Source organism: Chitinophaga sp. GbtcB8, from assembly GCF_019091455.1.
Lineage (GTDB): Bacteria > Bacteroidota > Bacteroidia > Chitinophagales > Chitinophagaceae > Chitinophaga.
In genome coordinates, this window is the sequence record NZ_JAGXJN010000050.1 from 1 (window position 1) to 44,003 (window position 44,003).

Consider the following 44,003-nt stretch of genomic DNA (forward strand, 5'->3'; position numbering starts at 1 on the left):
ATCAAAGTTTTGCTTTTCCATATGGTCAGTTTAAAGTTAATCAACTTTTTACTGACACACTTTTTGTAATAGTCTCTGCGACTATTAGATATTCATCATGAAGTCATTACTGCAGATTGTAAATACTTAGGTAGCGGAGACCTTTCAGGAACAGAAAAATTAGATATGGCTCCTTCCACAGAATGGTGGCCATACAGAAATCAACTTTTGGTAACATTGGCTTCAATGAAAGGAGTCTCAATGGGCCTAAAATCACTTATGGTTGGTACTGTAAAATCTGATGGGTTTCACAAGGATGGCACAGAGACCTTTTACAAACGCATAAACTCTTTAATGAATTATCAGGAGGGAGAAATCATCATTGAGTGCCCAGCTATCCATTTATCTACAATAGAATTGATACAAATGTCTTCTGTTCCAGATGAAATATTGCTTTGGGCACATTCCTGTCATACATCTAACCGGCCGTGTGGACATTGCCGTGGATGTTACAAATACATTAAAATAATTGAAGCATTAAGATTGCAATAAATCTGTTTTTCTTTAATTGCTATATTGCTTGAAACAACTGGTTAGATAATTCTCTAACCCAGTCCATAAAAACGCTGGCGCCCAAATTTTACAAAGGCCGTCTCAAAAGTAATTTGGGACGGCCTTTTTGTTCGTTTTAGCCGAAATATTAATTGTAATGTGCCGGAGCGCTTGTTAACACATTGTAAGGAACTGAACTCTGGAGATCAATATGCTCAGGAGAAACACCCTGCTGCTGTTGCATCTCTTCTTATACCTGTCAACTTGCCGGAACCTTTTCTGCATCATACCAATCAACAGTCTTATGAAGTATCTCTTCAAATTTAAAGAGGTCATCAACAGTTAAAATTTCTGTCCTTGTCTCCTTTTTCTGCTCATCAAAAGTGCCAATATATCTTCGTGAGCCGTTCAAATATAATCTACATATCGTTTTTCTATTATTGTCATCCAGCAGTATTGCAAAATAAGATTGAGCATCCCGGTATACTATTCTGCTGGGCTTTATCTTCTGCCGGAGAATTGTCTTTACGATCATGTAACCTTCTTTTTCCTCTTCTGTGGTTTCAACCAATGAGCCCTTTTCTTCGGCCTTTGTAGTAGCTAATTCCTTTTCAGCATCAGATTGACCCGCATCATTTTCCTTTTTCAGCGCAGATTTAAGCCTTTCAGTGATTAGATCATTTATGTATTGTTGTATTGACTTCTTTATAAGTGCGCCGAATTGCTCAACAAGTTTTGAAGTTAGCATTCCCCGGTATATCTGTTTTGCAAAGAGTTTAATAAACCCCTCAGAGGGATTTTGAAACTCGGCGTTTATCAGCGTTTTGAGCTCATTCATATATTTTAGCTCGCTCGCAGTGGTTTGAATGTCTTCTATATTGAAATATGACTTGTGAAACTTCTTTAATTCTTCGATCTGGTTGTCTTTTATATCCGTAACATTAAATTCAAAGAATGGCTTTTCATCCATTTTATTCGGTTCAACAAGATCTGTGTAAAACCGGTAAATTATTCCATTTGATAACAGGCCGAACTTAGCGGCTGTAGTATGAAAGTACCGGAAAAGCTGGGAGTTGTGCGGATCCAGGCTTTCTCCCCAATGCTTACATTCGATCAGTATGGCAGGCTGGCCTTCTTTCAGGACCGCATAGTCTACTTTTTCGCCTTTCTTGATCCCAATATCCGCAATGAATTCCGGCATTACCTCAAACGGGTCAAATACATCGTAACCCAGGGCTTTAATGAAAGGCATGATAAAAGCATTTTTAGTAGCTTCTTCTGTTTGAATCTGGCTTTTAAGTTTTTCGACCTTGTCGCCAAAGAGTTTAATTTCGTCTTTAAAATCCATGTTAAATTTTTTCGGGATTGATTTTATTAGAATTTGTTATGGGAGATAGATTACGCTACGGATCCGTCCTTGCTCTTAGTCAAATCCTTTTTCAAGGGCATTCAATCGCCGGATCTGTAAGTTCATATGGTGCAATACAGCCTTCTCGTAATCATTAGACCGGTCGCCCATCTTACTGAACAATACCAGCATTTCTATAAAAAGGAAAAACAGGATCCAAAGGAACCAGAAACTCAATGCAACATTGGAGGCCGATATCAATCGTACCATAACTTTTAACTCGTCCAGAAATCCAGTACTTGCTTCCATTTTCCTTTCAAGCGTTGGTTTTATGTCGCGCAATTCATTTTCCTCCAGGATCTTTTGTTGCCGCATAGCACCGATGGTAGAATCGAGGGATGGTATGAATGCCGTTTTAGGATTTGGAACTGTACTAGTTGCAGTAATAGAAGTATTTTCTCTTTTAAAAATAATCGTATCCTGGCCTGAAGATGTTTTGCCCGGAACAGGCACCATCCTTGACTGTGTCTGAGTATTCAGGATTGTTTGATTGGGATGTTTGCTGATATCATCCATATACTTTCTCCTCTCCTCTTCCTTTCTCTCTATTGTCGTGTCCAGCGCAGCAATCTGCTTTCTTAATTCTTCCGTTTTCGAGGGCAATATCATATCTACTTTCTCTGAGACGTAAGATATCTTTTCGATCTCAATATCCTTCTCAAACAATATCTGATCGATGATCACCGCCCCTAAAACAGACATCATTACAGCCAAACAGCCTCTGAATATAAGCAGCAGCCGGCTTGGATTAATGGATAAGACGATCTGCTTTTCAACCTGCACAATGATCACTGTTGCGAGTATACCTGCCAGCATACAACCCGGCAGGCTGAGTGTCAGGTAACGCTGCGCAAAGGTAAAACCGATAAAAAACCAAAGAATGCAAACGATCAGCATAGCTGCCGTGTATTTTTTCACTGATTTAAAGGCAGCTTCACTACAGTTTCTTAAAATATTGTAGTTGTACCCGGTCATGAAGCAGCCGAAACGGATCCATAGATGTTTCATAATACCCGATTTTAAAAGTTCTTATTCAGGATGATGTGACCGGAAATTGCAGCAAGGCCATTCCTGAATCCCCGGCTATAGCTGATAATGATGCCATGCCCCACGCCCTCGTTAAGTTTTGCCTGCTCTTCAATTTCTATGACTTGTTTAATATGACTTTCGGCAGTTTCTTTCTTGACGGTGAGTTCCTCCACGGTATCTATCATTCCACTTCTGCTTCTGCTGGTTATGTGGAAATTGATCTGCCTGATAAAGTCTTCGTAAAACGTTTTTACTTTTCGGATAGATCTCTCCAGGTCATTTTTTAAAGCGATCACATTTTGATCCAGATGGGTAGTATCAGGATTCATCAACGCGTCGTTATACCCTTTGGATTCATAATTCTTGTCAAGAAAATCATACAGAAGATGTATTCCGCCATTGAAGGCCGGAATAACCTTTTCTTCCGGCTGTTCCGGTTTTTCCTTTTCTATAAAAGTGGCTTCCGGAATATCGGGCATGGCGGTTTCAACAGCCATAACGTGATCATGCCCATTTTGGCGTTGCCGGTTGAAAATATCAAATAAGCCCATACATATTTTTTAAATGGTGATTGTTGGTACTTTGTATTTATTATGTCCCTTGTTATGACAGGATTCGCAAAGAGTAATAAGTAAATGGTCCGGGTATTCCCAGGGAAGGCGGAATTTTTGTTGACTTGCCAAGAAGTGGTATTGCCGGTGATGTACCTGCAGATCCTTATTCCCTTTACAATGCACACAACAATTCATGTCGCGGCTCAGTATTTCTTTTCGTTTAGCCTTCCAGTTAGGGTGAAATAAAAGTGCACCATAACTACCGTGAGACTGAACGTTCAGGGGAGTATTTTCCGGAGGGGAATCAGGAGGAGATTGCTTGGGGATATCCTTCTGAATATACCTGCGGTAAGATCCGTGTTCCTTAAATTGTAAATACTTGTACGGTAGATCATTTGGAGTATTCATAATAACACAGGTAAGCGCTTATTGAAATGTAATTCTTGTTGCAGTTATTTACTGCTCCCATTTACAAAGGGTTCTGTCTTTCATCGCTTTTTCAAGCGGCATGCTGATGATCCGATGCTTACAATTGCTTAGGCCGCGGCAATTCGATCTGTAATGGTACTTTGTGGCGCTTTTGCTGTCACATACATATACTGTGATCTGATTGCAGTTAACGTAGCTTGTAAGCAGCCAGGCGTATAGGAATTTCATGGCCGGTCGATTCAAATAAAAGGGATTAACAAAAGGAATGGTATTCCTGCCTATCTCGTGTGGCAGGGCTGGCAACAGCTTGTAACGTGTATCTCATGATCGCCATTGGGTTGCGCATGATCGTTTACATAATACTTTTGTTTCATAGTGATGTTTTTTTATGAACCAAAAGTATATTTCAAAAAAGTACTTTTTTTATGGGAAACCGTAATGGGTGATTTTTTGAAGAAATTATATGGCGCCCAGATCCTTGCAATAAGCTACCAGTTGCTCATTCTTGGAAAAGCCAAGTGCGTCTTTCATTTGATTGAGCCTTTTTTCTATACTGCTTAAGCCAGACGGCTTTATTCCATTTTGTTGAAGGTGCGCAGGTATGTCTTTCTGCAGCATTCCCTGCGCAAGCAATGTAATAATCCTGATATCAAATTCCGAAAAGGCGTAAACATTCCTCTTCTCGATCAGCTGCATGATATGCCGGGGAAAATAGCGGCGATGCCGGGTGATTTCACTGATCGCCTCCTTAAGCTCTCTGGCGTCATTCCTGGCTTTACGTACAAAGCCATCGATATCAAGCTGGCTGTAGAGCTGGTCAATGATGGCGGGTCTGCTTTCTGCCGAAAAAACGAGGATCTTCAGGCCGGGCTGTATTTTCCTGGCGGCAGTAATTAGCTCCATTCCACCGGAGAGGGTCTGTTCCCGGGCATCCGGCTCAAAATACAGATCGGTAATAAGCAGATCGAATGAGCTGCCGGCCTTCAGCGCTATGGACACCTTGTTGAGGGCATCATCGCAATAATAAGCGTGCGCTGTATCAACGATGGCCAGGTCTTCCAGCGTTTTCTGTAAGGAAATATTAGCACTTTCGTGATCTTCGGCTATCAGTACCTTTGTAATCATGATGATTGAGCTATTGGGAAGGAAATGTGCATCTTTAATCCCTTAGCGGGATGTTCAAATGTATACCGGCCGCCAATTCTTTTAATACGGTTTTCCGTATTCCGCAATCCATTTCCATACTTAAATTGCGGTGGAAGGCCAATGCCATCGTCGGTGTAGTGTATGTGGAGCTGACCGTTTTGATGTTCGAACTTGATCGCTACAGAATGTCCCTGGCTGTGCTTTTTCATGTTGATCATCAATTCCTCCAGGATATGTTCAATTTCAATCTGCACCTGTGCATGGGTATGGTTCCAGAAAGTGGGATCATTTCCGATGATCAGGACCCTGGTATGATCAGACCCGAAGGAGCTCAACAGATCTTTAATTTTTTCATGAAAAGAAAGCCTTGAGATCGTGGGTTGTTCATACGAGATATCACGTGACCGCTCATACAATATCTCGATCTTATCGATCAGTTCTTCTTTGTCAATAGGTTCTTTATACTCAAGCTCTGTCATGATACGGTATAGGCCATTCGCTACCCCATCATGCACCTTTTGGGAGGTCTTAAGTTGATGTTCCTGTATCGCCTGCCGGGATGCGATCTCTATCTGCTGCCGCCGCCGCCGATGCCGTTGAATAATGAAAATGCCAATGGAAGTAAAGATCAGGATAGTAAGCACCAACATGAACCATTGCACAATCAGTTGGTTTTCTTTTTGTGCATTATCCTTTTGCAGCTGAAGATTGTCGGCCTTGTTCTTCGCAGCTTCATACCGGATCAATGCAAATTGGTTCTTGGCTGCATTCTTTGCCGTTTGAAGACTATCTGTCAGATATTGGTAACGAATAAAATAAGGTTTCAACAATTTGGGAGGGCTGAGTGTAATAAGTTTTGAAAGTGCTTCTGCTTCGTCATCAGGACTGTTAATTTGCCTGGCGATCCCGTACCGTTTCTCAGCATAATAAAGCGCTGAATCAGGCATTGAGGTTGAATAATAATCCGACAGATGCGCGTAGCTGGCATTGAGCCCCCTGCTGTCATTTGAATCTCTACGGATCTGCAACGCATATTTTAGTTCAGGTGCAGCATGATAACTGGAGTCTTTAAGCCATTTTGTTCTTGCATAGTTGGAAAGTGTCCGGGCATATTCTTTTTTCGTTTCTTTACTTTTTACCAGTAGAGATCTGTATAGATCAATAGCCTGATCATAGTCTCCTTTCTTTTGATAGGTCAGGGCTATACTATTTAAAGCAATGGCCTTGTCGCCTGGATCTTTTATATATTTGAGCGCTTTACGATAGTAATCGATGGCTGCTTCATAGTTTTTGAGGTTAAGACAGATATTGCCCAGCTCATGATAGTCTGAGCTCAGGCACTCCTGATCTTTGCTGCTGTGTTCATGAAGATAACTGAGGGATTTTAAAAGACTTTCCTGCCCTCCATAATGGTCCCCTTCATATGCCTGGATAATTCCCATATAAGTGTAGGCCATTGCAATTTCAAGACTGTCTGTAGCACTTGTTGCGAAAAGATTAAAGTAATAAAAGGCTGAGTCATTATTCTTATTGAAGAACGACTCCCCTTTTTCCAGCGTTGGTGCGGAAACCGGTTGCAGGGTATCCTGCTTTGATTTACAGGCCAGCAAACCGGCAAACAGCATTAATAGGATAATGTATAGGGGTCGCACTGATGGTTATTTATCTTAAAAGTATCAAATTTTCAAATTTTGGCGAAGTAATATTGATCGGCATTAAAAAAAGTGGGGCAAGATCTTTCTTGCCCCACGGGAGTTTACATTAAGGGTTTGGTTTCCTTGGAGGGATTGTTCCGGTTTCGCCGCCGGTATCATCCAAAGTAGTGACCTGACCACCATTGTTATGGTTATTGCCATTATTGGAATGGTTGGGGCATAAGAATGCCAGGAAAAAACTTAATATAATCGGAATCATTGTTTTAATTTTTAAGAATTAGGAAAGCAGCTGCCGGTTGCCGGGGCTGCCGGCAGCGGAGTTTTACGCGAGTGAAGAAGCGCTTCTTACTTTTTTTGGGAAGTGTTGTGGGCGTGGATCACGGAAGCTGATCATCGCTTCCCAAGCCGGTAACCGGCTTCCGCTTTCTTTGCCCGAGGTGAACAGGTTCTGTACAGAGAGCCCCTTAGCTATAGAGGCATTACCTGATTGCGAAACGAAGATAGAACGGGTTAACAGGTTGATTTACAAACAATTCCAATAATTCCGTGGATTCCTGATATTCCACGGGTAATTCCGGTAATACCGGCTCTATTCCTATTATTCAGTCTTATAATTCCGTTTATGGCGACATTTTTTAAGGACTACGAAGAACTGGTTTTGCAAGCCTATGAGCGAAAGAAAGTAGATAATGAGCTCCCCCACGGCCTGAAGTACCTGACACCCGCGAAACTCAAAGAAGAATGTGTAGTGAGATGTAAAAAGGGTGTAAACAGGCTAGATGAAATGATCATTAGGGAGTTCTGTGGAGACCTGGATGAATCGAAAAAGTGCCCGATGATCATTCAACATTGCGGCACGGATAAGTTCAGACCACTAGTGAACTATCTGAAAAAGAAGTCTGAAAAGACAGATCCGAAGAATATCGAGCTCCTCGCCTGGTTAATTGACTTTCCCCACAGGCCTTGGGAGCTAGGGAAAAAGTATCCTGACGGCGCGAATGAAAATCCGCCGTTAAGTGATACCGGCCCAGTAGCAGGCGAACCGGAAACAGTAGTAAATACCCCGGCAAACGAGTCTGATATACAGACCGGAATTCCGGAAAATCCGGAAAATCCGATGCGGTTACTGGGAGAAGATGTGGATACTAAGACAGAGAAAGCTGGGAAACAAGTAAAAAAGGGGAGATCCAGGAAAAGGCTGGCAGCCACCGTTGTGTTGTCACTGGTATTGGCAACAGGTGGCGCGTGGTTATTGATACATATATATACAAGGCCGGGCGGCTGTATGTATTGGAGTGAAGATCACTACAAGCCCATAGCTTGTGATCAGAAAATACCGAATGTGAGGATCATAGCATTGGACATGACGAAGCTGAAAAACTTCAGGAAAATAACTACACCGGACACGATCACCTACCAGGCCATAGGGAAGGTCTGGTATTCTAAAATTGATAACAAAATTGAATTCTATACATGGTATGGGGAGCATCCTGTTATCTATGGGCGCTGGCTGAAGCCAATCACCAAATATATAATCGACATACACATCCGCCAGGGTATGGTCACGAAATAGTAACTAAAACCTAAGCATTACACCGCCTCCGGCTACCTTAAGTCATTTATTATTCCAGCATCTACCCAGTAAATATCCCGGTTGCTGGTATAAAAGAAATATTTTCCATCCGCCGTAACAAAGGGGCATAATTCATGACCTGGAGTATTGATCTTTTCTCCCATGTTCTTTGCTTTTGTCCACGTACCATCCTGTTTTTTAAAACTTATATACAGATCGCCTGCACCATATCCATCGGGATGTGTTCCACAGAAGATAAGGTAAGATCCATCTCTGGCCACAAAAACATCAGCTTCGTATTCCTTTGTATTGATCGTGGTTTCTAAAGGCAACGGTTGCTGAAACCCTCCTGGTCCTGCGGCTGAGGCATAGATATCAAAGTTGTCTGTTTTTTCATCCTTAGCCATTCGATTGGACGAAAAATACATTGTTCCGTTCTTTGAGAAAGAGACATAGTATTCATTTTTGCCGGAATTAATCGCTGCGCCCGCGTTGATAGGTGCTGACCAGTGATCTCCATTTTTCTCTACATACCAAATGTCATAGTCTTTCTTTTTTCCTGATCCATCCAGCGGTTTATCAGATATAAAAAACAGCTTGCTTTCATCGGGAGACAACATCGGGTCGTTGTAACTGAATGTCTGACCGGAGAGTATCGTCACTGGTTTTGTCCATCCCTCCCTTGTTAGTTTCATGAATCTGACTTCGGCCTTGCTGCCTGCATTAACAGCGTAATAAAATTCAGTGCCATTGATTGAAAATACCGAACCGAATTCATATTGATTATCCAATGATACAACACCGGGAGCGAATTTAACCGGCTTCATACCAGGTGGCCGTTCACCAAGATATTTATTGGATTGTTCCGCTGGCGTTTGTGCAAAAGCGATGCTTTGAGACAGGAAGATGAGAACTAAGGGTATTGATTTCATGATATATATTTAAATTTAAACTGGCGGGAAAAATTAATGCAATGGCATCTTTAGAGCCATGATATAAATTAACGGTAGCTAACCCATTTAATTCCAAACAAGCCGCGGTGTTCTTCTTCATTTAAATAGTCCCCTTCGTTGAAACGTTTGTATAACCAATAAGGGACACTGCGACGTAACGGTCTGGCATTTTCACTGACTGTTTGCCAGTGGGTTGGTCCGGTCATACTATCAGCAGGCAGCAGGTAAAAATAATACACATCAATTTCACTGACGTCGGGATCGTTGATGGCAATTGTTGTATGATCCGTACGGGTAATATAATATTTCATATGCCTGGGAACAGAGAAGTCGAAAGCGTAGTTTACAGCAAAGAAAAAAGGGATGATGTAAAAGGCTAGTGTCCGCAGTAATGCCCGCATGTTATGTTGGTGTACTTCTGCCGGGGGTGTTTTTTTGCCAAACAACAGATACCAGCATATTACCGGTATTATGATCATGAGTATCCACCAGAAATAAGAGGTTGTATAGATCTGGAGTATGTGCGCCAATACAAGCACGTAGAGCACGGCTATGCCCGTGGCGATGAAAAAAGGGAGCACCAGTCCCAGCTGAGGATAGCCAGTGAAAAAGGTATCCATTTCCGTGTGTTGCAACACATGGAAGATATACCTGATCACCGGTAGTAGAAAGATAATTACAATGAGGTACCGGAACGTTACAGATAGTGGGTTCGTGAATAAAAGGGCAATACCCAGTAATATCCGGGTGACAGCGGAAAACATGATCCGCTGAAGGAGACGGTTTCTCATCTTTTAAATTTACAGGATTATACTTTGAAAGTACAAGTTTTGTCCGCTGACAAATGTGACATTTGAGCTGACGCAGTTTAAACTAACGTGTATACCCGCTGAAATCAGCTTACGTAAATAACTAATTTACAAGGAATTACGAGATGACATTTTGGGCCAGCAGGGTTACTTACAGGAACAGCCCACTTTTAAGCAATATAAACCATTAGATTTCAGAGAATTGCCCGGCAGGTACGTAGCATTTAAACATAACCAGGAGCTGCTTCTTAACGGGGAGCATCGTTGCAGAAAACTCCCTTCTTGCGTATCTTGGAATTATATGCAATTCCATGTTCCCGTAATGCGCTATCTAATCATACTTATTCCGCTTCTTAGCTTTTTCCCAGCCAACGCCCAGACACCAAAACACAAACTGGACTCTCTGGCCCGTAGCCTGGAAACCTATTCCAACGCTGCACCCCGTACCTCCCTGTATATACGTACCAGTAAGGATATCTATGAATCGATGGAGGACCTTTGGTTCAAGGCCTATGCGGTGGACGCCCGGCATCAGCTGCTCTCTGCCATTGACCAAACCCTTTACATCCAGCTGGTTCATGAAAGAACAGACAGTGTTGTGTGGGAGGAAACATACCCTATTGAAAAAGGCATTGCCAGCGGGCATATTTACCTGGACAATGCACTGCCAGACGGGAATTATTGGTTATGCGCCTATTCCGCTCATTCCCTGAGCGCGGATGCCGCATCCTTCCAGGGGGCGCGGAGAATAAGAATTGTGCAGAATGTGGCGGAGCTGCTACGGAAAAAACCAGCAGCGCCCCCCACTGATAGCCTGCAAAAAAAAATACAGTTTAGCCTTCTGCCCGAAGGTGGCTTCCTGTTATCAGGCGTAACCAACCGTATTGCTTTTAAGGCAGTAGCTGAAAACGGCCTGCCCTGCGCGGTTTCCGGAACTTTGTTTGATGGTGATAAGGCCATCGGATATTTTAAGAGTACCCACGCAGGTATGGGCAGCTTCCTGCTATTGCCGCAATCCGGCAGCACTTATTACGTAGGCCTGGATACACCCTTTGCTAACACGCGTTACCCATTACCCGAAACCAGGAAGCAGGGAATGAGCTTCCGGCTGTTGAGCAATAGTAAAGACAGCATCAGCTTCCGGATCTATAACCAGGGACTTGAAAAACAGCTTTTCTATTTCAGGTTGCAGACAAGGGGCCTGACCCAGCTGATGGCCTCAGCAACAATAAAAGACAGCCTGGATCTTAAACTGCCTTTGCAGGATGTGACAAGCGGTGTAGCCGAAGCAACGCTTTTTGACCATCGCCCGGTACCTGTAGCGGAACGGCTGCTTTATATAAAACCGGATAACCGTTTATCTGTTACAGCAAAACTTTCTCAAAAAAGCTATGGCACAAAAACGAAGATCCTGCTGCAGATACATACCGCGGATGAACAAGGCAAACCGGTTATTGCCCAATTAGGGGCAGCCGGGTACGACCGGATCTATCACCGGCCAATGGATCCAAACGATATACAAACACATTACCTGCTATCCACCCAGCTAAAAGGTAATATTTACAATCCCGGTTATTACTTCGATACCACTAAAACAAACCGGGAACAAGCCCTGGACCTATTGCTGCTAACACAGGGCTGGCGCTCCTATTCCTGGAGTGAGGAGGAGCTGAAAAAAATGGGAAGCCCCGTATTATCTGACAGTATCCGGGGCCAGCTGGTTGCGCTCCGGAAGCAAACAAGATCTACCCAACAGGCTGTGATGTTCTTTGATGCAGCACAGCAACACAGTCAGCTGACAACATTGGATAGCCGGGGATGGTTCTGGCTTTCGCCGGAAAACTTAAAATTATCAGGGAACATTTACATTAAGCATTACGGTGAACAGCGGGATTTTGAATTGAAGGTATTTAACCCTTTTGAATCCATTCATAAAATAAAGCCCTGGCAAAAAATAAGCTATCCTTTGGAAGGAACATCCTCCACCACCAATGAGCAAATAAACGAAGCAGATCTTTTAATACTCACCCGTGGAAGTATTAAGCTGAAAGCCGTGGAAATACAGGGAAAAACAACGGCCGTATTCCGCGACAAATATACAGGCCACCTGGACAGCCTGGCGAAGTACCAGCAGCTTACTGACAAGACTCACGGGGGATGGTTAAACTGCCCTGCAGGGGATGGCGATGAGCGGCCCGTTGAAGGGCAGACCTACATTGTATGGACCGGCCCTGCCCCACCCACCTCACACCCCTTCTCATTCAACTCCACTAACACTAAACAAATTGTTTATCATTATCCCAAATACACGGAGGAAGAGCTGTTAAAAATGTTCGGACTGGCCAGAGCAAAAGGTTATTATCCCGAAAAAGAATTTTACCAGCCCAATTATGATAAAGAACCCGATCCCCTGCCCGATTACCGGAATACCCTGCTATGGGCGCCCGATATTATAACGGATGAAAACGGGAATGCCAACCTGGAGTTCTTTTCCTCCGATATCAATGCTGCTTTTTATGGTATAGTGGAGGGTATCAGCGATCATGGCATGGTAGGTAAGTGTGATTTTGAGTTTACTGTAACGAAATGAGCTTGCGAATAATTATTTACGATGGTCAACCGGCGAAATAGTCAGCGTACCTGTTTCATTAGTAGCGGGAAGCGTGAGCTGGAGCACTCCTTTCTGTAAACGTTTGAGCATAACTGGTTTTCCAATGAACTGCGCCTCGTAATCAAATGCCGGATCCATTACTGCCAGCATTGCGCGTTTATGCGGCAAGGTAGCCTGATCAAAAGAAATATCCGCTTTATACGATGTATGCTCATTATTAAATGACTGCCTGTTGATCCAGATCTCAAACCCCGGTGTTATAGTTCCTGTTTTATAGTATGCATCAAACCAGCACAGCACGGGTGTAGACAAACCGGAGAACTGGTGCCAGCCTGCGCCCCTGCCTGATGCCGCCAGGAAGTGTTCAAAGGTATAATAAGAGGCATACGTTTCTCTTTTATAAACATCCAGGCCCTTTGATGCTATCTGGTAAGCAAGATCAGTTCTATCCATGTCCAGCATGCTTTTCCAGATAAACCACTGATGCGGCATCCATACGGCTCCGTTCCAGTAACCGTCTATACGATAGTAAGGAGCTGACTGGTCTACAACGGTAATACCGGAAGGGCTCCACATATGTTTGGGCGAAAAGATCTTGTCTGTTAAAATTTCCTGCTGAGGGGCTGTACACATCCCGGATATCAGCGGATAAGCGCCATCCAGGCCCATATTGAAATTAACGCCGGAAACAGGATCGTTGTAAAAGCCGGCGGCATGGCCTGCGCTGTCGTGCACTACATATGAATAGTATCCGCTCTTTGCATCCCATGCATTGTTTTGCAGGGCGGCGGTAAACCGGCTGATGTCCTTGTCATATGCTTTGAGATCGGAGGGCTTGTTGAGCGCCCTGGCGGCCATTCGCAGGATCTTGGCTACACGGATGATATGCGCCGTGGTTACTACCGGTGTTACCTGTTTTTCCAAATGCTGACTATGAACGCCTGCCTGTGGCGGATAATCATCCCAGCCTCCTGAATTATAAAAATAATCCCAGGTTTTCAGCAGACCTGATGACAGCACATTGGTGGAAGAGCTTCCATAACGCCCTGCCAGGAATTCATAATATTGTTTAAGCCGGGGATAAAAATAGCTGAGCAATTCCCGGGATTGTGTTTTATTCCACAGCTCAAGGAATGCATAGACCTGAACAGGCAGCGGTGAACCGTGATGAACGAAGGCAGACTGGCTTCCCGGCGGTGTTACATAGGTATTGATACATTCAGCCGTAAGTGCCGGATTGATCGTTGAAAGACCCAATGCAACAAAACCAAGATCCCAGGTATACAGGCTGTTCCACCATTTGCCGGGTGTAAAATGCCTGATGTACTGATCTTGCGTATAAACAGGATATACCACATTTGAAAGCAAGGTACTTTTCAGCATCTTATGACTGAACAGGTATTGCCGGCCCTCCGGCAGTATTCCCTTTTCTTCGGGTATAGTATCTTTCAGCTGCGCGGCAAAATGTGTTTTTAATGAGGTACTATTTTTCAATGCTGCCAGCACAGCATCATGGGTGCCGCAGCTAAGCAGCGCGGTACATGTTTGCGAGGAAAATGGTTCCAGTTGTACCGGCCTTATAAAAACATTGGCATAATCACCTTTCATATTTCCATTCAGCACTTTGGCCACATGGTTATGCGTTTCATCCCGGAGAAAAATATCCAGCTCATCATTCCGGATACTGCGGATCTTAAAAGGCTCCGTATCCCAGCTGATGCCGTAATACAATGGTACATCCTGGTATTTGAGCAGCAGGCTGCGTGCCGCAAGGTCTTCTTCAGTCACAGGCGTTTTAAGCATTGGCGCCGGAACAATTGTAAAAGGCTCGCGGGATAACTCCGTGGTGATAACGAAACCATTCAACAGTATATCGCCACCGCCAAGTGAGGTAAGGGTTAAACTACGTTTATTGCTGCCCGTTGTTTCAAACGGAACGTCCAGCACAGCAAGCGTATCACTTGCTTTGAAAATAACTTTTTGGTTAACCAGCCCTGAGAGCTGCACGGCGGACTCCTTTCCGTTCTTCATGGTATAAATAAAAAGCAGCCTGCCCTTATTAATGGCCTTTACATCGTACTCAATTTTATCGCCCGGCTGCCGGCCAAATCCACCATCAATGCCACGGCCGTTTATAAGCCGGGAGCTGCGCACTTCTCCCCGCATCCATCCGTCATAAACAAGATCAGTATTGGGCCGCTTAATAACATATGAGATGGAACGGTAGCTCACTGCATTATACCATAACGTGCCATCGCCATATTTTAACGTTTGCATCCCGTAGTTTTCGGGATATTCCATAGATGCTACCAGGTTCAGGGAAAGGTTCTGCGGAAGAGCGGTATTGTTAACACAATGCATAGATACCAATACAGCAGATGTATCGATCAACGTATAGGTAACATCGGTATATACCTGGTCTTTCCATTCAAGCTCATACCGGTAGGTAATGGCGCTCAGATCATTTTTCACATTCCAGGGAAAATAGGAAGATTCAAACCGCACGTTTGGCACCAGGAGCTTATTTCGGTAATAACCTGGCAGCACAGAAAAATCAAAGCGCATACCGGAGGTAAGATCCGGAATATGGGAAATGCCTGCATACCGCTTGGAATAAGGCCCCCAGGACGGCAACCGGAGATCGTGGCTGCCATTAAGCTTTGAGGTATCAAAATTTTGTGCGTAACTGTCGGTAGCTAATAACAATGCCAGGCAAAAGATACACCCTGCTATTTTCATCCGTTAATATTTTATTTAATGCTTATCCGCTTTCATATACCAATCAATCACGTTATTGCGAGGAGCCGGAAGATTGCTTCGTCGCCCCACACACACTGGCTTTACTTTGCTCCCCGCAATGACGTAAATTTTTTTAGTTAGAACCTTCGTTCTGCGTGATCTTTGAGCTATTAATATCTATCTGGCTTTGTGGGATCGGGAATACCTGGTTCTGCGGGGTAACAGGATTTACCGGGTTGATCTGGGCTGCTTTTCCATTGATCACGGTCATGGCGCGATCCGTTCTTACAAGATCATACCAGCGCAGGTTCTCAAAGGCAAACTCCACTCTTCTTTCATGTTCCATTGCCAGCCGGAACGCTGCCTGGCTGGGCACTTCAGTGGCGGTAAGATCATTGAGCCCGGCACGGCTGCGCACCGCATTAAGATAAGTAAATGCTTCTCCGCCTGCAACGTATCCTGCTTCGTTCAAACATTCTGCATACATCAGGATCACATCTGCATAACGGATGATGGGGATATTATTTCCATTATCATTTATAACAGTTGGAACATCATAATACTTTTTAACGAAGTTGCCCGGAATGGTAGCGCCACTGGCATTCACGTAGGAAGTGGCTATGGTTGCCGCTTGTCGCTGATCACCTGCTTCATAGTCATTTACCAGGTCGTCTGTAGGTACATTATTTCCGCCGCCGCCAAACTGGATAACTGCGTTCCCTGAATTCTGCGGTGCAAATGAATTGGGCCAGGGATTTCCCTGTCCTATGCCACCGGATTTATATTGCACATCAAAGATGGCTTCTTTATTGTTCTTGTTGTTCACTTTGAAGAAATCTGCATACACCGGCACCAGCATATACTGGCCCAGGTCAATTACAGCCTTCAGCTGCACGGCTGCCGGAGCATATTTCTTTTGCGTTAGCAATACGCGGCCCAGCATAGCTTTGGCAGCGCCCTGTGTAGCCCGGCCGGCATCTGCACCGGTATAGGAAGCTGGCAGCGCCTCTGCAGCTTCTGTAAGGTCTTTTTCTATTTGTGCATATACATCGGCCTTCGGGTTCCTGCCATATTCATAACCTTCATCCGGGTTAATGATCTCTTTTAATACCAGCGGCACATCTCCAAACGTGCGCACCAGGTTAAAATAAAAGAGGGCGCGGAGGAACTTGGCTTCCCCGATATACCGGGCTTTCAGCGCATTGTCCATTGTAATAGGGTCAATACGGCCCAGAATGGCGTTGCAGCGGCCTATTGCCGTGTAGCTGTTGCTCCAGCGGTTATTGATGAACGGGTTGGTGGTACGGATATAGAAACGGTCAAACTCGTCCTGGTCCGTTACGGAACCGGAAGCTACCGGTGTGGAGTTATCGGACCTCACCTCTCCAAAAATGTAACTGTCAGCGCCATAAGTGCCGCCTGTTCTGAGTGCGTTATAAGCGCCGTTGACGGCGTTTGTAAAATCTTCCGCTGTTTGGTAGAAATTATCAGTAGTGACGGAAGATACCGGCTTCAGGTCTATAAAACCTTTGCCACAGGACGACAACAAAAGAACCAGTAATATAGTGTGATGATTGAATTTCATGAGATGTCAATTTTATAGTTTAACCTGAACACTAAAACCCGATGTTGATCCCAAAAGTCACTGTTCTTGCCAATGGATAACTGCCGTAATCAACGCCACCTGTAAGCGGCCCTTCATAATTACTTACTTCCGGGTTGTAATTCAGGTATTTTGTCCAGGTATAAAGGTTCTGTACGGAAGCGTATATCCGTACCTGTTGCAGCTTAAGACGGTCTATAACAGACTTTGGCAACCTGTAACCCAGGCTTACATTCTGAATGCGCAGGTAAGAGCCATCTTCTACCCAGCGGGAAGAAACGGCATTGTTATTACCGGTTGTGCGCGCATTGGCTCTTGGCACTTTGCCATTACCGGGATCTTCCGGGGAACGCCAGCGGTCCAGCGCCAGGGTCAGGTTGTTGCCTCCGCCTTCCAGGTTATCAAAAAAACGGCGGCTCAGGTTCAGGATCTGACCTCCCTGCGTGCCCTGTATAGCAATACTGAGATCAATATTCTTATAGGAGAAGGTGTTGGTCATGCCATAAATGAAATCAGGCTGGTTATTACCAATGATGGTCCGGTCCCTGGCATCCAGGATGCCATCTCCGCTTACATCTTCATATTTCACATCACCCGGCCGTGTAGTGTTATCATGCGGATTAGTATGCAGGTCAGCAGCATCCTTAAATATGCCCAGCTGTTTGTATCCGAAAAAGCTGCCTATAGGCTCCCCTATCATCGTAACATTTGTTTCTCCCACACCGCTGCCGCTCAGGATGCGGTCACCGGTGGGTCCCAGCGCCAGTACTTTGTTCCGGTTGAAAGAAAGGTTGGCGCTTGTATTCCAGGTGAAGGCCCCGGTAAGATTATAACTGCTTACACCAAACTCGAAACCTTTGTTACTCATCTTTCCAATGTTCTTGAACGCAGTACTAAACCCGGTGAGCGTGGGCACATTTACAGACAATAACAGGTCTTTGGTGGTACGGTCGTAATAATCAACAGAAACAGAGATCCTGTTTTGCAACAGGCCTATGTCCACACCCAGATCCAGCTGCTGGTTACGTTCCCAGCTAAGGCCGGGATTACCCAGCGAGCTAACAGCAAGGCCGGTAACCACGTTGTTGTAAAAGCTATAGTTGGTAGAGCCTACGCCTGCTGCATAGGGATAAAAGTTATTGTTGCCAAATGAATTGTTCCCGGAAAGGCCATAGCTGACGCGCAGCTTCAGCTCTGACAGTACCGGCAGGTTTTTCATGAAGGGTTCTTCTGTTACCCTCCAGCCGGCAGAAACAGCCGGGAAAGTGCCAAACCTGTTATCAGGCCCGAACATAGAAGAACCATCACGGCGCACTGATACTTTTAACAGGTATTTGCCTTTATAGTTATAATCTACCCTGGCAAAGTAGGAAACCGTAGCATTTGCTAATTTCTGGGAGGTCACGGATGTTGGCTGCCCCGCGGCATTAAGCGTTTGCACAATATCGTTGGCAAAGGTGCCGCCACCTGCGTTGGAAGACTGATATTGCAGCTTATTGGATTCCGTACCGGCCAGCACTTCCAGGTTGTGCACATCGTGGAAGGATACATTATAGGTCAATACCTGGTTCACCAGCCAGCTAACCCCTTGTTCTGAAAATGCGCTTCCTGTTGCAGCTGTAGGCGGCAAAAGCTGATTCAGCGGCATCTTTGAAGTGGTAAAAGCATTTCTCCTGTTCTGGTAAATATTGGCATTACCGGAGATCCTGTATTTCAGGTTTGGAAGGAATGCGTATTCCGCGTATGCATTAGACAACAGGTTCAGCTCATTAAACTCACTGTTGTATTCTGTAATATTGGCAACCGGGTTGGTGATGCCGGGCAGGTTGTAGGGAGCGGCCAGCGCCGTCATAGAAGAATAGCTGCCGTTTGCCGCATAGATAGGAGCCATAGGCATGGTATTGAGCGCGGCATTGATAATACCGTTGTCTGCCCAGTGCCCGTCTGACCTTACTTCCTGTGTTACTTTATAGGATGGGTTGATGTTTACCCCGATCGTAAGCTTTGGCGCAGCTTTAATATCCACGTTTGCCCGCAGGGTATAACGGTCCATGGCTGACTTTTTGATAATGCCATCCTGTGAGAGGTAACCTGCGCTTACGGTGTACTGCACATTTTCAGAGCCGCCCATAACAGAGAACTGGTAATTGCTGATAGGCGCTGTACGGAAAATAAGGTCCTGGTATTTGTAATCAGGCAGTGCGGCTACTTTTGCCGGATCATCAAAGTTAAACCAGTCAAAAAGATCTCCGCGGGGATACCGGTAACGCAGGTAATTGGACGGTCTTACGCTGTTAGGATCTGATATTTGCGCGCCGGGCACATTGTCCAGGTAAGCGTTGTTTGCCGCATCTTTGGCAAATGCTGCATACTGTTGTGAATTCAGCACATCCAGCTTTTCAGTCACCTGCTGAAACCCGGTGTATGCATTCAGGTTCATCCGCGGTTTGCCGACGCGGCCTCTTTTAGTTGTTACGAGGATCACGCCGTTGGAACCACGGGAGCCATAGATAGCTGCGGAAGAAGCATCTTTCAGCACATCTATCTTGTCAATTTCTTCTGCATCAAGCAAGCCGAAAACAGATGCCGGAACAATGTTACCATCCACTACTATCAACGGGCTTGTTCCTGCGGAGATAGAACCAAAGCCCCTTACTTTGATGGCAGGCGTTCTGCCGGGACTTCCGGAATTCTGCTGCACCACTACGCCCGCTATTTTACCCTGCAGGGCAGAGGCTACGTTCGACACAGGCATATCGCTGATCTCCTTCATGGGAACAGAAGCAATGGCGCCGGTAACATCCCGTTTCTTTTGCGTGCCGTAACCCACCACCACCATTTCTGTGAGGTTGCTGGAAGTTGCCACCAGCCTTACATTGAGCGTTGTTTTACCTGCCAGCGGCAGCTCTTGTGGCGCAAACCCGATGTAGGTAAATAATAAGGTATCATTGGCAGAGGGAACATTCAAAGTGAAATGCCCTTCGGCATTAGTAGTAGCGCCCAGGGACGTGCCTTTTACATTAATGCTTACGCCGGGCAGCGGCAGGTTCTGATCATCTGTTACCAAGCCGGTAACTGTAAGCCGGGCCTGACTTACAGCTGTCCCGTCGTTTCCCGGTGAAATAACGATCAGGTTATTTCCCATATCCCGGTACCGCAGGCCGGAATTTTCCAATAATTTATTGAGTGCATCGGAAACCTTTGCATTCTTCACGGAGAAATCTACTTTTTTCGTTAGCAGATTAAGGTCGTAATTATATATAAACCTGACTTTGGCCTTTTTCTCGATCACATTCAGGATGGTGCGCAGCTCAACCTGTTCAAAGCTGGCTGTTATGGTCTGGCTGAAAACTTTTGCTGCATTGACCTGTGAAGCGGTTAGGAAAATAATTAACAAGGAAAGCTTCATACATAGAAGGAATTTAAGCAGGCGTGGCATCATAACTCCCCTGGCGGGAGGTACGTTTTTTTTCATAACTTTAGATTTATGGTTTAAGAAGAAAGAAACCCGTTGATTTTGCCGATCGGAGGTTTCTGAAACATTAGACTTATCGGGGAATGTTGCTGCATTTCCCGATTTTTTTTGCTGTTACTGGTAGATGTTTACCTCATTGTTGCTGATTTTAAAGGTGAAAGGCAGCGAGAGCTGCAAGGCTGACAGTACTTCTGTGATAGTTTCGTTCTCGAATTTTGCGTGAAACCTATACCTGGCTACTGCCGGGTCATGAATAACTATTTTTACGTTGTACCATCTTTCCATTTCAGCTGCGATCTCCGGGAAATCCTCCCCGTCAAAAACAAGCTTATTGTACACCCAGGCCGTTTCTACCATGGCGGTATCTGCAGCGCTTTTTTTAAGTTGTTTCACGATCATATTATCCGGAACAGCGGGGCGGGAAGGGAGGCTTGTATTTGCAGCAACGCTCTCCGGAACGCTACTCACTACAACTTTTTCATGCGGATGCAGCAGTATTGCCTGATCACTGCCGCCGGTTTTTGATACCTGCACCAATCCCCTGATCAGGGTGGCCTCTGTTTTATTATCTTCCGGGTAACACTTTACATTGAAAGCGGTGCCCAGCACCTTTATATTAATGTCGCGGGTATGAACGATAAAGGGATGCCCGGAATTTTTAGCTACATCAAAATAGGCTTCTCCCTCCAGCTCCACTTCCCGCAGGGAATCCGTAAAATTGACAGGATAGCTGATCCTGCTCCCTGAATTAAGCCATACAACGCTTCCATCCGGGAGTAATAATCTTGATTTGGCGCCGGGTTTGGCGATGGTTTCTATACGGGAAACCAGGGGTACAACCGGTTGGCTGCGGAACTGTTTTACGTATAACCAGGAGAAAAAGATCACCCCTGCAAGAACGGCGGCTGTAGTAAGGATGGCTCGTATATAATGCGGCCGGCTTTTGTATACCGGCCCGGCCTCTTCCTGTGTTTCGCCGGCCGCGGCGTCCAGTATATGACGGAAATGTGCTTCGGAAGCTGCGTCTTCATCAGCCATAGCCGGAATGGGAGTAGGCCAGTAATCTGTTAAGAGGGAAAGCAAATAGGCATCTTCCGGATACTCCTTTAAAAGGGTATCCAGCTCCTTTATTTCTTCGGGAGATGCTTCCCGGGATAATTTTCTGGCAATTAGCTGTGTGATCCGTTCTTTATGCATTGAACCGTGGTTAATGATAAAGACAGGGAAATGGAGAGATGACCTTAAAGCGCCAATAAATTATTTTTTGACCGTCTTTTTGGGGAAAGCGGTGAAATGGGCCTGCACTTTTTCAGAAATACGTTTAACGGCAATCACCATCTGGGCATCTACCGTATTTACAGTGAGGTTCAGGATCTCGGCCACATCCTTGTAGCGGAGGCCGTCTTCACGCACCAGCTTAAAGATCATCTTGCACCTGGGTGGCAGGGATTCCACCGCGGAGGTGATCTTTCCCAGCAATTCGGCACTGATCATTTTTTCGTCCGGCGCCTGGTCACGGCTTAGCGCTATATCAAAATGATTGAAGGGTTCTGTGATCTGCCGGTGGGCTTTGGAAGAGAGGTAATTAAGGGAACTGTTTTTCACCGCCACATAGAGGTAAACGCGGATATTGGAAATGGAAGACGCTTTTTCTCTTTGTTTCCATAACTTAACAAATACGTCATCCACTATTTCCGTGGCTGCTTCCTTTATCTTCACAATGGAATAGGCAAACTGGTTGAGCCGGGGGCTGTAATACTGGAACAAGCGGCGGAACGCCTGTTCATCCCCATTCCCGATGTGCTGAAGCTCTACAAGCGGCTCCTCGCTTATATGATGTGAAGTATTTCGCAAGCAACCGATTATTGTGATTTTGATTGACAAACGTACAACCGCTGTCCTCCCCCTGAAAACCGGCGCAACGGCCAATGTTGACGCTACCGGTGAATTTATTCAAATCTCAAAGTACACATTTTTTCTATTTCTGATACTTGAGGGGGTAAAAATTTCGGATGGTTGGGTGTGAGGAGATTTTGTTGCAGAGGATTGCTTATTGACAGCTTCTGATAAATGCTAACTTCATCTCCAAACTCTCTATTAACCTGTCTGCCAGGAAGTCAAGCATTAGGCCAATATCTGAATCAGATCTTTCAAACCGTTTTAGATACTCAATCTTATCTACACTTGTAATAAAAATGGGTGGAAAACCTTGTTTCAGCAGGATTAGATTAGTAAAAAGCCTTCCTATTCTGCCATTCCCATCACTAAACGGATGTATGCTGTTTAAAAAATTTAGATGGAAACGCGTTGCTATTGTTAAGGGATGTTTGTCAATATCATGTATATCTACGCCCCCCAATTGGGTATTAGTATCCTGGATCAATGCTCTCATTGCGTCCGGCACCTCAGCAGGCAATAGATATTTATGAATTTTCCCGTTACTTCTAACGGTCATATTCTCAAAAGCTTTATATTGGCCCGGACTATAGAGCCCATCGTCATTCCATTGTGCTATATTCTTCATTAGCTCTTTATGAAGAATTTTTATGCTTTCTTCTGATAAACTTTCATAATTGTAGTTGTTAAATACAATATCTAAAATATTCTGATGATTTATTAAATCTAAAAGTTCGCCGGGGGCAGCATTTTGTGGAGTTATAAAATCTTTGAGCAGTTTGATAGTTTGTCCATAGGTAAGTGTATTCCCTTCTAATTTGTTGGAGTTGTATGTGAAGTCAATTTTTACTTTTTCCAGAAAGGCCTCATCCCAATCTTTATTGGATGTTAATTCAGATATCTGACTTTTAAGGGTATTGATCTGCTCTATTTTTTGTGCAATCATTATTTAAAGTCAATCTCGTAATCGAATCCGTGAGCTTGTATTTTTTCAAGCCATCTTTTATATAAATTATTACCAATTACAAGCTTTCCATCCTTCATATATAATGTTTCACCAACAATGAAGGTCTGAAGATCGCGCCTGAACTCCTGTTGCAGATCATTTAAAAAGATAGTATCCTTTCTGGACAAGATCCATAATGCATCTATATTTTCAGATATTGCAGCAAGCCGGTTCATTCTTTAATTAAGAATTGATAGACCCAAATCTAAGAAATTTTACTCAGTAAGAATAACATCTACTATTTCAAATATTTACATAGTTAAAAAACATTATTTCTTTAATTATTGAAAATCAGTCTCTTTTAATATATTTAACCAGCTCAACATTGGCATCATTCTCGCAGTGCGGAGAGAAATTTTCTTAACCCAACACTATGAGAAAATTATCAGCTCTTATCCTGGCATTGTCTGCCACTATGCTGTTTTCCTGCGGGGGCAAAGGCGATAACCCAACTCCGGCAAATGACAATGCTGCCTCCTGGAAACTAGGGGATTACTCTTATGTAAAAGGCGGCTCCTCACAATCTTCCCAGACCAATGACGGCAAGACTATTACAGCCATTGTTGTCAGTACATCAGGCGATGGCGGCAACTACGGTGCATTTTCCGGCAGCGCCGTTACCATTACCTTTTACAGCAACCTGGGGGAAGGCACCTACACACTGGGCACTACCGAAGCAATGGTAAGCAATCCAGGCACCAAGATCATCAACATTGACTGTACGATCGGCACTGCAGTAAATACCGGCGCGGTATTGTATGACAGCCCATCAGGCGGCACTGCGGAAGTGACCAAAGACAGCAACGGGAAATTTCATGTGACGGTTACCACTCCGGTTACCCTGACTAAGAAGATCAGCACCGGCGGCGGTATACCGGCTGCAAAGGATAGTTACCAGTTTACACTGAAAAATGCGAATTAAAAACCATTCCAGGCAAAAGCCCGGCCCTGAAGCAGATGCTTCGGGGGAGTTAAAAGGCATCGCGCGCATATAATGCCCTCAAAAAGTTTCCAGCTTTTTGAGGGCATTCATATTAAAAGGGCTTTGATGTTTTCTTCCGGAGAATAAGGAAGAATTGTTAACACTCAGGGAATTACTGTCTAACACCGGCAATTGTTTCTGCTGCAACTTTGTGGTGTGAAATTAATTCTCTTGCCATGAATTATTCAAAGCTCGCCTTTACCGACGTCATTAAAGCGATCCAGAAAAGACTGGGCAGCAGGACTGCCTATCAGCGGGTAGAAAATATGAGTTACGTGGACGGACTAACGCCGATCGAAAAGGAATTCATCAGCCAGATGGACAGCTTCTACCTGGCTTCCTATGGGGAAAATGACTTTCCCTATATACAGCACCGTGGAGGGCCCAGGGGCTTCATTAAAGTGATTGACGAGGCGACCATTGGTATTGTTGATTTCAGCGGTAACCGTCAGTACATTTCGGTAGGTAACATCAGCAAAAATGCGAAGGTCTCGCTGATCCTCCTATCCTACCCTATGCGGGCAAGATTAAAAATATATGCCGAAGCGGAAATTGTGGAGATCAATGAAAATCCGGTTCTTTTTGATCAGCTGAAACCCGAAGACTATAAGTTCAGGCCAGAGCGGATCATGTTGTTCCACATTAAAGCTTATGACTGGAACTGCTCTCAGCACATCACACCAAGATATACCACCGCTGAAATAGATACCATCCTGGAACCGAAGGATGAACATATCCGGCAGCTGGAACAGCAGCTTACAGACCTACGAAAGGAGCTGGAAGACCTAAATAATTTTGAACCCTAATAAATTAAAAGTAACGCAGACTTAAACTTTATAATCATGAAAAAAATAGCAATTAACGGATTTGGACGTATAGGACGGGCAGCATTAAAGATCATCTTAGAAACACAGGACCTCCAGGTAGTGGCCGTGAATGACCTGATGAGCATCGAAAACGCCGCTTACCTCCTTAAATATGACAGTAATTACGGCAAATATCAGAAGGAAGTGCAGGTGGAAGGCGATATGATCCTGGTAGAGGGAAAACCTGTAAAGTATACCAGCATAAAAGATATTGAGCGCCTGCCCTGGGCAGCGGTGCAGGCAGACATAGTAATTGAAAGCACCGGGATCTTTACCAACATGGCTGCTGCTGAAAAACACCTGGCAGCAGGGGCTAAATTTGTGGTGATTTCCGGTCCTACCAAGGATACCCCAACAGTAGTGCATGGAGTAAATACAGAGGACGGCAAAGTATCGGTTTTCTCCTGCGCAAGCTGTACCACCAACAACATCAGTCCCATAATCGAGATATTAGGCCGCAGGCTTGGCATCAAAAAAGCCATCCTGAATACTACCCATGGCTATACTGCCTCCCAGGCCCTTATTGATGCGCCCTCCAAACGGGAGCCACGCATGGGCAGAGCAGCAGGCATAAACCTGGCTCCCGCTGCAACAGGCGCCGCCATAGCAACCACAAAAGCGCTGCCGCAATATGCGGGAAAATTTGACGGGATCGCAGTAAGGGTGCCCGTACCTGTTGGCTCTATATCAGACATCACCTTCATTGCCGGAAGGGCTACCTCAGTGGAAGAGATCAACAGCATTCTGACGGAGGAGTCAAAGACTTCCAGATATGAAAAAGTACTTGCCGTAACCGACGAACCGCTTGTATCCACTGATATTATCGGCAGTGCTTTTGCTGCAACCGTTGACCTGGAAATGACCCGGGTAGTTGATGGAGACCTGGTGAAGGTAATGGCCTGGTTAGACAACGAGTGGGGCTTCACTAACCAGATGATCAGGCAGATCCAGTCCATCTAAGGGCATCATAAAGATTAGTTAACCCGGATTCAGATCCTGGAACCGGGTGTAGCTACCCGCTCCAAATAGATTGATCTTGTCTTCCCCGGTTAGCCATAAGCTCCTATCTTTACAGAAAAAGTTCATGGTTTTTGTAAATAATACCAAAGAGCGCCTAACTGTACTGGAGCTTAACAGCACCAACACCGGGATGATCTCCGATGTGAGAGCAACTGATATGACATCTATCTGGAATGTGGGGGAACGGATGAATATTACCATTGATAAAATCCCTTATACGCTTAAAAAGAACCAGATTATTTTCCTGACCGAGTATCACAAAATCGATCACATAGAACTGGAGTCCGCAAGGATGATCCGCTTCAACCAGCCTTTTTATTGTATCGTCAACCACGACAATGAGGTGGGTAGTAAAGGGCTGCTTTTCTTTGGGTCTTCCGGTGTACCGTTAATAACTTTGGAAAAGGATAAGATCCGGGATTTTGAATTGACCTGGGAAATGTTCTGCTCAGAGATGAAAAAGGATGAACTGCTGCAACAGGACATGCTGCAGGCAATCCTTAAACGCATGCTCATCCTCTCTGTCAGGATATTGACACAGACTACCGATTTCCATAAACTGGAGAAAAGGCAGGGCGATATTGTCAGGGAATTCTATTGGCTGGTGGAAAGACATTTCACCAGGGAGCATGAAGTGGCCTTTTATGCATCCAAGCTCAATAAATCACCCAAAACACTTTCCAATCTCTTTTCTGTTTTCTCAAAACGCAGTCCGCTCAATATCATTCATGACCGCATCCTGATCCATGCCAGGCGGCAGATCAATTATTCCAACCGGTCGATCAAGGAAATTGCCTACGAGCTGGGCTATGATGACATCCAGACCTTTAGCCGTTTCTTTAAAAGTAAAGAGGGCATGTCGCCTATGCAGTACCGTGAAAAATTTGACCTGGCTTCCCAACAATCAAAAAAGCTTTCCAACACCAAAATCCCGGCCTAGAGCAGCTCACTTTACCTAAGGACCTTAGCCTGCAAATAATGCAGACAATCTGTACATTTGGGCAATATAAATTTACCATTATGGATACCAGAGAAACCATCCCAACCGGCGGCAGCTTTTACCCGCTGGTAGCAGAACTTTTCCAGCAGCAAAAGAAAGCAGCCATACTGTATGATGATAATGGCGTTACCCGCGCGAGTGGTATTATTGAAAGCATCTTTGACCGCGATGGCAAGCAGTGGATCAGGCTGGACGACCAAACGGAGATCCGGATCGATAGGTTATATGCGGTGAACGGCACTTTCTCTTCCGACTATTCCGAATGCTGATGCTTTAGTACTTCTGCTTAACCCCAAGCATCTCCGGCCACCCGTTTCCGGAGCCGTGTAACTTTTATTATGATGTCTTAAACTTAATCACGGTAATAAAATTTCTTAATATCGCTTTCCTCCATTTTACCATCCTCCGTTATTCTATAAGAGATAATAAATTCTAAAAGTGATTTATCATTGTATTCATTGCGAAAAACTGCATTACCATAAGTCTCACCGGTATCAGGGTGTACAGATTTAATGTCAATCATATTTCCGTGGTCATCATACTTTTCAATGATACAGCTTTTGGCGTCAAACGTGGCTGTTTCAAAATACTTTTTACCAAACATTGAAATGGCCCACTCCATATTTTGCTGTTTCAGCATGTCGTGCATTGCTGCCAGATCATAGTAGCCGATCATGGTCTCTACGTTTGAAATAACCGCACTCTTTTTTGTCAGCACATTCCCCTGGCGGATCTCTTCTTCTACTTTGTACAGCTGCATTTTTGAATCATACCTGCCATAGTACTCGGTTTTCTCAACCTGCTTTTTAGCATTATAGAAGAAATTCTTTTGTGAGGATAAATATTGCGTTTCCTTATGCTTAAGGAATTTTTGCTCTTCTAAGAGCAGCTGGTTGTTACCGTACACATAAATGATCTGCTCAGTGAACTGGTTGTTAGTGAAGCTGCGTTTTGCCTGCAATACTCCGTTCTGATAGGTGAAATCGGTTCGCAGAATTGTATTCTCTTCAGTTGTTCTTGTTTCTGAAACCTTTAAACCATTTTGGTAGCTGCAGCTCAAAGAACTTTTTGTTCCATATTCAATGTTGTGATAATGATCCGCAATCAGCAATCCCTTTTCAAACTTAAATTCGCGGGTAGAAGATGCTTCCGCAACGGAATGCCAGTTATTTTTTCCCAGTATAGTATGTCCCTGGGCAATGAAAGCAGCGTAGCTTTTTGTTTCATTTCCATATTTAACTACCCGGTAGTTCTCTCCTGAATATTCATAGATACTTAAGAGGCCATTTTCACCGGAGGCGCTCTTTCCAGTTTCTAAGATCCCGGTTATTTGATCTTTATCATTATAGAATGTTTCTTTTGTATGACTTGAATACTCATCGCGGTAAACTTCCCTGGAAAGGCGCATATTGATATATATTTTCTTGTAATATATAAAAATACGTAAATTTTATAATATATCAGCTTACAGGAAGATCAAAGGATTATTTCCCCTGTTCTCTCCCCGGCAATGATATACCTTATGCTTTACATTATCAGGATGTTGCCGGTCCATGACAAGATCCGTATTAAAATACCGCATGGTATAACCGGTCCTTCTTTTATCACTTGTATTGGGATTGGCGCCATGAATAATACGGGAATCATGCAGGGAATAATGATTTTGCTGCAGCTCAAACCATACCACTTTACTTTCATCAACCGCTGATCTTTTGATCTCTATATTAAAAATGCGGTGATCGGTATCCATTTTTTCATACTCGGAAAATCCATTGTGGTGCGAACCGGGGATCACTCCCATACAACCGTTCTCTTTTACAGATTCATCTATGGCCAGCCAAAGCGTAACAATACTATCAAAGCGGTTGAAGCGGCCATTCCAATAGGCGCTATCCTCATGCCAGGGCGTTTTTTTTCCTGTACGGGGTTCTTTGCAAATAAAGTGGCTGCTCCATAAAGCTATATCCGGCCCTATCAATCCTTCTACAATATCCAGGATCTCAGGAGCCATTAAAAACTCAAATAAACGGGTATCCTTCATGTGCGGCACATCCAGCTCATCGGGTTTCAGGTTACCCCTGTTATTCAGGTGCTCTTCAAAAATGGTGAACAAACGGTTGAATTTTTCTTTGCTGAATAAGGGTCTGTTGGTAAGCAGGTATCCATTGTCTTTGTAATAGGAAATTTCTTCCAGGGAGAGCCGCTTTTTTTCTTCTGTTCTCATGCCCGATTTTTTGATATAAATGTAGTGCGTACGGGCATCGGAATGGGGCTTATCTTTTATTCCCTAACCCCGTTTTTTTACGCTAAAGCGACCTACACTATCGTCTGGCTGCTCTTCCGGTATGCGGATGGTGTTTGCTGGTATACCTGCTTAAAGGTTTTGTAAAAATGTCCCAGGTTGGTAAACCCGCAATCATTGCAGATCGTTTTGATGGGTGTGTTGGTGATAGAGAGCTGTTTGGATGCAAAGTTCATACGCAGCTCCGTTACCAGGTCGGTTAATGTTTTATGCAAGGTGCGCTGCACTGTTCTGTTCACATGATCTATGTTCCTTTCTGCTAAACCGGCAAAGCCTTGTACGCCCTGCTTAAACAGCGCCGGCGAGCAAAAAACCCTGATGGCATGATTCAGCCAGGCAGGTATCTTCTGATCAGGCGACAGATCATCATTATCAAATAATAAACGGAAAATGAACAGCAGCAAATGATCCAGGTAAAAGTTGGATTTACGGTTCTGCAGCACCTCTTCGGCCCGTTGTGAGATCCTGCGGATGGACGAAACCGCCAGCAGCGTCTGATAGGGAACCAGATCCCGGGTCCAGAAAAAGGAATCGGAGCCGGCAAAATAGCGGCTTCTTAAATACTGTAAAGTATCCAGCGGAAAAGCAAGGTTCATGAGGGTAAGGCCCCCTCTTGCGGAAGTGAAAGTATGCTGGTCATCCGGGCGGATCATTACCAGGTGGCCGGGTTCCAGCATAATTTTGCAGCCATTGATCAAATGGGTGCCGTTGCCGTTCTCCACCCAAAAGATCTCCGCATAATTGTGCCGGTGCAGGGACAGGTCATGACGGGAATGAATGGTAACCCTGGCCAGATGAAAAGCTTCATCGTCCCTGATAAAATTCTTCAGCAGGAATTTCTTGACGCTCATGATCAGAATATTTTTATAGTTCCGGGTTTCCCCTGATACTTTACTTTGCCATCCAGGATGATCTTACAAAAGGAAGCAGAGAGCTCCACATCTACTACATGCTTGCGGTGAACGAAACCTTTTATTTTAAGGGGAGCGGCTGTATTAGGCCTGGGATGGATCCACAGGCTGCCGTCCAAACGGGGATCCAGGCCTGCCATCCCATACAGGATAGTGGCTGCGCCCATTAAGCCGGAAATAACATTGGCCCTTTTAAAGGAAGGTGAGCCGGGACGATCGCAATAATGCTCCTGCGGAAAATAAGGCAGCAGCTGACCAATCCAGAACTGGCGTTTTAATACATCCCAGGCTTTTTCCGGCAGGTTTTCCTGGTAAAGGTCCAATGCCAGCTGGGGCAGGTCTCCTGAATAGGCGCCGCCTCCGCTCCAGTCTGTATCTGTTACTTCATAATGAATGGAATCTGCTTTGGATACGCTGCTAACGCCATAAGGGAAAAGGAATTTGCCTTCTTCTAATTGCTCCAGCATTCTTTTCTTCATGGCAGGAGTACATACCCCGGTCCTGAAAATATCAAACACCTGGATAGAATATACGGTTTCCTTATGCCCGTCAGGATATTTGCAGCAGAACCATCCGGTAGTTTCATCCCAGAGCGCTTTCCTGATATCTGCAGCAATAACATCCGCTTTTTTCCGCCATTGCTGAATGGCTGTTCTATCATAACCTATCTTTTCTCCCATGTCTGCCAATCGCCTGAAACACCAGGCCCGTTCAGCATTGGGGCTTGGCACCATATGTTCCCAGCCCATGCCACGCATCTCCAGTAAATTATGCTGATCACCGTAATCGATCACGCCATTTACCATGGGCCTTTTTTCATCACTTAACACCAGCTGTTTTACCTGTTCAAACAGGTCAGGATAAACGCTGTCCTGGCACGCTATGGCATATACGAGCGAGGTAAAGGCAACAGTGCTATAGGCATATCTTACACCCAGCCCGGTGCCGTCCTGTGCAAAAGCATAACTTTTTTCAAGGTCAATGGCTGTCATGGTGCGTGTTATGTTCAGCAATTTATCTCCCATCATGAGGGAAACGAGCCCCGGTGCATATCCGGCCACATCCCAGAGATAGGTGTTCATACCTCCCCCATCCAATCCGCTGGTAACAAGTGCCGGCTGCAATTTAAAATCCGGTTTTTCCCAGATGCATACCAAGCCGGAAGCAATGGATCTTTTATAGTAATTTTTAAGCGCTTCGTTATTTGTTTCAATAACAGGAATATTTTTCAATGCCCAGGCCAGCCGGTTATTCCATATGGCAGCCGTTTGTTTTTCCCAGGCTTGTAAACCGTCAGGGACAGCTATGGTTTTTGCATCGCCGGCAAATACTACGGCTATATAACCCGTTGCGCGCTGCTGCGGGGCTATGTTCAACAGCTGGCCTTCCTGTAATACATTTACTTTTACCGTATCCTTGTTCTGCGGATCAGCCGGCGGCATAAAACCCCAGTCCTTTAGCGGATAGGCAGCAGGTTTGCCCCTAGTTATCAGCGGTGTCATAGCCAGCTGCAAAGCAGCTGCTGTTCTGTTCTTTACCTCATAACGTATTAAAAAGCCGGACCTGTCTGCCAGCGGTATAAGCTGGGAATTGATTTCGAAAGAGATCAGTCCGCCGGCATGCATCCTGTGATAGGTACCCCTGCGCAGGATCCTGTCCGGCTGCCATTGACCGCCGGTATAAAGGATATTCCTGACCTTGCCGCCCCATACAAAGTGATCCCTGATGGTATCGCCATTCGCTATAAACAGGGCTTCAAATTTGAATCCATGGGCCGAAACAGGCGGCGACATTACATCCCCCACTCCTAACACGGAATTTAAAACCGGGTTTACGCTGGTATAACCGCTCCCCACCCAAAGGTGGCCGGGAGGCGTGACCAGGCGGTTAAGATCAATTGCAAAATCTGACAGCTGCCATTTGGACTGGGCAACCAGCTGAGCGCAACAAAATGTGATCAGGAAAACGAGCTGACCAGCCCGTACAAAGCGTTTATTCATATCAGTAGCCCCGGTCTGTTTGAATGAGTGGAAATTAGGTAAAATTAGCTACAACAGCTAATGAGGAGCGCGCTTTCTTTTATCTTAAAATAGCTGTTTTATACGCTGCAACGACTTTGCTGAAACACCGGCTAACGGTTGTGCGTACCTTAATAACAGCAAGGCAACGCTTGTGAATATACTTTTTGTGAACCTAAAAATAAAACGTTATGAAAACCATTATTCTGAATCTATTTACGGTAATGCAGATGATGATGATCTCAAGCTGCGTTAAACAGGAAAACATGAACGGCCCGCTTCAGCGCGCAGACAAGCTGGCTGTTGCTGCCGGCGGCGTGACGATAATGGGCGCCAATCCCGCACTGGATAAGAGGACAGACACCTTGCTAAGGTTCATTCAGAACCTGAAGAACCAGCCGGGCAAACGGATCCTGGCCGGGCAAAACAGTAACATCTCCAATAAAACGCAGTATAAGCTGGGCGATGATCAGATCATTCATCCTTTTGCGCAGGCCACCGGAAAATACCCGGCCATAGTAGGCTCTGACTTTAATGATATTGATAACTGGAATTATCATTCGCCATTCCTGAAAGATCTGAACCAGCAGCATAATTGTATCATTGAGATCTGCGGGGGGCTTAATAATCCCGGGATCTCCAGCGGCAGTGATCTCAGCGCATTGCTGCCGGGCGGCTCACTAAGAACACAGTGGGTAGCCAATATGGATGCAATGGCCGCCAAACTAGCCTACTTCCAGACAAACAATGTGAGCATATTATACCGGCCTTTTCATGAAATGAACGGCAGCTGGTGCTGGTATTACACTACTAATTATGCCAATTTCAGAGCGCTGTGGGCTGATCTGTTTAATTATTTCACGACCACCAAACACTTAAATAACCTCATCTGGATCTATGCGCCTAACAATAATACAGTAGGAGATGGCGCCTATACGAATTATTACCCCGGCACAAGTTATGTTGATATTGTGGGGGCGGATGTGTATGATGATAACATGACCATCAATGATTACAGTGTAATAAGAACACTGGCCAAGCCTATTATGCTAACGGAATTTGGTACGGGGCACGGCGTAAGAGGCAACAGTGATCCGAACCTGAACGGAACCTTTGACTATAACCTGCTGGCCGAAAAGATCCGCACCACTTATCCCAATGTAATAGGCTGGCTGTGCTGGCATGACTGGAACACTACCAATATGGGATGGATCTACAAATCCATGTATAAGAATAATTACAGTAACCTTATCAATCACAGCTGGATGGCATGGGCCAGCGACGTACCTTAATTATTAAATATATTCACAGGCGTTGCTTTCATAAAAGTCGTTTTAGCGTACAAAACAGCTATTTTAAGATAAAAGAATGCACTTTCCCCATTAAATGTTGTAGCTATTTTTACAGAGGGGGTGAATACAGGGGTACCCGTTATGAAAATTATATGTACTCTCCTATACTTTAGTGTGGATCAGGCTTCACACCCGGCTATCTCTTTATAATTCTAAAATAGGTTTCCGTTATGAGAATGTTTTTACGACCGTTCTGCCGGATCATGCTTGTATATGCAGGACTGCAATATTTCTTCATCACCGCATCGGCACAGCAGCCGGGAAGCTCTCCGCCGGCCAACACCGTTAGCGGGCATGTTACTGGTGATAAAGGCGCGCCCATGGAGGCTGTTACCATTACAGAAAAAGGTACGCATAACTATGCACTAACCGATAGTCATGGCGATTTCCGCATCCGCATTTCCGGTACACAGGCAACCCTGATCTTTTCATCTATCAACGTTATTACGAAGGAAGTACCGGTATCTGCCGGGCAGCCGGTGAACCTGTCCCTTGCGGTAAAAACGAAAGAGCTGAATGATGTAGTGGTGGTAGGTTATGTAACGCAGCGGCGGCGCGACCTCACCGGCGCTGTATCATCCGTGAACGCCGGGCAGATAAAAGATATTCCCCTCAGCTCCGCTATGCAGGCGCTGGAAGGCCGGCTGGCCGGCGTAAATATATCAACAACGGAAGGCGGCCCTGGCGCTGCTGTTACCATCAAGATCCGTGGCGGCGGTTCTATTACCCAGGATAATACGCCCCTGTATGTGGTGGATGGTGTTCAGGTAGAAGATGCACTTTCAAAAATAGCACCGCAGGATATTGAATCTGTGGATGTATTAAAGGATGCTGCCGCCACTTCCATCTATGGAGCAAGAGGCGCCAACGGTGTTGTTATTATTACCACTAAAGGCGGCAAAGAAATGAAAACGGTGGTGGCCTATAATTATTTCTATGGCGTTAATAAGCTGGCTAAAAAATTCGGTGTAATGAACCCGAAAGAGTTCATTGAATATAACTGGGAAAAAACCAGGAATACTTTGGCCGACAGCTCTGCCTTTACCTCTCAATACGGCAATAGCTGGGCCGGACTGGATTCTATCAGGAATGCACCCTTTACAGACTGGCAGCAGCTTTCATTCGGGCGGAGCGCAGCTACACAAACCCATAACGTAAGCGTTACCGGTGGAAATAAGACCACTACTTTTAACATCAGCTACACGAATAACAATGAGCAAAGCGTAATGATCAACTCCAGCTATTTAAGGAATCTTTTAAATATGCGCTTAGATCATACGGTTTCGGATAAATTTAAAGTAGGATTGAACTTTTCCTATAACGACCAGGTGATCAGCGGGCCCGGCACCAGCGCATCGGGTAATGTGACCAATAACCGTTTGCGCAATTCTGTGAAATACCGGCCCTTCCTGGTTAATTCAGATGATCCCAACAGTTCTAATGACGCGGCTTATTTTGCACAAACCAATGCAACGGGTTATTACCTCATTAACCCCATTGAATTTGCCCATGCTTCTTACCGGCGCAATGGCGCTGTTAATACTACCATGAGCGCTTACGCCCAGTATGCATTCACTAAATACCTGTCGCTGCGCGTTACCGGCGGCCTTAATAAAAATGATGGAAAGCTGAATGCATTTGACGATTACATTACCTGGAATGCCATTACCAATGGCGGCGGGAAGCCGATCATCAGTCTTACCAACAGCAACATGACCTCCATTAATGAGAATGCCGTGCTTACTTTTAATAACAGCATATTTAAATCGGATTTTCACCGGAACAATTCCATTAATGTGCTGCTGGGCCAGGAGATCTACCAGCTTTCTTTTAAATCACAGACGGACCAGGTAAGATATTTCCCAATAGGCATCACTCCTGAAAAAGCCTTTTCCCAGCTAAGCCTGGGCACCTCTATGCCGCTGTATCCCACTTCTACGGATACAAAAAGCAGGATCGTTTCTTTCTTTACAAGGATCGGCTATAGCCATAAGGATAAATACCTGGCCAGCTTCAATTTGCGGGCCGACGGATCTTCAAAGTTTGCGCCTGGCCATCAATGGGGTTACTTTCCATCGGCCTCTGTTGCCTGGCGTATTTCCAGTGAAGATTTCTTTACACCGAACAATTTTGCCTCTGATGTGAAGCTGCGGTTCAGCTATGGCCTGGCAGGCAATAACCGGATCAGCGATTTCCTGTACACTTCCCTGTACCGGTCAAACGGCACACCTTACAGCCTGAATAATACCCTGGTTCCGGGTTATGCCATCACCTCCCTGGCCAACCCGGACCTGAAATGGGAATCTACCCTGTCGCGCAATGCAGGTTTGGATGCCAGCCTTTTTAACAACCATCTGCAGGTAACTTTTGATGCCTATATGAATGATACCCGCGATCTGCTGATCAATGTACCTATTGCTGCCAATTCAGGATTCAGCACGCAATTGCAGAATGTAGGCAGTGTGCGGAACCGCGGGCTGGAATTGCAACTGAGCACGGCAGCCATTTCCACAAAGGATCTTAAGTGGAATATTAATTTCAATATATCCACTAACCGTAACGAGGTAACGAAACTCTCCAATGTTGCCGACCACTATTTTGCCAGCTCCGGCTGGGGTGCGGGCAATGAATACCTGGTGCAGGTAGGGCAGCCGGTAGGCACTATCTGGGGTTATGAGGCAGATGGTATGTACACCCTGAATGATTTTGATTACAATCCCACCAACGGCGCATACATACTGAAAAAAGGAGTGGCTGATAATACTGCATCCGTAGGCATTCCTGCTCCGGGAACAAAAAAATTAAAGGACCTGAACGGGGATGGTATTGTTAACGCTAAGGACCAAACGATTATTGGCAATGCCCAGCCGAAATTCACCGGGGGCCTTAACAACCAGCTCACCTATAAAAGATTTGACCTTAGCGTATTCGTGAATTTTGTGTATGGCAATAAAATACTGAATGGCGATAAGGTTGAATTCAGCAATGCGTATGCCGGCAGCTTTTCCAACCTTACCTCTATTATGAACGGCCGCTGGCGTACCATTGATGCCAATGGCAATGCGGTGCAGTGGGCCATTTCATCAAACGGTAAATCGGTGCCGGCAGGCGCTGCCCCGGAAGTACTGGCGGAGATAAATAAGGATGCAAAGATCTGGCAGCCCATTAAGGGAGGTAATTACCTGGAGCTGGATTCCTGGGCAGTTGAAAACGGTTCTTTCCTGCGTGTTAATAATATAACACTTGGATATAGTTTGCCGGTAGAGACGCTGCTGAGACGTAAGATCAGCAGTCTGCGGATCTATTGTACGGTAAATAACGCCGCTGTTATAACACGCTATAGCGGTCTTGACCCTGAGGTGAGCACCAAAAATTCCAATTATGTAACTCCCGGCGTTGACTCTTCTCCGTATCCACGCAGCAGAACTTTCATTGCCGGTATTAATGTTAAATTTTAGATTGTTTCAGCATATGAGCATTATAAACTTAAAGCGGCTTGCAATCCTTACAGGATGTTTTTTACTGACTGTATCCTTTCATTCCTGTAAGAAATTCTTAGCGCTGAGCCCTAATTCAGCTTTTGATGAAACCTATGTTTTTGGCAGCGTTAACGACGCCTATAGCGCCGTATTAGGTACCTACGCTTCACTTACCGGCGACCGGGGTTACGGCGGAAGGATCCAGTATTATTTTTCCAATGACTGCGATGAATCATACTGCAATGCCAGCAACACCCTGGGCATAGGGGGCGATAACGGCCCCAAGGCCCTTTGCCGGTATAATGCCCTGGCCACAAATACGGAGCTGGATGCGGAGTGGAATATCTATTACGCAGGCATTGACCGCGCCAATCATTGCATCAAAAACATTCCGCAGATGCATCTCTATACCAACGGAACGGATAACGATAAAGCAAGCCTGAGAAGGCTGTATGGTGAGGCGCTGACCCTGAGGGCACAATTCTTCTTTGACCTGATAAAATTCTGGGGAGATGTGCCGGCGCCTTATATTCCTTCCGTAGACCAGCCGGATCTTAACCTGCCGGCCACAGACCGGGATTCCATTTACGATCATATCCTGAACGACCTGGCGCTGGCCAGCTCTCTTTTACCCTGGCGGGGCGAGGCAGGTGTTACTGCAGATGAGCGGATAACAAAAGGAGCTGCAAAGGCGCTGAGGGCAAGGATAGCGCTGTTCCGGGGCGGCTACTCACTGCGGGCCGGCTCACGGCAGATGGAGCGGCCTGCCGACTACCTGAAATATTACCAGATAGCGAGGGATGAATGTAATGATATCATCAATTCCGGCGCGCATAAGCTGAACCCTTCCTTTATGGCGGTGTTCAAAGATAATCTTGACGCACACCGGCTGGAACCCAACGGGGAAATACTGTTCCAGGTAGGGCTTTCGGGTGGAACCGGCGTTTCAGACGGCCGGGTAGGTTTTATAGATGGCACCCGCGTTAACGGCAATGGTATGGGATCAGATTGGGCGCTGCCTACCTATTTCTATAAGTTTGATAGTTTGGATGTAAGAAGGGATGTGACCATTGCCAGCTACGCAATAAACGGATCCGGTTATTACCTGGGAATTGCCACTGTTTACGGACCTTTTGTGATGGCAAAGTTCAGGAGGGACTGGCATTCTAACCCTGCTACCCCTGCTAACAGCAATTTTGCATATACAGGCATCAGCTGGCCAATGATCCGCTATTCAGACGTGCTGCTGATGTTTGCGGAAGCAGAGAATGAGCTCACACACGCGCCCACAGCCGCTGCCATCGGCGCATTTAAGCAGGTGCGTGTAAGGGGCTTTAATGGTGATGAAAGTAAAATGGGCGATATTCCATCTGACTACACCGGCTTTTTTAATGCCATTACCAATGAAAGGATGTTTGAATTTGGCGGTGAAGGATTAAGGAAATGGGACCTGATACGCTGGAACATGATCGCAGCTGTATTTGCCGAAACCCGCGCCAACCTGGCAAAATTCAGGCAGCAGCAGGCGCCCTATGACCAGGTACCTGCCAAAATGTATTATCTCAATAATTCAGCTGCAGGCATTGTTTATTATTCAGGGTATTATCAGCCTGCGCCATCCACTCCGCCCACAGGATATACCAGCGTGAACTGGGCAGCAGCCTATTTAAACAATTTTGAGAACGACTGGGCCGGTAGCTTTGTGGCTAATCAAAGAGAGATATTGCCTTATGGCCCTCAGACACTCAGCAGCAATCCTAATCTTCACCAGGGATATGGATACTAATAATTAAACGAATGAAATTTAGAAATGCATTGTTGTCATTATCAGCCTTTGCCTTATTCTCTGTTCATGCAAAAGGCAATGATCTTAATATACTCGATTTTGGCGCAAGCCGCGACAGCAGCCGGTTAAGCACACAGGCCATTAACAAAGCAGTGGAAGCTTGCTTTAAAGCTGGTGGAGGAAGGGTGATCATTCCCCCCGGTAATTTTAAAAGCGGCACCATCACTTTACTGAATAATGTAGAGCTTTTTTTGGAACGGGGCGCCACTTTGTATGCCAGCACGGACCATCGTGATTTTCCGCGCCAGCAGCAGCCGGCATACCGCTCCCAGAAAGATCCCGGCGGCTGGTACGCCCTGATTTATGCTGAAGGCGCCAGCAACATTGGTATAAGCGGGCCAGGCACTATAGATGGTCAGGGCGCGAAACAGGTACCACGGCCGGTTCCAAAAGGAGCTGTTAATGAAGACCGGGACGGGAGGCCAAGGAATATCCTGTTTATCTCCTGCCGGAAAATTTCAGTGCAGGATGTTACCATGCTAAGCTCCGGTATCTGGAACCAGCATTATCTCAATTGCGAGAACGTTGTTGTTAATAATATCCGTGTTTATAATCACAGTAACCGGAATAATGACGCGATAGATATAGACGGATGCAGGCATGTGGTAGTATCCAACAGTATCATGGATACAGATGATGACGGCATTACCCTCAAAAGCACGGGTGCAGCGCCCTCTGAGGATGTTGTGATCAGCAATTGTATCGTAAGCAGTTTTTGCGCTGCCATTAAATGCGGTACTGAATCAACCGGGGGCTTTAAAAATATCCTGATCAGCAATTGCATTGTAAGGCCCTCTAAATGCCTTACAGAACCGGTGTTTAAAACGCCCCGTATAGGGCAGGTTGGCATTGCCCTTGAAATTGTTGACGGCGGAATAATGGATGGCATAACCGTGAGCAATATTATTATTGAAGGTACGGAGTGCCCGATCTATGTAAGGCTTGGCAACCGGGCCCGTAAACATACTGATGCGGCGCCGGAGCCGCCCCGCGGACAGATGCGCAATATTTCTTTATCGGATATAAATGTATATGGCGCCGGTAATTACTCCTCTTCCATTACCGGTATACCCGGCTCCCCTATAGAGAATATCACGTTGAGCAATATACGTATAGTGAACAGGGGCGGCCTTAAACAGGGAGAATATACCAGTGATCCATCAAAGGTACCTGAGCTGGAGAAGGAGTATCCGGCGCCTGACAGGTGGAAGAACCTGCCCAGCTCAGGGTTCTTCATCCGGCATGTAAAGGATATTGGGCTGTATGGTGTTACACTTCATTCGCAGGCAGCTGATCCCCGGACGCCTGTGATAGCCGATGATGTGGACAACCTTTATATTCCGGATCTGCGGTCTGACCGCCCGGATAAAGAAGCTGTACAGCTATTGCATGTCCGGAGCTTTAATCATTGAGCAGCGGCCTGGTTAGCCAGGTCCCGGTAGGCGCCTTTACACAGCAGGCTGTCATTCCGGACATCCATTTTCAATTGCATAGGTTTTGCTACTGCATGCTCCGCTTCAAACTGCTCTCCTAACAATATTGAAATAGTAGCCGCAATTTGCTGCTGCCATACCTGCTGCGCTTCCTTTATTTCCCCTGCGGGATCAATATCCGGCCCTATAACCGCCAGCCACATGTCACCGGAGCCTTTGGCCCAGAAGCCGTGCGTTTGCCAGGTGCCGGGTTTCTTGCCTCTCCCATGGTCAGTAGTTATAATAAAGGTGGTATTGTCTTTATAAAAAGGATCGGTTTGCACATAATACCAGAGCGTGCTGATCATGCGGTCCACATCAGCCGCTTTTTGCAGGTACAGGTCGTAGCGGCCTCTATGGGCGCATTCATCTGTTTCGCCGAGGCCCAGGAACACCACTTTGGGGTGATGCTGTTCTACATATTGCTGCATACTTAAGCAGGTTAACATATCGTAGCGGGTGCGTCCCTTACCTGTAATATATTCCTGCACACTGTTTACGGCTGCTGCTGTGTCGCCCTCTCCTTCCAGCGGCTCATAACCGGCGTTGACGGAAAAACTGCCCGGATGCTCATTCAGGATATAAGGTAAGATATTCCAGGAGCTGAACGCTACTACTTTACCCTGGTAATCCTTTTGCTGATTGAGGAATTCCAGTACGTTGGTATTCCTGTTGGCGATGGGTGCATTTGCCACAAAGCGGCTTTCTGCAAAACCGGTCAGCATTTCGCTGTAGCCGGGGTAAGAGATCTTATAGAAGTTCCGTACGTTCACCTTGTTGTTCCATTGGCGGTTGCCGTACAGGCAGCCCTGCTTTGCGATCACATTCCAGAAAAAGGGCATTAATTTCTGCCGGCGGATCGCTGCTGAATCGTCCCAGTACAGCTGCCGCATGATCGCGGTATCTTTTACCAGGTTCGGATCAGACAGCAGCCTGGCATCTGCCCCGTTAAATACCTCCTGCCAGCGGAAGCCATCTGTAGTGATTATAAAAATATTCCGTTTCTTTTCCAGCTGAGCAGTAGCAGCCAGGGATGGGAGCAGAAGAATTACCCAGAGCCAGGATCTCATTTGTACAGCGTTTTTCAAAAGAACGTACAAAGTATGATCCAGAGATTAACGGGTGGTTAAATTATTGTTGCTAATGGGGTAGACGGGTGTTTTTTTTGGAAAAGGGTGTTATCATCGATCTATCTTGATACCATCGGGCAATATGCGGCGGGCGAATACCTTTCAGTTTTTATGCTATATTTGAACTGACGGCAATTTTATTGGCCCATTTCGGCAATAATCAAACCATTGGATCTAATTTTTTCATGACACAAACAGACCCGCTTTGGAGACTTTAGACTACAACAGTTTTGCAGAAAAGTGTATTGAAGATCTGAAAACTTTGCAAAACAAATTTCAAAAGGAATATGACTTGAATTGGTACGAGAACTGGTTTTATAGCCAAACTACAGGACTGTTAACCCTTTCAACCGGAGACAAAGAATTAAGCTTTAAATACTTCGAAGCAGGAAGCTTTTCAGAAAAATCGAACACCTGGAAATGGTCATGGGACAACAACCACGTGCCTGACAACATAAAAGAAAGAACTAAGCTCATTAAAGAATTCGGGCAAAAGTCGAATTTCCCAAAACTGACCAATGGCTATTTTCAAAGTGACGAGTATGAAGCCTGGGAGTTTACCGCAATTGCAGCTAAACTTGCAAATGGAATTGGAGCTTATAGGCCAGTTAGTGACGGACAACTACAAATCTTCCTGGTCATAACTGAATTTGTTGACAACAAGACCGCGCAAAACATCAAAGACAAGTATGTTGAGTGTAGTGCTCACGAATATCGCAGAAGGGCATTTATTTGCAGTCACCTCAACCAGGTGACTAAAGTTGGATTTGAAGAAGCCTTTGAAACCTTTGAGAACATGGAGCTTTCAGATGAGGATGACTTCCAAGCCTGGTGTAACGAGTGCGAAAATGTGAGACAAAAAGAAGGGGAATGGAATGACAATTCAATGGCATTTGCAAACATAAAAGTTGTTTGTGAGCAATGTTATTTTGAAATAAAAGAACTAAATACCGGACACCGATAAAAGACTTCTTTCTACTGGTGGCAGGCATAAGACTTTACCATTAGCGGCTATGTTTTATGAAACACTCTATACCCGTAATCTACTTTATAATTTTTACCTTATTCAGCTGCACTACCAGACAGTCAAGTCCGGTGCGTGACAATAATCAATTCAACTTTGACACCACAAAAATTATAGACAAATTCGAATTCTCCTTAAAAACCGCACATCCTCATGCACAAGCTTTAATGCCCGAAGACTTTTATTGGAGCCCCATTGAAGAAACAGCACCATTCGGAAGTGATGACGGTTTCGATGCAGCGTATGGATTCAGAGAATGGAGGCATACCAATAAATCACTTAGTCCAATTATTTATTTGAAAGAATTGATTGAAGGTTGGCAATATCCATATTTTGACTGGAACGAAATGGACACCACAAGAATTAAGGAGTATATTGTTTCGAGAGCGAATATTGATGAGGCTAGTATTCAGCAGCAAATGGAGCAGTTAAAGAACGTAATGAAAAACTCGGCTGATTCGTCATTCCATAATATCGACGAAACGCTATTGCGGCAAACCGTCATTTCATCCTCACAGGAAATGGGTGGTAGTTTTTTATTGGGTCAAGACAACGCAATTATAGGGACAGGCTTTGCGCAATTTGCTTTAGAAGGTAAAATAGACAATGATTTAAAAGCTTTGACCATTACTGCAATCAACAGACAATTATTACCTGTTCTTATTAATCGCTATGACGAAGATTATCAAAACAAAAGAAAACAACAATTAACAAAAATGCTTGGAGTAATTAATAACGCAAATTCCGAATGAAAAAACAGCCGCTAACAGTAGTGGGATTTAATCCTGCAAAATGATATACCGTGACCATACAATGAGACCCTTTATCTATTTAATAACAACAATAATGCTATTTGGACTTTTTGGCTGCAAAGGCAGTAAGGACAAAGATTTTGTATTTGACGAATTCAAATCTCAAATTGAAAAGCTTGGGATGAAAATTGACTCAGTAGACGAAACAGGGCTAATTTATATTTCTCAAGGCGAACTGACATTAAAAATTAGCCTGGATAACGTTAGAAAAAATTATGACAGAGATAAAAACGCAACACATATCTCCGACTTAGTAAAAGCCCTGGTTGAATATTCTATCGAAATACCTTCAAAAGTATCCCCACGAGCAAGTACATGTTTTTTTCTTGAAGAGGGAGGCTCTACTTTTTATGCAGGTGTCCAGTTGTGTGG

The 44,003-nt window shown here is 45.1% G+C and carries 34 protein-coding genes; 15 read left to right on the forward strand and 19 right to left on the reverse strand.

The features are described from left to right. The first annotated feature begins 165 nt into the window (after nucleotides 1-165). Nucleotides 166-531, forward strand: a complete 366-nt coding sequence (locus tag KVT36_RS33300) for a 7-cyano-7-deazaguanine synthase (protein ID WP_217606894.1) — start codon at nucleotides 166-168, stop codon at nucleotides 529-531. Between the two features lie 259 nt (nucleotides 532-790). On the opposite strand, the gene KVT36_RS28795 is transcribed toward KVT36_RS33300, so the two are convergent. The 5 genes from KVT36_RS28795 to KVT36_RS28815 form a co-directional block, all read right to left on the reverse strand. Further along, nucleotides 791-1,879 carry a type I restriction endonuclease gene (locus KVT36_RS28795; protein WP_217606895.1) on the reverse strand — a complete coding sequence of 363 codons (1,089 nt, stop codon included), beginning with the start codon at nucleotides 1,877-1,879 and terminating at the stop codon, nucleotides 791-793. Nucleotides 1,880-1,954: 75 nt separating this feature from the next. Further along, nucleotides 1,955-2,947 carry a DUF4407 domain-containing protein gene (locus tag KVT36_RS28800; RefSeq protein ID WP_217606896.1) on the reverse strand — a complete coding sequence of 331 codons (993 nt, stop codon included), beginning with the start codon at nucleotides 2,945-2,947 and terminating at the stop codon, nucleotides 1,955-1,957. Nucleotides 2,948-2,958: 11 nt separating this feature from the next. Beyond that, entirely contained in the window at nucleotides 2,959-3,519 is a 561-nt protein-coding gene (locus KVT36_RS28805) for a hypothetical protein (RefSeq protein WP_217606897.1), read from the reverse strand. A gap of 891 nt (nucleotides 3,520-4,410) precedes the next feature. Then, nucleotides 4,411-5,076, reverse strand: coding sequence for a response regulator (locus KVT36_RS28810; RefSeq protein WP_217606898.1), 666 nt, complete (start codon nucleotides 5,074-5,076; stop codon nucleotides 4,411-4,413). Then, nucleotides 5,073-6,722 (reverse strand): tetratricopeptide repeat protein, encoded by a 1,650-nt coding sequence (locus KVT36_RS28815; RefSeq protein WP_217606899.1) that lies wholly within the window; start codon nucleotides 6,720-6,722, stop codon nucleotides 5,073-5,075. The genes KVT36_RS28810 and KVT36_RS28815 overlap by 4 nt, the downstream gene beginning before the upstream one ends. Nucleotides 6,723-7,374: 652 nt before the next feature. On the opposite strand from KVT36_RS28815, the gene KVT36_RS28820 reads away from it, so the two are divergent. Next, on the forward strand, nucleotides 7,375-8,325 hold the full coding sequence (locus tag KVT36_RS28820; RefSeq protein ID WP_217606900.1) for a hypothetical protein: 951 nt from the start codon (nucleotides 7,375-7,377) through the stop codon (nucleotides 8,323-8,325). A gap of 32 nt (nucleotides 8,326-8,357) precedes the next feature. Here the strand turns inward: KVT36_RS28820 and KVT36_RS28825 are convergent, their stop codons facing one another. Both KVT36_RS28825 and KVT36_RS28830 read right to left on the reverse strand, forming a co-directional pair. Beyond that, nucleotides 8,358-9,257, reverse strand: coding sequence for a hypothetical protein (locus tag KVT36_RS28825; protein ID WP_254640240.1), 900 nt, complete (start codon nucleotides 9,255-9,257; stop codon nucleotides 8,358-8,360). Between the two features lie 68 nt (nucleotides 9,258-9,325). After that, nucleotides 9,326-10,069: a hypothetical protein gene (locus KVT36_RS28830; protein WP_217606901.1), complete on the reverse strand. Its 744-nt coding sequence runs from the start codon at nucleotides 10,067-10,069 to the stop codon at nucleotides 9,326-9,328. 340 nt (nucleotides 10,070-10,409) lie between these two features. On the opposite strand from KVT36_RS28830, the gene KVT36_RS28835 reads away from it, so the two are divergent. Beyond that, a complete protein-coding gene (locus KVT36_RS28835; protein WP_217606902.1) occupies nucleotides 10,410-12,677 on the forward strand; it encodes a hypothetical protein in 2,268 nt (755 codons plus the stop codon). 12 nt (nucleotides 12,678-12,689) lie between these two features. Here KVT36_RS28835 and KVT36_RS28840 read toward each other — a convergent pair whose 3' ends face one another. From KVT36_RS28840 to KVT36_RS28870, 7 genes are all read right to left on the reverse strand, one after another. Further along, nucleotides 12,690-15,437, reverse strand: coding sequence for a hypothetical protein (locus tag KVT36_RS28840; protein ID WP_217606903.1), 2,748 nt, complete (start codon nucleotides 15,435-15,437; stop codon nucleotides 12,690-12,692). Between the two features lie 133 nt (nucleotides 15,438-15,570). Next, nucleotides 15,571-17,022, reverse strand: a complete 1,452-nt coding sequence (locus KVT36_RS28845; protein WP_217606904.1) for a RagB/SusD family nutrient uptake outer membrane protein — start codon at nucleotides 17,020-17,022, stop codon at nucleotides 15,571-15,573. A 31-nt stretch (nucleotides 17,023-17,053) separates the two neighbouring features. Beyond that, complete coding sequence (locus KVT36_RS28850; RefSeq protein ID WP_217606905.1) at nucleotides 17,054-20,449, reverse strand: TonB-dependent receptor; 3,396 nt, start codon at nucleotides 20,447-20,449, stop codon at nucleotides 17,054-17,056. Nucleotides 20,450-20,629: 180 nt separating this feature from the next. Beyond that, nucleotides 20,630-21,712, reverse strand: a complete 1,083-nt coding sequence (locus tag KVT36_RS28855; protein ID WP_217606906.1) for a FecR family protein — start codon at nucleotides 21,710-21,712, stop codon at nucleotides 20,630-20,632. A 60-nt stretch (nucleotides 21,713-21,772) separates the two neighbouring features. Continuing rightward, complete coding sequence (locus KVT36_RS28860) at nucleotides 21,773-22,369, reverse strand: RNA polymerase sigma-70 factor (protein WP_254640241.1); 597 nt, start codon at nucleotides 22,367-22,369, stop codon at nucleotides 21,773-21,775. A gap of 196 nt (nucleotides 22,370-22,565) precedes the next feature. After that, nucleotides 22,566-23,357 (reverse strand): Fic family protein, encoded by a 792-nt coding sequence (locus KVT36_RS28865; RefSeq protein WP_217606907.1) that lies wholly within the window; start codon nucleotides 23,355-23,357, stop codon nucleotides 22,566-22,568. After that, on the reverse strand, nucleotides 23,357-23,593 hold the full coding sequence (locus KVT36_RS28870; RefSeq protein ID WP_217606908.1) for a hypothetical protein: 237 nt from the start codon (nucleotides 23,591-23,593) through the stop codon (nucleotides 23,357-23,359). Before KVT36_RS28870 ends, KVT36_RS28865 begins: the two co-directional genes overlap by 1 nt. Before the next feature lie 197 nt (nucleotides 23,594-23,790). Here KVT36_RS28870 and KVT36_RS28875 point away from each other — a divergent pair, with 197 nt between their 5' ends. The 5 genes from KVT36_RS28875 (at nucleotide 23,791) to KVT36_RS28895 (ending at nucleotide 27,554) form a co-directional block, all read left to right on the forward strand. Further along, on the forward strand, nucleotides 23,791-24,339 hold the full coding sequence (locus KVT36_RS28875) for a hypothetical protein (RefSeq protein ID WP_217606909.1): 549 nt from the start codon (nucleotides 23,791-23,793) through the stop codon (nucleotides 24,337-24,339). 236 nt (nucleotides 24,340-24,575) lie between these two features. Beyond that, nucleotides 24,576-25,205 (forward strand): pyridoxamine 5'-phosphate oxidase family protein, encoded by a 630-nt coding sequence (locus tag KVT36_RS28880; protein ID WP_217606910.1) that lies wholly within the window; start codon nucleotides 24,576-24,578, stop codon nucleotides 25,203-25,205. Nucleotides 25,206-25,241: 36 nt separating this feature from the next. Then, a complete protein-coding gene (locus KVT36_RS28885) occupies nucleotides 25,242-26,225 on the forward strand; it encodes a type I glyceraldehyde-3-phosphate dehydrogenase (RefSeq protein WP_217606911.1) in 984 nt (327 codons plus the stop codon). Nucleotides 26,226-26,301: 76 nt separating this feature from the next. Continuing rightward, complete coding sequence (locus KVT36_RS28890) at nucleotides 26,302-27,225, forward strand: AraC family transcriptional regulator (RefSeq protein WP_217606912.1); 924 nt, start codon at nucleotides 26,302-26,304, stop codon at nucleotides 27,223-27,225. 80 nt (nucleotides 27,226-27,305) lie between these two features. Further along, nucleotides 27,306-27,554, forward strand: a complete 249-nt coding sequence (locus tag KVT36_RS28895; RefSeq protein ID WP_217606913.1) for a hypothetical protein — start codon at nucleotides 27,306-27,308, stop codon at nucleotides 27,552-27,554. Between the two features lie 83 nt (nucleotides 27,555-27,637). Here KVT36_RS28895 and KVT36_RS28900 read toward each other — a convergent pair whose 3' ends face one another. From KVT36_RS28900 to KVT36_RS28915, 4 genes are all read right to left on the reverse strand, one after another. Next, nucleotides 27,638-28,693 (reverse strand): hypothetical protein, encoded by a 1,056-nt coding sequence (locus KVT36_RS28900; protein WP_217606914.1) that lies wholly within the window; start codon nucleotides 28,691-28,693, stop codon nucleotides 27,638-27,640. A gap of 57 nt (nucleotides 28,694-28,750) precedes the next feature. Continuing rightward, nucleotides 28,751-29,509 carry a phytanoyl-CoA dioxygenase family protein gene (locus KVT36_RS28905; protein WP_217606915.1) on the reverse strand — a complete coding sequence of 253 codons (759 nt, stop codon included), beginning with the start codon at nucleotides 29,507-29,509 and terminating at the stop codon, nucleotides 28,751-28,753. A gap of 92 nt (nucleotides 29,510-29,601) precedes the next feature. Beyond that, nucleotides 29,602-30,438 carry a helix-turn-helix domain-containing protein gene (locus KVT36_RS28910; protein WP_217606916.1) on the reverse strand — a complete coding sequence of 279 codons (837 nt, stop codon included), beginning with the start codon at nucleotides 30,436-30,438 and terminating at the stop codon, nucleotides 29,602-29,604. A gap of 2 nt (nucleotides 30,439-30,440) precedes the next feature. Beyond that, nucleotides 30,441-32,498, reverse strand: a complete 2,058-nt coding sequence (locus KVT36_RS28915) for a hypothetical protein (RefSeq protein ID WP_217606917.1) — start codon at nucleotides 32,496-32,498, stop codon at nucleotides 30,441-30,443. A gap of 209 nt (nucleotides 32,499-32,707) precedes the next feature. Between KVT36_RS28915 and KVT36_RS28920 the strand changes: the two genes are divergently transcribed. The 4 genes from KVT36_RS28920 to KVT36_RS28935 all read left to right on the forward strand — a co-directional run bounded on the left by KVT36_RS28920 (nucleotide 32,708) and on the right by KVT36_RS28935 (nucleotide 40,605). After that, on the forward strand, nucleotides 32,708-33,808 hold the full coding sequence (locus KVT36_RS28920) for a glycoside hydrolase family 26 protein (RefSeq protein ID WP_217606918.1): 1,101 nt from the start codon (nucleotides 32,708-32,710) through the stop codon (nucleotides 33,806-33,808). 230 nt (nucleotides 33,809-34,038) lie between these two features. Next, nucleotides 34,039-37,326: a TonB-dependent receptor gene (locus tag KVT36_RS28925; protein ID WP_217606919.1), complete on the forward strand. Its 3,288-nt coding sequence runs from the start codon at nucleotides 34,039-34,041 to the stop codon at nucleotides 37,324-37,326. Between the two features lie 13 nt (nucleotides 37,327-37,339). Continuing rightward, nucleotides 37,340-39,133 carry a RagB/SusD family nutrient uptake outer membrane protein gene (locus KVT36_RS28930; RefSeq protein WP_217606920.1) on the forward strand — a complete coding sequence of 598 codons (1,794 nt, stop codon included), beginning with the start codon at nucleotides 37,340-37,342 and terminating at the stop codon, nucleotides 39,131-39,133. Nucleotides 39,134-39,144: 11 nt separating this feature from the next. Beyond that, complete coding sequence (locus KVT36_RS28935; RefSeq protein ID WP_217606921.1) at nucleotides 39,145-40,605, forward strand: glycoside hydrolase family 28 protein; 1,461 nt, start codon at nucleotides 39,145-39,147, stop codon at nucleotides 40,603-40,605. Here the strand turns inward: KVT36_RS28935 and KVT36_RS28940 are convergent. Then, complete coding sequence (locus KVT36_RS28940; RefSeq protein WP_217606922.1) at nucleotides 40,599-41,735, reverse strand: hypothetical protein; 1,137 nt, start codon at nucleotides 41,733-41,735, stop codon at nucleotides 40,599-40,601. The two genes, KVT36_RS28935 and KVT36_RS28940, sit on opposite strands and share 7 nt — an antisense overlap. Before the next feature lie 265 nt (nucleotides 41,736-42,000). On the opposite strand from KVT36_RS28940, the gene KVT36_RS28945 reads away from it, so the two are divergent. The 3 genes from KVT36_RS28945 to KVT36_RS28955 all read left to right on the forward strand — a co-directional run. Continuing rightward, complete coding sequence (locus KVT36_RS28945; RefSeq protein ID WP_217606923.1) at nucleotides 42,001-42,759, forward strand: DUF6882 domain-containing protein; 759 nt, start codon at nucleotides 42,001-42,003, stop codon at nucleotides 42,757-42,759. A gap of 131 nt (nucleotides 42,760-42,890) precedes the next feature. Beyond that, nucleotides 42,891-43,571 (forward strand): hypothetical protein, encoded by a 681-nt coding sequence (locus KVT36_RS28950; protein ID WP_217606924.1) that lies wholly within the window; start codon nucleotides 42,891-42,893, stop codon nucleotides 43,569-43,571. 40 nt (nucleotides 43,572-43,611) lie between these two features. Next, nucleotides 43,612-44,003, forward strand: a 392-nt coding sequence (locus KVT36_RS28955) for a hypothetical protein (RefSeq protein ID WP_217606925.1), incomplete at its 3' end; no start/stop codon positions are given.

Coding starts and splice junctions, on each gene's coding strand:
- KVT36_RS28885 (WP_217606911.1), top strand. CDS start 25,242: ATGAAAAAAATAGCAATTAACGGATTTGGACGTATAGGACGGGCAGCA.
- KVT36_RS28870 (WP_217606908.1), bottom strand. CDS start 23,593: ATGAACCGGCTTGCTGCAATATCTGAAAATATAGATGCATTATGGATC.
- KVT36_RS28810 (WP_217606898.1), bottom strand. CDS start 5,076: ATGATTACAAAGGTACTGATAGCCGAAGATCACGAAAGTGCTAATATT.
- KVT36_RS28900 (WP_217606914.1), bottom strand. CDS start 28,693: ATGCGCCTTTCCAGGGAAGTTTACCGCGATGAGTATTCAAGTCATACA.
- KVT36_RS28920 (WP_217606918.1), top strand. CDS start 32,708: ATGAAAACCATTATTCTGAATCTATTTACGGTAATGCAGATGATGATG.
- KVT36_RS28805 (WP_217606897.1), bottom strand. CDS start 3,519: ATGGGCTTATTTGATATTTTCAACCGGCAACGCCAAAATGGGCATGAT.
- KVT36_RS28940 (WP_217606922.1), bottom strand. CDS start 41,735: ATGAGATCCTGGCTCTGGGTAATTCTTCTGCTCCCATCCCTGGCTGCT.
- KVT36_RS28930 (WP_217606920.1), top strand. CDS start 37,340: ATGAGCATTATAAACTTAAAGCGGCTTGCAATCCTTACAGGATGTTTT.
- KVT36_RS33300 (WP_217606894.1), top strand. CDS start 166: ATGGCTCCTTCCACAGAATGGTGGCCATACAGAAATCAACTTTTGGTA.
- KVT36_RS28855 (WP_217606906.1), bottom strand. CDS start 21,712: ATGCATAAAGAACGGATCACACAGCTAATTGCCAGAAAATTATCCCGG.
- KVT36_RS28815 (WP_217606899.1), bottom strand. CDS start 6,722: ATGCTGTTTGCCGGTTTGCTGGCCTGTAAATCAAAGCAGGATACCCTG.
- KVT36_RS28905 (WP_217606915.1), bottom strand. CDS start 29,509: ATGAGAACAGAAGAAAAAAAGCGGCTCTCCCTGGAAGAAATTTCCTAT.
- KVT36_RS28800 (WP_217606896.1), bottom strand. CDS start 2,947: ATGAAACATCTATGGATCCGTTTCGGCTGCTTCATGACCGGGTACAAC.
- KVT36_RS28830 (WP_217606901.1), bottom strand. CDS start 10,069: ATGAGAAACCGTCTCCTTCAGCGGATCATGTTTTCCGCTGTCACCCGG.
- KVT36_RS28840 (WP_217606903.1), bottom strand. CDS start 15,437: ATGAAAATAGCAGGGTGTATCTTTTGCCTGGCATTGTTATTAGCTACC.
- KVT36_RS28925 (WP_217606919.1), top strand. CDS start 34,039: ATGAGAATGTTTTTACGACCGTTCTGCCGGATCATGCTTGTATATGCA.
- KVT36_RS28820 (WP_217606900.1), top strand. CDS start 7,375: ATGGCGACATTTTTTAAGGACTACGAAGAACTGGTTTTGCAAGCCTAT.
- KVT36_RS28875 (WP_217606909.1), top strand. CDS start 23,791: ATGAGAAAATTATCAGCTCTTATCCTGGCATTGTCTGCCACTATGCTG.
- KVT36_RS28825 (WP_254640240.1), bottom strand. CDS start 9,257: ATGAAATCAATACCCTTAGTTCTCATCTTCCTGTCTCAAAGCATCGCT.
- KVT36_RS28880 (WP_217606910.1), top strand. CDS start 24,576: ATGAATTATTCAAAGCTCGCCTTTACCGACGTCATTAAAGCGATCCAG.
- KVT36_RS28935 (WP_217606921.1), top strand. CDS start 39,145: ATGAAATTTAGAAATGCATTGTTGTCATTATCAGCCTTTGCCTTATTC.
- KVT36_RS28795 (WP_217606895.1), bottom strand. CDS start 1,879: ATGGATTTTAAAGACGAAATTAAACTCTTTGGCGACAAGGTCGAAAAA.
- KVT36_RS28910 (WP_217606916.1), bottom strand. CDS start 30,438: ATGAGCGTCAAGAAATTCCTGCTGAAGAATTTTATCAGGGACGATGAA.
- KVT36_RS28865 (WP_217606907.1), bottom strand. CDS start 23,357: ATGATTGCACAAAAAATAGAGCAGATCAATACCCTTAAAAGTCAGATA.
- KVT36_RS28850 (WP_217606905.1), bottom strand. CDS start 20,449: ATGAAGCTTTCCTTGTTAATTATTTTCCTAACCGCTTCACAGGTCAAT.
- KVT36_RS28845 (WP_217606904.1), bottom strand. CDS start 17,022: ATGAAATTCAATCATCACACTATATTACTGGTTCTTTTGTTGTCGTCC.
- KVT36_RS28915 (WP_217606917.1), bottom strand. CDS start 32,498: ATGAATAAACGCTTTGTACGGGCTGGTCAGCTCGTTTTCCTGATCACA.
- KVT36_RS28895 (WP_217606913.1), top strand. CDS start 27,306: ATGGATACCAGAGAAACCATCCCAACCGGCGGCAGCTTTTACCCGCTG.
- KVT36_RS28835 (WP_217606902.1), top strand. CDS start 10,410: ATGCGCTATCTAATCATACTTATTCCGCTTCTTAGCTTTTTCCCAGCC.